We start from the raw sequence: 56,349 nt of genomic DNA, 5'->3' as shown, positions 1-56,349 counted from the left end.
GCAGTCATCCAGCTCTGGCATTGCGGCCGGGTTTCGCATCCGGACAACCAGCCCGACGGCCGCCAGCCGATGGCGCCCTCGGCGGTCAAGGCGGACAAGCAGGTCTGGAGCGACAAGGCGGGCGGCCTCGTCAGCGTCCCGATGCCCCGCGCGATGACCGAGGAGGACATCCGCGATGTCATCGCATCCCATCGCAAAGCCTGCGAGAACGCCCTGGCAGCGGGTTTCGACGGCGTGGAACTGCATGGCGCCAACGGCTATCTGATCGACCAGTTCGCCTCGTCGAACACCAACCTGCGCAGCGATGGCTGGGGCGGCACCCGCGAAAAGCGGATGCGCTTCATGGAAGAGGTGCTGAGGGCGGCGATATCGGTCTATCCGAAGGACTGCGTCGGCATCCGCCTTGCGCCTTACGGCACCTTCAACACGATCGACGACGACGACGCCCTGGCCAAGTACAAGGCCATGCTCGCGGCCGCGGAGAAGCTGGGCCTGGGCTATGTCCATATCATCCGCCCCATCGTGAGCGGCAACATGCAGGTGGGAGCCTCCCCTCTCGACCGCGCCGCCATCGAGATCGCGCGCGAGCTGTTTTCCGGAACGATCATCGGGGTCGGCGGCTATGACGCCGCCAGCGCCGAGGACGATCTTCAGGCCGGCCGTATCGACCTGGTCGCCTTCGGCCGAGCCTTCGTCGGCAATCCCGATCTCGTCCGCCGCATCCGCGAGGGGATCGCGCTGGCCGAAAGCGATCCGACGACCTGGTATGCCGCCGGCGACGCCGGCTATATCGACTACCCGCCAGCGGGCTGACGCCGCGCCGCTTCCGCACATGCGCTCGTCCACTCCCCGCGAAGGGTGGCGCCCGATGGGGCAAGCGCCGAAGAAATACGCAAATGCAATGCTGTTCATCGCTCCCATTTGTCTCGTGATGCGATGCAATGTAAGTGATATCCTTCAGAGGAAATGAGTCCGAAGAAAACGCTGGCCGCGCATGAATGACGTTTCGATCGAACCGGATATGGCGCGCCTGTATCCCTGACGCCCTGCATCCCGCTGCTCCGCGAGAGAATAACGGTTAAACAGCATGTCAGAACGATCAGGAAATGCAAAAGCCGTGATAAGCAAAACTTTATCATATAATAGAACAGATAAAGTAGAAGGCCGCGGGGTGCAATCCATCGAGGTCGGTGGGCGCCTTCTCTCCGTTCTATCGCTCGCGAGTCAGCCGCTTATGCTGAAGGATTTGGCCACGATGGCGGATATGCCGGCCGGACAGGCTCACGCATATCTTGTGAGTTTCCGAAAATTTGAACTGGTCGAGCAGGACGCCAGCGGCCTCTACAGGCTGGGGCCCTTCGCGCTGCAACTCGGCGTCGCGCGCATGCGCAGCTTTACCCCGCTCCAGGTCGCCTGCGCCTCCATCGGCGATCTGGCGAATCGCCTGGGCCTGATGGTGACGATCGCCGTCTGGGGAACCCATGGACCGACGATCGTGCAGGTCAACGAGGGCGTCGAGCAGATACACGTCAACCTGCGCCCCGGCACCGTCTATTCCATCTCTGGAACGGCGACCGGACGGGTTTTCGCGGCCTACCTTCCCGACGAGCTGATCCTGCCGCGCGCGACGAAGGAGATCAAGGGCAAGAGCCAGTCGCAGATCCCGGCGGGCAAACCGATGGATATGAACGCCTTCAAGCAGGAGATCGGACGCATCCGCGAGCTCGGCTATGGCATCACCGAGAACCTGCCGGTCCCGGGAGTGAGCGCCATCGCGGCGCCGGTGTTCGATCACACCGGCCAGCTGCAGCTGGTCGTCACGCTCGTCGGCGATTCCAAGAAGCTGAAGGTCACGGAGAAAATCTGGGAAGCCGACAAGCTGCTGGAATTCACCAATCGCCTGACGGTCCAGAACGGCTTCGTCCTGCCGACGCCGGCGTCCGAGCCCGCGTCTGCACCGAAGAAGCGCACATCCACCAGAGGCAAGACCGGCGGCACGGTATCCAAGATCCCGCTGCGCCAGGGCGGCGCACAGCGCCGTCAGCACGTCTGAGCGATCGACAGGCCGATATTTGAGGCGACTGCCTCCGGAACCGGTCGATCGGGAGCAGTCCCCAATGCTTCGTCGACGATGGTGGGGATATCCGGCTGCCGGGACGGCGGGGCCTCGCAGGAGCGCCGCCCTCCCGATACGGCGCCGCCGCAAGCCCGGCGGACGATGAAGAGCCGCGACGCCTCCATCCGCGGCGATGGGCTTTCGCCGATTGGGTTCTTGCCACGGTTGAACCCGGGATCAAGGTAAGAGCTGGGCCAAGAGCTGGGCCAAGGCCAAGACCGACATCAGGCCGCTCCAGAATGCGCACCGCGGCGCCGCATCGCCCCCGCATCGATCTGCGCTGCACCGGCCGCGGTCCGATCGGCGGGCAGCGTTCACGGGCTTGCGTCGTGCCGCCCCGCGCGCCGACGCCCTCCCCTCGCCTTGGCCGGGGCGCATTTCTCCTGAGGCAGGAAGCCCCTGAAAACCCCGGGACGATGGCCGGAAGTGATTTCGTATTTAGTTCATTCATTCGCAGTGTACAAATTATCTCTTGCCATATCGCCGGCTGCGCCGTAGCATCTCCGACACGTGCCGCAGAGAATGCGCGAACAACAATCAAGAGGGTGCGCCAAAGCCTATGGTCGATGTCACTGTTGAGCGGCTTTCCAAGAAATTCGGCGGGCTCAATGCCGTCGACGACGTCTCGTTCACGGTTCCGTCGGGAACCGTGCTGACGCTTCTCGGCCCGAGCGGTTGCGGCAAGACGACGATCCTGCGTTGCATCGCCGGCCTCGAGACGGCGACCGGTGGGCGCATCTCGATCGGCGGCGATCCCGTTTTCGACAGCGAGCGCGACATTCTCGTCCCGTCGGAGAAGCGCGAGATCGGGATGGTGTTCCAGTCCTATGCGATCTGGCCCCATCTCACCGTGTTCCAGAACGTGGCCTTTCCCCTGAAGCTGCGCTCGGTCGGCAAGGCCGAGTTGCAGGAGAGGGTCATGGCGGCCCTCAAGAGCGTGGATCTCGACCATCTTCACGACCGCTATCCCAACCAGCTCTCGGGCGGGCAGCAGCAGCGGGCGGTGCTGGCGAGATGCCTCGTCTACCGCCCTCGCGTCCTGCTGCTCGACGAGCCGCTCGCCAACCTCGACGCCGCGCTGCGGGAGGAAATGCGTTTCGAGCTGCGCGAAGTGCAGCAGAAATTCGGCCTGACGAGCATCTACGTCACGCACGATCAATCGGAAGCCATGGCGCTTTCGGACAACATCCTGGTTCTGAGCGGCGGCTCGATCATCAGCTCCGGTTCGCCGCGCGAGGTCTTCTCGAAACCGCAGCACCGTTTCGTCGCGTCCTTCCTCGGCGGGGCCAACCTGATCCCGGCCCGGATCGTCGTCGGGCGCCAGGGGCCGCCGCAGATCGTCGGGATCGATGCGGCAGGCGCGCTTCTGGTCGAAGGGGAAGGCGATGTCGGGCTCGCGACGACGGTCTCCGTGCGTCCTTCGGACGTTTCGCTGGTCCCCGTCGGCAAGACTGATCCGGTGGCGGTGACCGGCACGTTGAGGCGCGTGACGTTCCTCGGAGAGGTCAACGACTGCGTCGTCGAGATCGCCGGATGCGAAATTCGCGCGCGGACCGATCCGGATGGCCAATGGCAGATCGGCGAAACCGTCGGCATCGCCTTCCACCCCTCGCGTACGTACCTGCTTGCCGCAGAGGATAAGTGATGCGGCATCAGACGTATAAGCAACCGCTTTTCTGGTTTGCCGCCGTATGCGTGCTGATGCTCACGGTCTATCCGCTGGGGTGGCTGTTCTACGGCAGCATCTCGCGGCGGGCCGGCGGGCTCACGCTCAATCATTACGCCGACGCCTTCACCGCCGTCTCCAACATTCAAACGATCTGGAACTCGATCCAGCTGGTTCTCTGGTCGATTCCGTTCGCCCTCGTCATGGGGGTCTTCTCCGCCGTGACGGTGGCGCGGCTCGACATACCGTTCAAGGGCATCGTCCGGGCTTCGAGCATCGTGGCGTTCGTCAGCCCTCCCTGGGTCGGGGCCATTGCCTATGCCTATTTGATGTCGCCCAACGCGGGAGGCATCAATCTCATCATCGACCAGCTGATCGGGGTGAAGCCGTTCAACATCTTCTCGATGGGGGGCATGGTCTTCTGCACGATCCTGTTCCTCTACCCGTACATGTTCCTGACGACCTTGTCAGCGCTGGAGAACATCGATTCGTCCTATGAAGAGGCGGCCATCACCACCGGCTGCTCCCCGGTCCGGACGCTGGCGACCATCTCGATCCCGCTGATCACCCCGGCGCTGATCACCTGCACGATCTTCTCGATCATCATGGTGTGGTCGCTCTATTCCGTGCCGGCGCTGCTGGGAATGCCGTCGAAGATCTATGTTTTCGCCACCTACCTGTTCTTCCTCCTGGGAGGCTTCCCGCCACGGATCGAGCTTGCCTCGGCGATCGCGATCATCTTCGCGGTCATTGCCGGGCTCATGGTGTGGCTCGGCTTCAGGCTCGTCCGCCAGGCGCAGATCGGCCGTTTCCAGGTCGTCGGCGGGAAGGGTCACAAGCGCCTGAACCTGAGCGCCGGCAAGCTTCGCCTGCCGATCGCGCTCGTGAATCTTCTGATCATCTTGATCGCGATCATACTGCCCTATGTCGTGGTGGTGTATCTGTCGTTCTCGTCCGATATCTATAACTTCTCACTGAGCTTCACCCTCGCCCATCACCTCGGCGAGCTGGGGGCGCCGGCGATGTTGCGGATCATCGGCAATACTCTGGTGCTCGCGCTCGCCACCGCCGTGCTCGGCAGCGCCATCGCCCTGGTGATCGCCTTCTTCGATTTGCGGATGCCGTCCAAGTCCTCCGCCTTCGTCTCCGCGCTTGCCATGTTCCCGGTCGCGATCCCGTCCGTCGCCTTCGTGATCGGCGTGATGTGGGGCTGGATCCAGCCGCCGGTCGTGCTCTACGGCACATTGCTGATCATGGTGTTCGCGCAGGTCGCAAGGTTCCTGCCGCTGGCCACGCAGCACTTCCGCGACGGCCTGAACCAGATCCATGTCTCGCTGGAGGAAGCGGCCTGCGTCTGCGGCGCCAGCCGGTTCCAGACGCTCCAGAAAGTGTCGATCCCCATCATCCGCCCCGTCCTGATCGCGACGCTGCTGCTGCTGTTCATGTCCAGCATGCGCGATCTGATCACGCCGATCTTCCTCGGCACCGGGACACCCTCGACCACCGTAATGTCGTCAAGAATCTTCTTCATGTGGACGGAAGGAGAGATTTCACGAGCAGCGGCTGGAACCGTTCACTTCATAGTATTGATGGCCGCAATATACTTTGTCTGCTGGCTTCTGTTACGCAAATCTGGGGTGAAAATAATATAAACCAGAACCATCGAACAACGGAGGAGGAACTCATGTCTTTTATCGGAAATATGTCACGGCGCCAGGCGCTTGCGATGCTGGCGAGCACGCCCTTGATCGGGCAGGCTGGTCTTGCGAGGGCGCAGAACGCCTCGGTAGAGCAGCTTCTCGCGGCCGCCAAGAAAGAGGGCAAGGTCGTCGTTTACAGCATCTTCCCGCAGACAGTCGAAGCGGCGATGATGGCGATGTATCAACAGGATACCGGCATCACGATGGAATACAGCCGCATCGGCGGCACCAATCCGACGCTGCAGAAGTTCTATACGCAGGAGAAGGTCGGGCAGCACCTCACGGACGTCATCGTCCTCGAGAAATCCGCGTCCATCATCATGGCCAACGATCGCCTGGCGGCCGCCTATGCGCCGCCGGTGAAGTCCTCGATCCTGCCGGCGTTCCAGTCGAAGGACGATTTCGCCCACACCGCCATCGCTTCGTTCCAGGTGGTCGTCTACAACAAGGACCTGGTGAAGCAGGATCAGCTGCCGCGCGAGTGGAAAGACCTCGCCAAGCCCGAGTTCAAGAACAAGATCGTCGTTGGGTCTCCGGAAAACAGCGGCTCCGTCCTGGTGCTGATCAAGACGCTGGTCGATATGTACGGCTGGGACTTCATCCAGGCGCTGATCTCGAACGGCCTGATCGAAACCACCCGCGAGGTCGAGGGCGCGGATCTCGTGGCGCGCGGCGAGCGGACCGTGGCGGTGATCGCCCAGACGGCCCCTGCGGCGCAGATCAAGGCAGGCGCTCCCATCGGGTTCCACTTCCCCGACCGCCCGGTCGCGGTGGAGTTCTCCGCTTCCGTGCCGGCCAACACGCCCCATCCCAACGCCGCGCGCCACTTCCTCAACTATATGCTCTCGGAGAAGTACCAGACGCGCGTCGTCACCGATCTCGGCGGCTACAGCGTCCTGCCGCAGGTTGCCCCGCCGGCCGGCTTGCCGCCGCTGGCGAGCCTGAAGGTCGAGCCGTTCGACTATGCCGCGATGCTCGACGTGCGGGACACGATCCTGGAGCGCTGGCGCACCATGATGAGCAAGAAATAAGCGGGAAGCGTCTTCCGCGGGGTGTCATGCCCCGCGGAAGACGCGCCCGGCTGCTCAGGTTTCCGTCCGCAAGTTACCCTTGGGTCCATCATGAACATTATCGATTTTCGCCTGCGCCCACCCTATGGCGGGTTTCTCAACGCCAACTTCAAGCGCGTCGAGATCATCGCTCGCTTCACCAATCAGCTTGGCTTCGAGCAGGCCGAATCGGTGAAGAAGCTGTCCATGGACCTGCTGTTCAAGGAGATGGAGCAGGCCGGAATCACCAAGGGTGTCGTGGTCGGCCGGAATACCGCCCAGATCGGCGCGGTTCCCAATACCAGCGTCGCCGAAATCGCAAAGACGTTCCCCGATAAATTCGTCGCCGTCGCCTCGGTCGATCCGACGACGCGCAAGGATTCCATGCTTCAGATCGAAGAAGCGCGCACGCTCGGGATGAACATGATCAACATGGAGCCCGGCCTCTCCGCCGAGCCGAAATACTTCGACGACAGGCGCCTCTACCCGATCTACGCCTATTGCGAGGACAAGAACGTTCCGGTGATCCTGATGGGCGGCGGCAATACCGGCCCCGACATCAGCTACAGCTCGCCCGAGCACATCGACCGCGTGCTGAACGATTTTCCGGAGTTGAAGGTGATTTCCGCCCACGGCAACTGGCCCTGGGCGAAGGAAATCATCCATGTCGCATTCCGGCGCGCGAATTTGTACATCTCGCCCGACATGTATCTGCACCATCTGCCCGGCATGGACGACTATGTGAAGGCGGCCAACAGCTTCCTGTCCGAGCGTTTCCTGTTCGGCACCGCCTATCCGCTCACGCCGATCGTCGAATATACGAAATGGTTCCAGTCGCTTCCGATCAAGACGGAGGCGATGGAGAATATTCTGTATCGCAATGCGGAACGGCTGCTCGCCAACAAGCCGCGGTGGTAATGCGGGCGGCTTGAACAGCGGCGCGCGCCGACCTGTTTGCTTTCATCGATCAGCGGCGCGGAGGGAGCTATCCGGTTCGCCACTGGACCACAAATCATATTATCGAAGGCGACGGCGTGGAAGCGCCCCGCCTGATGGACGAATACCACGATGACCTGCTGAAGGTTGACGGCGCCTGGAAATCTCAGCGGCGCGAGGTCACGGTCAGCGCGACAAATGCCGGCCTGCAGCTCCGATACTGGATCGAGGCGCCCAATCCCCAGCCTTGCCGGACCTTCCTGTCCGTGACGCGACGGATGCCTGCGCGGCCCGCTGCGACCGGTCCCAAGCGCAGTCCGAGCCCGATCCCGGCAGTGACGGACGGCCCGGTTAGGCGGCGCGGCGGATACCGAAGACAACTTTGCTATTGACGAATTATTTCAGCATGGTCAGAATTGATGGCCATTCAGCGACATGGACGCTCGTGGCTTGGCGATCCGGCTTGCCGGGGGGCATCGAAGCGTCCTTCGTCTGAACGGCACGCTTGAGAAACAACGCTGGCTCTCGGAGAGATGCATGTCTGCGCAGAGGAAGAACCCCACCTGGCGCGAGCTCATGGCGCAGAACAAGCCGCTCGTCCTCCCCGGCGCCCATGATGCGTTCAGCGCCCGGCTCATCGCCGATGCGGGCTTCCCGGCCTACTTCATCGGCGGCTTCCCCGTGATCGGCGCGCGCTACGGCCTGCCGGACATCGGCCTGGTCGGGCTCGGCGAGATGCATCAGAACGTCAGCGAGATGATGGCGGCCAGCGCGTTGCCCGTGCTCGTCGATGCCGATGACGGCTATGGCGATGTCAAGAACGTGGTCCGCACCACCCGCGCCTATGAGCGGCTGGGAGCCTCGGCGATCTTCTTCGAGGACCAGGTCGCTCCGAAGCGCTGCGGCCACATGGCCGGCAAGGTCCTGGTTCCGACCGAGACGATGGAGGCCAAGCTCAGGGCGGCCGCCGCGGCGCGTGAGGACAAGGAGTTCTTCATCATCGCCCGCACCGACGCGCGCGATGTCGAGGGCCTCGATGCCGCGTTCCGCCGCGCCGAGCGATATCTCAAGGCCGGCGCCGACGGGCTGTTCATCGAGTCCCCGCGCAGCGTCGAGGAGCTCGGGAAGATCGGCGGCTCCTTCGGCGTGCCGCATCTGGCCAACATGCTGGAAGGCGGTGTCACGCCGATCCTGTCGAACGCCGAGCTCGGCGAGATGGGCTTCTCGATGATCATTCACGGCATCAATCTTCTGATGCGCTCCGCTCGCGTGATGAAGGAGACGCTGGCGGCCCTGCGCGAGGACAAGCTGAAGCCCGACGTGAACGCCGTCAGCTTCGAGGAATACAAGCGCCTCGTCGGCTTCGGCGATTGGGCGGACATCGACAACACGTTCAGATCGTGACCATCGGCCGTCGCCCGGCCTCGCCCGGCGACCCGATCGACCAGCCAATATGACGATGGAGAAGACAATGGGTAGGCTTACGGGACGCAATTGCCTGGTGACCGGGGCCGCGCGCGGAATTGGTCTGGCGTTCGCTCAGGGGCTGGTGCGGGAAGGCGCCAATGTCACCCTCGTCGATCTGGACCCCTCCGTGGCGGATGTCGCCGCCAAGGTGAACAGCGAGAGCGCGAGCCCCGGCGTGGGGCGCGCGATCGGCGTGAAGGCCGACGTCACCGAGCGCGGCGATATCCGCGCCGCCGTGGAGCGGACCGCGAAGGAGTTCGGCTCGCTCGACGTGATGTTCAACAACGCCGGCATCAACAAGCCGCTGAACTTCATGGACGTTACGGAAGAGAACTGGAACCTGGTGATGCGGGTCAACGCCTTCAGCGTTCTGATCGGCACGCAGGAGGCCGCGCGCCAGATGATCGCCCAGGGCAAGGGCGGCAAGGTCGTCAACACCTGCTCCGTCGCCGGGCGCCAGGGCTATGGCAATATGGCGCCCTATAGCGCCTCGAAGGCCGCGGTCCTCTCGCTGACCCAGGCCGCCGCGCGTTCGCTGGCCCAGCACAAGATCACCGTCAATGCGTTTGCGCCCGCCGTGGTGCAGACCCCGCTTTGGGAGCAGCTCGACAAGGATCTGGTCGATATCGGCTCGACCAAGGAAGTCGGCCAGGCGGTCCAGCAGTTCTCGGCCGCGATCCTGCTCGGCGCCGCCAAGCCCGAGGATCTGGTCGGCACGGCTCTGTTCCTGGCCAGCGACGATTCCAACTACATCACCGGCCAGACCATGATGGTCGACGGCGGCCGCTTCATGCTCTGACCGCAAGCCGATGGGCAGCGACGACGGCGGCCCGTTATCGGACGGCCCCTTGAAGGAGCAGGACATGCTGAAGCGAATGACGCTGCTGGCGCGGCGCAGCGATCTCACCTTCGACGCGTTCTCGAGCCATTGGCTCGGGACTCACGGCGAAATCGTCACCCGGATGCCGATGGTGCACGGCTACGTCCAGAACCCGATCGGCCGGCGCCTGCTGGAGAAGCTCAATCCGCAAGATCCGTTCTCCTTCGACGGCATCGTCGAGCTTTGGTTCGCCGATGCGCAGGCGCAGAAAACCGCCTTCGCCTCCGCCGCGGCCAAGGAGCTGCCCGTGGACGAGCTGAACTTCATCCGCGGCATCACCATCTTCCCGGTGGAGGAGAGCCGCCAGGATGCGGGCGGCTACCCGCTCAAGGTGATGGTCGCCGCGCGCTTCGGCGGCGGCGATGCCGAGGCGCATATCACCGCGCTTACCAGGATGTTCGCCTCCCTGCCGGGCGTGCGGGTCGCCGCCGTCAACCGCCTCGGCGAGGTCGGCTGGCGGGATCATCTGTGGCACGAGCCCGAGCCGCCCCAGCTGCTGATCGAGCTCGCTTGCGAGAACACCGTCACGCTCGACCGGCTTGCCGATCAAGCCGCGCTCTCCGCCCTGCATGCCTCGCTCACCGCTTCGGGCGGGGCGCTCGAATGCTATCGGGTCGATCCCCGGACGATCATCTGAATCCGACTCTCGGCCGGTTTGTCGTCGAGCCTCCCCGTCATTCCCGGCAGAACCGGCAGGCAAGCGGCCTGTCGCGGGCATCGATGCGGCCGTCGCCATCCCCGACGGCGTTATGGAGCGGAAGCGGCGACGCGCCATATCTGTTTCGTTACTGACATATCCATTCATGAAAAACAGAATAAGCCTTGCACCCGGCGGCACGTCGGCATAGCATCGCCGAGCCGGAGCGGTCGGCTCCAGGCCCCGCATACCGGCTCAGGCGCCAGGGCAATCGAGGCCAGACCATGATCATTGATTTTCGTGTGAGACCGCCCTTCAAAGGCTTCCGGGGCAGCTTTCTGTACCGGCCGCGCAACCCTAGCCCCGATCCGGTGACAATGCCTGCATTGCAGATCGGATTGGAACGCTACCGCTCCTTCGAGGAGCAATCCATGGAAGCCTTCATGGAGGAGATGGACGAGGCCGGCATCGACATGGCCGTCGCCATCGGGCGGCAGGCCCCCGCGCCGTATAACGGCGTCCCCAACGAGGATGTTGCGGAGCTGGTCAAGCTCTATCCGGGCCGGTTCCTCGGCATCGGCGCCGTCGACGGCTCGAACGTCAAGGCAGCTCTCGCCGAAATCGACCGGATCGTCGACCTCGGCCTGCGCGGCGTCGCGATGGACAACGGCTATTGCAACCCGCCCCTCTACAACAGCGACGAACGCCTGTTCCCGATCTACGCGAAATGCGAGGAGCTCGGGCTGATCCTTTCACTCACGAGCAGCATTTTCCTCGGGCCGGACCTGACCTACAGCGACCCGGCGACCATTCAGCGCGTCGCGCTCAAGTTCCCGAAGCTGAAGATCGTCGTTCCCCATGGGTCATGGCCGTGGACGGTACAGATGTGCGCCGTCGCCATGCAGTGCACCAACATCTATCTGGTTCCGGATTTCTACATGCATCTCCCGAATATGCCGGGAGCCGACGAGTTCCTGAAGGCGGCCAACTTCTATCTGAGCCACAGGCTGATTTATGCAAGCAGCTACCCTGTGCGCCCGCTCGGGCAGAGCCTTCGCCAGTTCAAGGATCTCGCTTTCGCGGACGATGCGATCCGTCAGCGCTGCCTCGGCGAGAATGCCGCCCGTCTTCTCGGCCTCTCGACCTAGAGCATTTTCGAGCGAAGCGGACCCCGGTTCGCGTGAAGAAAATGCGATAAAACAAAGGCTTGTAGCAGTTCCGCGATTCGGGGAATTGCGGAATTGCCCTAGACACTGTGAGCACGGTGGCCGATGCTGGCGACCATGCCGGCCCGCTCCCTCTCTCATTCTCGCGCGAGGGAGCGGCGGTCCGGCGCGGCCTGACTTGGCGCCGGCATCGGCCATCCTGTGATCCTGGCCGCCGACCGCGGGCCGGGCGATGCGGATCGCTTGCAGAACTGGCGATGCTTCCACAAGCATCCGGCACGCAGGCCCGAAAGGCATGCGGCATTTGAGGAAGATTCATGACAGCTGACGTTCATTCCCGATCCACGATCTCTGTAGGCTCGTTGTTCGCACCGCTGGATCGCGGCCCGGTTCACCTGCGAAATCGCCTGGTGATGGCGCCGATGACGCGCCGTCAGGCACCTGGCGGCGTGCTGGGCGAGGCCAATGCAGCCTATTACCGCCGCCGCGCGGAATCCGGCGTCGGGCTGATCATATCGGAAGGAACCTGGATCGATCATCCGGTCGCCTCCGACGCGAAGGATATACCGCGCTTCTATGGCAGCGATGCACTCGCGGGCTGGCAGCTCGTCATCGACGAGGTCCACCGCGCCGGCGGACGGATTTTCCCGCAGATCTGGCATACGGGGACGCGCCGCCCCGTCGCCAGCGCCGGCTGGAACCCCGAATTGCTTCCGATCGGCCCCTCCGGCCTTGCCTTCGTCGAGCCGGGCGCCACCGAGCCGCGTCAGGTCAGCCGGCCGATGACGCAGGCCGACATCGATCAGGTCATCGAGGCTTTTGCCGAGGCTGCGGCCCGGGCTCACCGGATCGGGGCCGACGGCGTCGAGATCCACGGCGCGCACGGCTATCTCATCGATCAGTTCCTCTGGGAGAAGACCAACCACCGCACGGATTCCTATGGCGGCTCGCCGGAGAACCGGGTGAGGTTCGCCACGGAAATCGTCCGCGAGTGCCGCCGCCGCACGGCGCCCGACTTTCCCATCGGGCTGCGCTTCTCCCAATGGAAAGCCGCCGATTACGACGCTCGGATCGCGCATGATCCTCAGGAGCTCGCCCGCCTCCTGGAACCGCTCGCCGACGCGGGCGTGGACGTTTTCCACTGCTCCACCCGGCGCTTCTGGGAGCCGGCCTTCACGGGAAGCGACCTCAGCCTCGCCGGCTGGACGAAGAAGCTCACCGGCAAGATCACCATCGGCGTCGGCTCGGTCGGGCTCGATCAGGCTCATATCGCCCGACCGCAGGAGCAGGTTGGAGGCTACACGACCAAGACCGTGCCGCTCGACCGTCTCGTGCACCTGATGGAGCGTGAGGAGTTCGATCTGATCGCCGTCGGCCGTTCGCTGCTCGTCGATCACAAATGGCCGGAAAAGGTGCGCGACGGCGCCTGGGAGGACATTACCGCCTATTCATCGCAGTCGCGCAACGTCTTCTATTGAAGCGGGACGCCTGAACAGTAAAACGGCTGCAAGAGGCTCCGGCGAGGATCGACAGGCCCTCGCTGGAGCCTTGTCGTTATCGGGCCAGACAACCGCCCGTCGACGGGTATGGTCGTGCCGGTCAATATAGCTCGCCCCGCCCGACAGAAGCAGCGCCACGGGCGCGACCGGCAAAGCCCGCTCGCGCAGGTCCTCAGATTAAGGTCGCGTCGTCCCTGCGGGCCACCTTCTCCCGACAGACGGCTTGATGATGTGGACGCCCCTGCCCACCGGCGGCGCTATGGTGCCGATCCGGCTGCCGAAGCAGCGAGAGGAGCGTGCGCGATGACGATCACGACGATTGGACTGGACCTGGCGAAGAGCGTCTTTCAGGCGCATGGGATTGATGAGAACGGCGCGACGGCATTGGTCAGGAAGCTGCATCGCAAGCAGATGCTGCCGTTCTTCTCAAAGCTTCCGCCCTGCCTGATCGGCGTGGAGGCATGCGGAACGGCGCACCATTGGGCGCGAACGCTCTCGGCGATGGGACATGAGGTTCGCCTGATCCCGCCGTCCTACGTCAAGGCCTTCGTCAAGCGCGGCAAAAGCGACGCCCTCGACGCAGAGGCGATCTGCGAAGCGGTCCAGCGGCGGACAATGCAGTTCGTACCGGTGAAGACGGTCGACCAGCAGGGCATCCTCATGACCCATCGCGCCCGCTCGTTGCTTGTTCGCCAGCGCACGCAAGCCGCCAACGCCTTGCGATCGCATCTGGCCGAGCTGGGGCTTGTCGCCAATCCCGGCGTCGCCAATTTGGCGAGGCTCGCCGAGCAGGCGCTCTCGGACAGGGACGCGCTTCCTTCCTTCGCCCGCGCAGCGCTGGAGATCATGCTTCGCCAGATCGTGGCCCTCGGCCAGGAGATCGCGGAACTCGATCGGCAGATCGCCTCCTGGCATGTCGAGAGCGAAGCAAGCCGCAGGCTCGCCGCTATTCCGGGCCTTGGTGTGATCACGGCGACCGCGGTCGCCGCCACCGTCACCGATCCCGATCAGTTCCGCTCCGGCCGGCAGTTTGCCGCGTGGCTGGGCCTGACGCCACAGCAGCAGTCGACCGGCGGCAAGACCAGGCTGGGCGGAATCTCGAAGCAGGGAGACCGCTACCTCCGTCGATTGCTCGTCGTCGGCGCCACCGCCGTCATCCGGCACACGAAGGACAAGCCGACGCCCATGGCCGCCTGGATCAGGAAGCTCTTGGAGAAGAAGCCTTTCAGGCTCGTCTCGATCGCGCTCGCCAACAAGCTCGCCCGGATCGCATGGGTCCTGATGACGCGCAAGGAGAGCTACAGACCCCAACAGCACGCCGCCTGAGCGGCCGACCGAAGAGACAACCCGAATTGGTGACGGCAGTCGATGATGAGTGACGATCGAGCCAATGACGAGGCCAACCCGCGTGATTCAATGCGCCCCAGCAGCGCGCCAGTTTGATAGGGACCTCGTCGGCGGATTTCCATCAGGGCCAGCGGCAACCATCACGCCGCACAAACAGGCCGGACATATGAAAGCAACCGATCAAAACATCCCGACAAAAAGCCTTGCCATAGGGGGCGTCCACATATGAATCACGATCCAACCGGTTTGCGAATCCCGATTCCGCTGGAGCCATTCCGCGATTCTCTGGATCGCGGAATTGCTAGTCCTGGGGGCGGACCGGGCTCCACAGCCGCTGGTCCGTTTCCGCCTCGTATCCCTTGCCGGCTGGGAAGCTGACCAGTTCGAACTGCATTCCCCAGGGCGCGCGGAAATAAACCCAGCTCTGCCCGGCGCTGGGGCCCTGGTGGCGGACCACCGGTTCGCCCAGGATCTCGACGTCGTGATCGCGCAGCCATTGCAGGGCGGCGTCGAAATCGTCGGTATAGAAGGCGAGGTGATGGCCTCCGGCATCGCTGTTCTTCGGCGGCTGGGGGTTCTGGTCGGGCGCCTCGTATTCGAAGACCTCGAAATTAGGCCCGTGCCCGCAGCGGAAGAACCTGAGCTTCTTCATCACCGCGCGCGGATGAACGGCGAGCTGGCGCGTCATCCAGTCGTCCTCGAAGCGGAACGGCCCGAGGTCGTAGAACCGCTCGCAGCCGAGGACGTCGACGAGGAACCGCGTCGCCTCCTCGAGGTCGGGCACCGTGAGGCCGACATGCTCGACCCCGCGCAATCCCGGCATCCGGGCGGCGGGCTTTAGCGGTTTCGTCTCAGGCACCGACAAGCTCCCCCCGCCCGGTATCGATCATCATCTGGCGCAGCTGCGCTTCGATCTCCGGGCTCATCGCGAAGGCCGCCCGTTCCAGCACCTTCGAGACGCTGGGCGAGCTTTCCCCGCCGTGGACGCGCTGCACCGGCTGGTCGAGATGATCGAAGAAGCGGCGCTGGATCTCGTCGGTCAGCATTGCGCCGTAGGAGACGGTCAGCGGGCTCTGCTCGACCACCACGACATTGTTCGTCCTGGCGATCGAGGCGCCGATCGTCTCCCAGTCGATTCCGGCCCGGTCGAGCGAGCGAAGATCGATGATCTCGGCATCGAGCCCCAGCGCCTCGACCGCCTTGCGCGTCTGCCCCACCATCAGGGAATAGGTCAGGACGGTGAGCTGGCTGCCCGGCCGGACCACCTTCGCCTTGCCGAGCGGGATGAAGTAGTCGTAGTCCTCGGCGGGGCCGGGCATCTTCTCGTTGTAGAGGCCGACATGCTCGATCACGAGCACCGGGTCCTCGCAAGCGAGCGCGCTGTTCATCAGCCCGACATAGTCGAACGGGGTGGAGGGGGCGACGATGCGCCAGCCCGGCCACTGCGCGAACAGCCCGGCCGGGTCCATCGAATGCTGCGAGCCGTATCCGGTGCCGAGCGCGATCTTGGTGCGCAGGACGAGCGGCATGTTGGTCTCGCCGCCGAACATGTGGCGGGCCTTGCCGATCTGGTTGAACAGCTGGTCGGCCGCGACCAGCGCGAAATCCGGATACATCAGCTCGACCACGGGGCGATAGCGCCCCATCATCGCGACGCCGCCGGCGAGGCCGGAAAAACCGGCCTCCGCGATCGGGGCCGGGACGATCCGGTCGGGATAGCGGTCGAACAGGCCCTTGGTCGCGCCGTTGGTGCCGCCCTTCAGGCGGTGGATATCCTCGCCGATGCAGAAGATGCGCTCATCCTCGGCCATGCGCCGGTTCATCACCTCGGCCACCGCGTCGACGAAGCGCATCTCCGCCAGCGCGCCGGAGAAGCTCTCCTGCTCCTCGAAGCGCACCCCCTCGAGCTCCGACAGGTCGCCGCGCAGGCCGACGTCTCGCCGGGCCGGATCGGGCCAGAGGCTTTCGATGATCGTGCGCTTGTTGCCGTCGAGCCGGGTCAGGGCGTTGGCCACCGTCTTCATGGCTTCCCTGGCGCGGTCGGCGATCCGGGCGTTGCCGTCCTGGTCGAGCCAGCCCTGCGCCTGGAGCCCGTCGAACATCACGCTCAGCGGATCGCGCTTGCGCCAGCGGGCTTCGTCGTCCTTGCTGCGATAGCCGAAGGCGCTGCCGGCGATGCCGTTGCCGTGGTGGTAGAAGCGGTAGACCACCGCCTCGATGATCGCCGGCCCCTTGCCGGCGCGCATGATCTCGAGCGCGCGCTCGGTCGCCGCGCGCACCGCGATCGGATCCATGCCGTCGACCCGGAAGGAGGGGATGCCGAAGCCGAGCCCGCGCGCCGAGACGCGCGTCTCGCGGGTCTGCTCGGCGACCGTGGTCGAGACGGCGAAGCCGTTGTTCTCGATGAAGAAGCAGATCGGCAGGTTCCACAGCGCGGCGAGGTTCATCGCCTCCGGAACCGAGCCGATATGGACGCCGCCCTCGCCGACATAGGAGAACACCACGTCGCCCTTGCCGGCGCGCTTGTTCGACCAGGCCGCGCCGGTGGCCATCGGCACGCCGCCGCCGACGATGGCGTTGGTGCCGAGCGCCCCCGCCTCGTCCCAGCGCAGATGCATCGAGCCGCCCCGTCCCTTGCAGAAGCCCTGCGCCAGCCCCATGATCTCGGCCAGCGTCCGCTGCAGCACGCCCATCATGCCGTCGCCGAGCTCCGTCGTCAGCGGATCGGCATGGCCGGGATCGACATAGTTCAGCGCCTTGGCGAGGAACTGGTGGTGGCCGCGATGCGATCCGGTCACCTGGTCGCTGGCGCGCAGCGGCGCAATCGAGCCGATCGCGCCCCCCTCCTGCCCGACCGAGCTGTGGGCCGGGCCGTGGATCAGCCCCTCGCGGTCGACCTCGAGCACCATGTCCTCGAAGGCACGCACCAGGTGGAGATGGTTGTGCATCTTGAGCGCCTCGGCCTTGCCGGTCGCAGCCCAGTCAGCCTCCGTCGCGCTGACCTCGAGCCAGTCGGCCATGGGCTTCAGCTTCTTCGTTGCCGGCATCGTCACCCCGTCTTGCTCATGCTGGCGCCGGGTCAGGCGGCAAGCCCGCCCATGCACATGTATTTGATCTCGACATAGTCCTCGATTCCGTAGCGCGAGCCCTCGCGGCCACGCCGGATTCCCTGATCCCGCCAAACGGCGCGACCTCGGTCGAGATCAGGCTTCGTCGACGCCGGCCGCGCGGATGGCCAGCTCGGTATACTTGAAGAAATCGTCGTCGCCCTCGCCGGCCGCGATCAGCGTCGCCCAGCCCTGCCGCACCAGCGCCGTCAGCGGCATCGGCACCTCGAGCGCGTGCCCGGCCGACAGCGCCAGATCGAAATCCTTGGCCATCTGCGCCGCGCTGAACCTGGGCGAGAAATCGCGGGCCTTGAGCGCCTCGGCCTTGTAGCCGAACAGCGGCGAGGCGGCGACGCTCGCCGCGATGCCGTCGATCGTGGTGGCGCGGTCGATGCCGTTCCTCAGGCAGAAAGCCATCGCCTCGCCCGCCATCGCCGCGGTGAGGCCGACCATCATGTTGACGGTCAGCTTGAGCACCCGCGCCTGCTCGCCGTCGCCGGCATAAAGCCGCTGCGCCGTCATCAGGCCCAGGATCGGCTCCACCGCCTCGAAGGTGGCGCGAGGCCCCGACACCAGCATCCCGAGCTTGCCGGCGCTGGCGAGCTGGACCGAGCCCGACACCGGCGCGCGCAGATAGCCGATGCCGCGCGCCTGCGCCGCCCGCGCGATCTCGGCGGAGATCGCGACCGAGACCGTGCTCGTCTCGATCAGGATGCTGCCGGGGCGCATGTGAGCGAGCGCCCCGGCCTCGCCCAGCGCCACCCGGCGCAGGGCCTCGTCGTCGGCCACCGAGACGAACAGGATATCGGCACCGGCCGCCAGGCTCGCGACATCGGCGGCGACCGTCGCGCCGGCGGCGCGCAGCGGCTCGCACCGCGCGGCGCTGCGGTTCCACACGACAAGGTCGTGGCCCGCCCGCCTGATGTTCAGCGCCATCGGCGCGCCCATCTTGCCCAGCCCGATCCAGCCGATCCGCTCGCTCATGCCCGTCCCTTCCGCCCGCGTCCCGATGCCGCCGGGATCACTCCCAGGTGTTGCCGAAGCGCGGCTTCTGCGTGCGCTCGCCCTCCGGGAACACGCGCTTGTTGTTGTAGTGCGACTCGCTGTGGCGGATGCCGGCCAGCATGTCGTGGCCCGACCAGTACTGGCGCCCGCAGACCAGGAGCTCCTCGGCCGGGAACTTGGAGATCACCTCGACGCCGGTCTTGGTGACCACCATCTCCTCCTCGATCCGCGCCGCGTGGTGGCTGCCCTTGGCCGGCCAGAACGTCTCCAGCGCGAACACCATGCCCTCCTGGATCACCTCCGGATGGTCGATCGAGACCAGCCGGCTGATCACCGGGCGTTCCCAGATGGCGAGGCCGATGCCGTGGCCATATTGCAGGCCGAAGGCGGCCTCCTCGTTGGGGAAGCCGAACTCCTCGGCCTTCGGCCAGAGCTGCGCCACCTCGCCGGTGGTGACGCCGGGCTTGATCAGGGCGATCGCCTGGTCGAGATAGTCGCGGCAGCGCTTGTAGGCGTCGCTCATCGCCTGCGAGGCGCTGCCCACCGCGAAGGTGCGGTAGTAGCAGGTGCGATAGCCCATATAGCTGTGCAGGATGTCGAAATAGGCCGGGTCGCCGGGGCGAAGAGCGCGATCGGAGAAGACATGCGGGTGCGGGCTGCAGCGCTCGCCCGAGATGGCGTTGACGCCTTCGACATATTCCGAGCCGTTGTCGTAGAGGAACTTGCTGGCGAGGCCGACGAGCTCGTTCTCCCTCACCCCCGGCCGGATCGCCCGGTAGAGTTCCTCATAGGCGAAATCGACCATCGCGGCGGCATGGCTCAGGAGGCTGATCTCGTCGCGGGTCTTGATGACGCGCGCGTCCTGCATCAGCCACTGGCCGTCGACGACCTTGATGCCGCGCGCCTGCAAGGCGAACAGGATCGGCGGCTCGACCAGGTCGATACCGACCGGCTCGTTCTGCAGGCCGTGCTTCTCCAGCTCCCGCACGATCTTGTCGGCGGTGGCCTCGGCGCGGCCCATGTCCGGCGTCATCGCCCCGCGCAGCAGCGGGATGCCCGCCCGCGAGCGCTCGTCCCCGCCCATCCAGGGCGCATAGAGGGAGTGGTGCTTGGCGGCCGAGCCGAAATCCCACAGGATCGGCTCGCCGTTCTGCGGCAGGAGCGTCCAGCGCGAAACCTTGTCCTGCGCCCAGGTGCCGATATGCGTCGAGGTGATGTAGCGGACATTCGTCATGTCGAAGCACAGAAGGGCGCCCATCTCGGACGCCGCGAGCTTCGCCTTGACGCGCGCCAGCCGCTCCTGCCTCAGACGGTCGAAATCGATCCGGCTCTCCCAGTCCACCGCCATCGTGCCATGCGTTGCAATCGCCATGTCAGCTATCCTGTGTTTGCAGCCGCTTCGCCAGAAACTCAGCAATGCGAGCGCTGCCTGTCGGACGACGCATCCCCGAGATTTCCGCTCTGGTCAAAATATTTCCCATCCGCTAATGGTTTAGTCAATAATTAAATTCGGTATCGCGGCATGCCGAACGGGCGAGGCTGCGATCCGCATCGCCCATGAGCGCGCCCCCCGGGGTAGGCGATGCGGCGGCTCATGCCGGATGCGCAGCCGCGAACAAGATGGAAGCCTGAGCAGAGGGAAGACGATGACGAGCGACATCAAGTATTATGGCGACCCCGCCAAGACCCAGGCCTACATCGATATCATGCATACGATGTCGATCTATCAGCTCGGGATCGACAATGCGGATTTCGAGCAGGTCGGCAGGGCCTTCGCCGTCGACGCGACCTTGCAGCTCAGCAACGGCACGCGGGTGTCGGGGTGCGCGAAGATCTGCGATGCGTTCAGACAGCGCCTGGAGAACCGCCTGAAGAACGTCGACCGGGCATCCGTCTTTCAGCGGCACAACCTGACCACGCGGTTCATCGAGGTGACGGGGCCCGATGCCGCCCATTCGGTATCCTACTTCACGGTCTTTTCCGAAATCGGGCTGGACCATGTCGGCCGCTATCTCGATCGGTTTGCGCTGTCCGAGGAGGGGCGCTGGCTGATCGCGTCGCGCGAAATTCACCTCGAATGGATGCACGAAACCTCGCGCTTCCGCGCGAACAAGTCGCAGATCGCGTATTCCTGAGAAAGCCGTATCCCCCGCAACGGTCGAGAGGGCGAAAGCGCCTCTCGCCCTTCGGTGATCGCGCCGCCTTGCCGGGGCGCCGATCCTGCTTTCGCCGCGTCAGGTGATCGGCAGGAAGGACACCGCCACGATCGCCATGGCGATCAGGATCACGATCGACAGGGCCCCCGCCGCGAGAACCTTGCCGCCGGACGCCAGCACGGAGCGCAGGTTGACCGACAGGCCGAGCGCGGCCATCGCGATCAGCGTCAGCTTGTAGGAGACGAGGTTCAGCGGCCCGATGATGGCGTCGGGCAGGAATCCGAAGGACCGGGCCAGCATCAGGACGAGAAATCCGACGATGAACCAGGGCACGAGGACCGACAGCGGCAGGCGGGCGCCGCCCCGGCGTCCGTACCGGATGCCGATCGCGAGGACGACCGGGCCGAGCATCAGCACCCTGACCAGCTTGACGATCGTTCCGATCTGCGCGCTCAGCATGCTGACCGGCACCGTCGCCGCCAGAACCTGCGGCACCGCATAGACGCTCAAGCCCGCGACCACGCCATATTGCCAGTGATCGAGGCCGAGCAGGGGTATGCTGAGAGGCAGGAACAGCACCACCGTGATGCCGAGGACCGCCGTGAAGCCGATCGCGGCCGCGACGTCCTCCGAGCGGGCGTCAATCGCCGGCGCGGCCGCCATGATCGCCGAGTTCCCGCAGATCGAATTGCCGCAGGACACCAGCGTCGCGAGCTTGTCGTCGAGGCCGAGCAGGCGGCCGATGCCGTAGCTGAGAAAGAGCGTGATCGTCACGACGCCGACGACGGTCGCGATCAGGGGCAGGCCGGAGGAGGCGATGGCCGCGGCGCTGATCGTGCCGCCGAGCAGCACGATCGCGACCTCGAGCACGATCTTGGCGGAAAACTTCACGCCGGCGACGAAACGCTTGTCCAAGCCGAAAGCCGTATGAAGCAGGGTGCCGAGGAGGATGGCGACGACGAGGCCATCCAGATAGGCATAGCCGAACAGCCGGACCTCGACCCATTCGAAGCCGGCCGACAACAGGCCGATCGCCGCCGACAGCAGCACCCCGGGGAGAATCCCCTTCGCATAACCCGGTCTCGGCATTGGTTTCTCCCGTCTGTCGGCGGCGGAAATAGGGTGTACCGCTGTACCGATCCATCGAATAATATTGCATGTTCCATTCAGTTGGATTGAACGATGACGCCGGAACAGCTCGCAACCTTCATCGCCGTCGCCGAACGGGAGCACCTGACGAAAGGCGCAGCCGCCGTGAGGCTCACGCCCTCGGCGGCCAGCGCCGCCATCAGGGCCTTGGAGGCGGTCTACAACGTCGATCTTTTCGATCGCGTCGGCCGGCGCATCGAGCTGACCCGCGCGGGGCGGCTGTTCCTGGCCGAGGCCCGGCGGACGCTCGCGGCCGTCAAGGAAGCGGAAGGGTTGCTGAGCGAGCTCGGGGGCCTGCGCACCGGCCATCTCGATATCGAGGCCAGCCAGACGATCGCCAATTACTGGCTCCCGGCGAGGCTGCTGCGCTTCACCGCGCTCTATCCCGGAATCTCCGTGGGCTTCAGGGATGGAAACACGGCCGGTGTCGTGCAGGCGGTGACGTCCGGTCGCGCCGAGCTCGGCTTCATCGAAGGCAGCGTCGACGAGGCGGCCCTGGCCGCACATCCCTTCCGTTCCGACGAGCTCATCATCGTGGTGTCGTCGCGCGCGCCGGGCGTCGGGGCGGTTACGACGCCGGAGCGCCTGCGGGAGCTGCGCTGGATCATGCGGGAGCCGGGCTCGGGCACGAGAACCGAATTCGAAGCCGCCCTGGCTGCGATCGGCATCGATTCCACGACATTACCGGTGGCATTGATCCTGCCGACCAACGAGGCGGTGTTGAGCGCGGTCCGCGGCAGCGCCTGCGCGGCGGCCTTGTCGCGGCTCGTCGTCTCGCCGTTCATCGCCTCCGGCGAGCTCGTCGGGATCGATATCGCGCTCGCGCCGCGCCAGTTCACCATCCTTCGCCACAAGGAACGGCGTCTGTCCGCCGCCGCGTTGGCATTCGAGCGGATTTGCAGGGAACCGGACTAGCGGGACCTCGCCTTCGATGGCGGGCCTCAGATGATCGGCCGCCCGCCGGTCACGGCGATCGTCGCGCCCGAGACATAGCTGGAAAGCGGATCGGCCAGCATCACATAGGCCGTCGCCAGCTCCGCCGGCTGGCCGGGGCGCTTCATAGGCACCTGCTCGCCGAAATGGCTGACGCTTTCGACCGGGAGAGTCGAGGGAATGAGCGGCGTCCAGATCGGTCCCGGCGCGACCGCATTGGCGCGGATGCCCTTGTCCGCGAGCAATTGCGCGAGCCCGCCGGTGAAGTTCTGGATCGCTCCCTTGGTCGCGGCATAGGCGAGCAGGCTGGGGTTCGGCTTGTCCGCATTCACCGAGGCGGTGTTGATGATGCAGGAGCCCGGCTTCATATGGGGAACGGCGGCCTTCGTCAGGTAGAACATCGCATGGATATTCACCGCGAAGGTCAGCTGCCATTCCTCGTCCGAGATCGCGTCGATCGCATCGAAGCTCGCCTGATGCGCGGCGTTGTTGACGAGGATGTCGATGCCGCCGAACTCGTCCACGGCCCGCTGGACGATCGCGCGGCAATGGGCCGGATGCTGGATGTCGCCCGGCACCAGCACCGCCTTCTGCCCGGCCTTGGCGATCCAGCGGGCAGTCTCGGCGGCGTCGTCATCCTCGTCGAGATAGGAGATCAGGAGGTCGGCACCCTCGCGCGCGAAGGCGATGGCGACGGCACGGCCGATGCCGCTGTCGCCACCGGTGATGACGGCGCGCTTGCCCCTCAGCCGGCCCGAGCCGACATAGCTCGATTCGCCATGGTCCGGCCGCGGCGTCATCGCCTCGGTCGATCCCGGCATCGGCTGCTTCTGCTCCGGAAAAGGCGGCTCGAAACGTGCGGTCATCGGGGCTCTCCTGCTGCGTGCGGGTCAGCGCTTCGAGACGGACTCGGCTGAAGTTCGGGAAGGCCGGCCCTCGCGCCGGTCGCCGCTATTCGCCGACGCCGGCCGCGGGCTTGTCGTCCGGTTTCACTGACGGCTTGTCCGCCTCGCCGGTGTCCTTTTCGGAACCGGGATCGATCGAGACCTTCGTGGTCGCCTGTGGTCCCGGGTCGCCCTGTATCGATTTGACACGCTGCTGTTCCTCGGGGCTGAGCTTGTTGCCTTCGCCGTCGCGCATGGCCGCCTCCTGTCTGGATGCCCCTCGCAGTGAACCGGCGCCGCTCCCGCCGGTTCCATCGCCGGCAGGAACCAATGTGCGGCGATGGCTGTTTGCCTCTCGACGAACCGAACCACGGCAACATTGCAGCAGGAAGGACATATGATGACCGACGAGAAGCCCGAGCGGAACGGCAGCACGAACGGCCCGACCGAGCCGAACCAGCGACCGCCGGAAAGGCGCGAGGAGCCTGCGGAGGAGGCCATGAAAGGCCCGGCGGTGATTTCGGAAGCCAATGCCCGGCAGCGTGCCCGCGACGGCCGCCGCCCGCAGCGCGACCGATGAGGGCATGTCGCGGGCAACGCCTCAGGCGCTTTCCTTCGACCAGCGCTGCTTTGCTTCCGCAGCCGGGACGAGCAGCTTGATCGTGTCGCCTTCGATCGCGGCAACCAGCCCGATATCGAGGTAATGATGCGTGCCGCCGGAAGACGGATCGGACTTCTTCAGCCTGAGAAGCGTCCCGGACAGCCCGTCGACCGTGCCGACATGCACGCCATCCGAGCCCACGATCTCCAAACCTTCCCGAACCTGTTCGACGAACATCATGGTGATCTCCCTTGCCGGAGTCGCAACCCGCCGCATCGCCATTCAGTTCCGGGCGATCGAAGCCCGCGATGAACCGGCGGATGGGGTGATCCTTTTCATGTCCCGCGCGTTCCTCTCCGAAGCGAGGACATGCGCCGATGCCGCTCACCGACGAAACCATCCTCCGAACCGCGCGCAACACGGCGAATCTGGCGGAGCTCAACGCGGCCATCGGCCTGAGACCGTGCAACCGCCTCGAACGGAACCGAGGCATGCGCGTTGGCCGAAGATGAGCACGTCGGGGAAAAACATCCGCATCGGGCTGTCGGGCTGGACCTATCCGCCCTGGCGCGGGCATTTCTATCCGAAGGGGCTGGTGCAGAAGCGCGAGCTTGCTTTCGCGGCCGGGCAATTTCCGGCGCTCGAGGTCAACGGCACCTTCTATGGCTTGCAGAAGCCGGAGAGCTTCGCGCGTTGGGCCGAGGCCGTGCCGTCGGATTTCGTCTTCGCGATCAAGGGCTCGCGCTACATCACCCATGTGCTGCGCCTCAGGCAGGTCGAGACGCCGCTGTGCAATTTCCTGGCGTCCGGCCTTCTGCGTCTTGGCCCCAAGCTCGGCCCGCTGCTCTGGCAATTCCCGCCGAGCTTCCGCTTCGATGCCGCACTCATGCAGGATTTCCTCGCATTGCTTCCGAAGGACACGCGCGAAGCGGCCGCGCTCGCCAGCCGGCATGACGCGCATCTCGACGGCAGGGCCTGGGTCGAGACCGATGCCCTGCGCCCGCTCCGGCATGCGGTCGAGATCAGGCACGACAGCTTTCGCGATCCCGCCTTCATCGATCTCCTGCGCCGATACGGCGTTGCGCTCGTCTGTGCCGATACGGCGGACTGGCCGAGGCTGATGGATCTGACCGCGGACTTCGTCTATTGCCGGCTGCACGGGGCCGAGGAACTCTACCGCTCGCGCTATGACGAGGCCTCGCTGGAGCGCTGGGCCGCGCGGATCAGGGCCTGGCATGCGGGGCGGCCGATGCGCGACGGCGATTTCGCGGGCGATCCGGACAGGGCCGCGGATCATCCGCGCGACATCTTCCTGTTCTTCGACAATACCGACAAGCGCCATGCGCCGCAGGATGCTGCAGTCCTGATGCGTATGCTCGGGGTCGTCTGGCAGCGGAACGCGAAGAGCCTCGCGGCATGATCCGAGGTCGGGCTAGCCTGGGGACTGGCGACCGGAGCGCTCGTAGAGCGTGGCTCCCGTCTGCGCATCGACGCCCTGCAGGGTGACGTCGTAACCCCAGAGCGTCCGGATATGACGCAGCGTGGCGTCGCAACTGTCGTTTTCCAGCAGGATGCCGTCATTGATGGTATGCTGCAGGCGCAGATGCCTTTGGCCGAGCAGGTCCACGTCCACGACCTGGATGTCCGCATGGCTCGCGCCGATGTCGTATCTGCGGGCCAGAGCGGACCGGATCTGCTCGTAGCCGCGCTCGTTATGGATCGAGGCGACGCTGTAGAAGCGCTCGCTCGCCGTATCCGACAGCACGAACATCCGCCATTTCCGGATCAGGGCCGGGCTGAGAAACTGGCGGATGAAGGATTCATCGCGGTGATTGGCCCAGGCCTCGAGCAGGATCGCGCGCCAATCGCCGGCTCCCGCGATCTCGGGAAACCAGTCGCGATCCTCCGCCGTGGGCGCGGTCGCGATGCGCTGGATGTCCTGCATCATGTCCAGGCCCAGCGCATAAGGGTTGATGCCGGAGAAGCGAGGATCGTCGAAACCCGGCTGAAGCACGACATTGGCGTGATTGCGCAGGATTTCGAGCATGGCGCCTTCGCCGATCCGACCCTGATCGAACAGCGCGTTCATGATGGTGTAGTGGACGAAGGTCGCGCAGCCCTCGTTCATCACCTGTGTCTGCCGCTGGGGATAGAAATACTGGGCGATGACCCGGACGATCCGCAGGATCTCGCGCTGCCAGGGTTCGAGGATCAGGCTGTTCTTTTCGAGGAAATAGAGCAGGTTCTCCTCGGGCAGGTTGAGCGCCCGCTTCCGCTCGGCGACGCCATCCTCCATCTCGTCGGCCTTGCCGCCCTCCGCCAGGCGCGGGATCGTGCGCCAGAGATCGTTGTAGGAGCGCTCCTCGTAGTCCAGCCGCTCGCGCAGGCCCTCGCGCTGCTTCGCCGAGGACAGCCTCGGCGGGCGGCGGTAGCGGAACACGCCCTGCTCCATCAGCGCATGGGCGGCATCGAGGATGGCTTCCACCGCCTGAACGCCATGCCTTTCCTCGCAGCGGGCGATGAAGCCCTTGGCGAAATCCAGATAGCCCAGGATGGCGCCGGCATCCGTCCATTGCCGGAACAGGTAGTTGTTCTTGAAGAAATGATTGTGCCCGAAGGCGGCATGCGCCGTCACCAGGGCCTGGAGCGCCATGGTGTTCTCTTCCATCAGGTAGACGATGCAGGGATTCGCGTTGATCACGAGCTCATAGGCGAGCCCGCGCCCACCCTTGCGGTAGAGCAGCTCCCGATAGAGGAAATGCTTGCCGAACGACCAGTGCCGGTACATCAGCGGCATGCCGATCGACGAATAGGCGTCGAGCATCTGCTCCGAGGAGATGACCTCCATCTGCACCGGGTAGGTATCGAGCCCGAGCTCCTCCTTCGCCACGGCCTCGATGACGTCATAGGCCCGCGACAGGCTGCGGAAGCTCCAGTCCGAACCGGAGAACAACAGCTCGCGCTGGGACGCATGCTCGGGCATCGGCGCTCCTTTCACTCGCGCTGCGAGGCCGGCTGCCGGGTGAACAGCCGCCGGAAAACAGGGTAGATGTCGGAAGCCCTGGCGATGCGGCTCATGTCGAAGTTCCGCCACCTGTCCTTGACCGTGAGATAGGCACGCCAGAGCGAGGTGCCGTTGTCGGTCGAGCCGAAGATCTCGCTCTCGCGCTCGTCGATGATCTCGACATAGGCGAAATACTGGCAGAGCCGCATGATCTCGCCGTCCATCAGGCTGAGGCAGCGCTCGGAATCCGTCGCCAGGTTGTCGCCGTCCGAGGCCTGGGCGGCGTAGATGTTCCATTCCCGGCTCGGATAGCGCGCGGCGATGACACGCTGCATCTCCTCCAGCGCCGTCGAGACGACGGTGCCGCCGCTCTGCGTGCTGTGGAAGAACGTCTCCTCATCCACCTCCTGCGCCGTGTGGGTGTGGCGGATGAAGACGAGCTCGGTGCGGTCATAGCGCCGCTTCAGGAAAAGATGCAGCAGGACGAAGAAGCGCTTGGCGAGGTCCTTCTCGCGCTGGCCCATCGAGCCCGAGACGTCCATCAGGCAGAACATCACGGCGTTCGCGTTGGGCTGGGGCTGGGGATCGAAGCGGTTGAAGCGGATGTCGACCGGGTCGACGAAGGCGATGACCCGGCGCCGGCGCTCCAGCCGGTCGAGCTCGGCGCGCAGCGCGGCGATGCGCCGGCGATCCGCGGCCCCCGCCGCTTCGAGGCTGGCGATCTCGCGCAGGATCGCCTCGATCTCCTCGCGCTTGGGCCGCCTCAGCGCGATGCGACGGCCATGGCTGTTGCGCATGGTGCGGGCGACGCTGATGTTGGTCGGCGCCCCGCTCACCGAATAGCCGGCCCACCGCGGCTTGAAGGCGAGGATTTCCTTGAGGTTGAGCTTGACCATGTCGGGCAGTTCCAGATCCTCGAAGAACAGGTCGAGCACCTCCTCGCGCGACAATATGAAGCGGAAATCGTCCTCGGAGGCTTGAGAGCCCGGCGAGGAGCCCATGCCGCCGCCCTGCCCCGGTTTCGGCAGCTGGTCGCCCGGTGTGAAACGCTGGTTTCCGGGCAGGACATGCTGGCGGCGGCCACTGTCCTTCGCCTCGCGGAAGCTCGGCTCGCCCGTGCCCGCCGCTGGCATCGCGATGGCGTGTTCGCCATCGACATCGGCAATCTTGCCGGCCCGGATCTGCTCCTGGACGCTGCGCTTCAGTTCCGCCCGCACGCGCCGCAGGAAGCGCTGGCGATTGCCCAGGCTCTTGTCCTTCGGGTTCAGGCGGCGGTCGACGAAGATCGGCATGGCGCGCTCCCGGCCTAAGGTCAGCCCGCCTTGTTCACCCGCATGTACCAGTCCACCAGGCGCCGGACCTGACGCTCGGTATAGCCGCGCTCGACCATGCGCTGCACGAAGCCCTGGTGGCGCTTCTCCGTCACGCTGTCCTGCTTCGAGCCGAAGCTGATGATCGGCAAAAGGTCCTCGACCTGGCCGAACATCCGCTTCTCGATGACCTCGCGCAGCTTTTCATAGCTGGTCCAGGACGGATTGCGGCCGTTGTTCCGGGCCCTCGCGCGCAGTGTGAACTTCACCACCTCGTTGCGGAAGTCCTTGGGATTGGCGATGCCGGCCGGCTTCTCGACCTGGGACAATTCGGTGTCCAGAACCTGCCGGTTGAGGATCTGGCCGGTATCGGGGTCCTTGTAGTCCTGATCCTCGACCCAGGCATCGGCATAGGCGATGTAGCGGTCGAACAGGTTCTGGCCGTATTCGCCATAGGATTCCAGATAGGCCTTCTGGATCTCGTGGCCGATGAACTCGGCATAGCGCGTCGCCAGCTCCGACTTGATGAAGTCGAGATAGGCCGCTTCGGTTTCCTTGGGGAACTGCTCGCGCTTGATCGCGCCTTCGAGAATGTACATCAGGTGCACCGGGTCGGCGGCCAGCTCCTCGGTGTCGTAGTTGAAGGTCTGCGACAGGATCTTGAAGGCGAAGCGCGTGCTGACGCCGGTCATGCCCTCGTCGACGCCGGCCGCGTCGCGATATTCCTGGATCGCCTTCGCCTTGGGCTCGACCTCCTTCAGGTTCTCGCCGTCATAGACGCGCATCTTGGTGTAGAGCGGCGAGTTGTCGAATTCGGCGAGCCGCGTCGAGACCGAGAAGCGGCTCAAGATATCGAGCACCTCGGGCGCGCAGGGACTGTCGGCGAGCTCGCTTTCGCGCAGCAGCTTCTCGTAGATCCGCCGCTCCTCGGTGACGCGCAGGCAATACGGCACCTTGACCACCAGGATGCGGTCGAGAAACGCCTCGTTGTTGCGGTTGTTCTTGAACTGCAGCCATTCCGACTCGTTGGAATGGGCGAGCACGATGCCCTGATAGGGGAAGGCCCCGAAATTCTCGGTGCCGTTGTAGCTGCCCTCCTGGGTCGCGGTCAGCAGCGGGTGCAGCACCTTGATCGGCGCCTTGAACATCTCGACGAATTCGAGCAGCCCCTGCGTCGTCCGGTTCAGGCCGCCGCTATAGGAATAGGCGTCCGGGTCCGACTGGCTGAAATTCTCGAGCTGGCGGATATCGACCTTGCCGACGAGCGTCGAGACGTCCTGGTTGTTCTCGTCGCCCGGCTCGGTCTTGGCGATGCCGATCTGGCGCAGGCGCGAGGGCATCAGCCTGACGACGCTGAACTTGGAGATGTCGCCGGAAAGCTCGTCGAGCCGCTTCGCCGCCCAGGGCGAGATCAGTCCGCTGAGGCGCCGGCGCGCGATCCCGTACTTGTCCTCGAAGAGATCGCCCATGCGGTCGGGCCGGAACAGGCCGAGCGGCGATTCGAACACGGGGCTGATCTCGCCGCCGAGCTTGAGCGTGTAGAAGGGCCGCTCCTCCATCAGCTTCTTCAGCCGTTCGGCGAGCGAGGATTTGCCGCCCCCGACCGGGCCGAGGAGATAGAGGATCTGCTTGCGCTCCTCCAGCCCCTGCGAGGCGTAGCGGAAATAGCCGGCGATCCGCTCGATCGTATCCTCCATGCCGAAGAAATCGGCGAAGGAGGGATAGATCTTGATCGTCCTGTTGGCGAAGATGCGGCCCAGGCGCTCGTCCTGGCTGGTATCGAACAATTTCGCCATCCCGATCGCGTCGACCATGCGCTCCGCGGCGGAGGCATACATCGACTTGTCCTCGCGGCAGGCCAGCAGATATTCCTGCAGGCTCATCTCCTCCTGCGAATAGCTGCGGTAGTCCTCTGAGAATAAGCGGAATACCTCGCTGGCTTTCTCGGTCATGGCAGCACCCCAGCATCCGTCGGCGCCGTCGACGACAGCGCCGAACAATCAACCGATGATGGCCACGCAAGTTCCTTCGCGATGCGTACCCGGCGCCCCGCGCTCAGCTGCGGTATAGGCATCGGCTGCCATGCCGCAGGCCAGGAACACCGTGGCGAACAGGACGAGCCGGCTTGCGAGACGATGGAACTGCGGCTCGCTGCGCCCGCCGATCACCGCACGGCATCACCTCCTATGGCGATTGGCGCAAGGCGATCCCTCGGACAGCGCCAAGGCGCTGAATTGCGCCATCCCGTCAGCCGCGCAGGATGCGGTTGATCTGCTCCGCCCAGGCCCGCGCATCCGCCAGGTCACGAAAGCACGCCATGTCGACGCGGCCACGCGGCAGGCGCAGCCGCAGGACGGGTGTCGGGTCCTCTTCCGCGCTGCCGTGCAGGAAGACCTCGGGCGGCTTGATCTGCGAAAGGGGGAAGCGATCTTTCCGATTGATCACGGGGCCGACCAGATGCCGCTCCGCAAATCCGCTATGGGTGTCCATTCGCAAATCCGTCGCGCTGACCAATCCGATGAATACGAAGAAGCAGCCCAGCGCTGCCGGCAGGACAATGAACAGCATCGCCAACAAGAGCATGGGGGAGAACGTCGTCCAGTCGGCGTGAATGACGAACGGCACGGGAATGCCGATCGTCAGTGCGATGCCGAGGGCGACGATGAAAATCCGCAGCCATAACGAGGGCCGCTCCTCCCGATACATCAGGACGCCGTCATCCATCGCGATCATGCCGCATTCCTACCTGGAGAGGCACCGCGGAGACAGACCCATGCGGCTGTGCCATGCGGGCCGATCGCCGCGACCGTCGCCAGAGGCACGCAGCCGCTCTCCTGCCCGACCCGCGCCGGCTGGCACAGCGCCGTGAGGATCACCGATAAGCCGTTGCTGCCGCTGTGGACGATGCTCGCTCGACGGCGCCTCGCATGATCTTCGCGAAAGCCGCGAGGTTCGGCGGCGTCAGCATGTCCTTGTGGGCCGAGATCACGACCGCGTAGGCGGCCGTGCCGTCCCTCCCCGGCGCGGCGACGGCGACGCCACCGATATCGGGAAACATCTGGCCGATCTCGTAGGAGAACCCGTCGGTCATCGTCCTGGCGATCGAGGCGGCGATCTCCTCGCGGCTCCAGTTGGAATAAAGCGCATAGCGATCGGCGTTGTTGTCGAGGATCGCCTCGCGCGTCCGTTCGTCGAGGGTGGCGAGCATGCTGACGCTGCCCGAGCCGACGCCGAGCGGCAGGCGCCCCCCGGCTCCGCCCGTGACGGTCTGCATCGGGGACGAGCCTGCGAGCATCTCGATGCAGACCACGTCGAGCCCGGCCCGCGCCATCAGATAGGTGCACTGGCCCGACCGGGACGCGACCTCGATCGCGGCGGCGCGGATGTCGGCGAGATCCGTGTCCAGCCGCCTCTGATGCTGCGCCAGCGCGAAGATCGCGGAACCCAGGCGATAGCCACGGCCTTGCGCGGGCATCTCCACGAAGCCCGAGCGCGCGAGCGCCACCAGCGCGCGGTGGACGGCCGAGCGGTTCTCACCGGTCCTCTCCGTCAGATCGCGCAGTTGCATTCCCTCCTTCCCGGCCGGCCCGAGCAGCAGCAGGATTTGCGCGGCGCGCTCGACATTCGACGAGCTTTCGCCCCCCAAGCCGGCTTCCTTTGGTGATCTCATTCCGAATTTCTCCTACTGAATTGTATATTGTCCGATTATCGGAAAAAGAAAAGCTATTTATGTTCGATAGTCGGATTTTTGTTGTTCACCTGTGATCGCCATGCCATCGTCCGTTTCCTGAGAAATGCGGCGGCAGGCAACCGTCGCGCCGGTCAGCCGGCGTCGCTGGACAGGCAGCGGAGGAGCGGCGGCTCGACCGAAGGCCGGAGGAAGCATCACCGGGTTTGCTCATGGGTTTCGACCGGCTTCGCCGTCAGCGGCGCAAGGCATTCGCGTGCAAATGAAAAAGGGGATCAGACGATGACCGATGACGTCGCAGGTAAGACCACGCTTTCACGCCGAAACATGCTCCAGCTCGGCGCCGGTGCGCTGGGCGCGGCCTCGGGCCTGGCGCCGTTCGCCGTCGGCGCGCAGGCGCCGGCGCTGAAGACCGTCAAGCCGGGCGTGCTCACCGCCGCCTGCACGGGCGACATGCCGCTGACCTCGCTCCGCGACGGCAAGCCGATCGGCACCGACCTCGAGATGCTCGGCCGCATCGCGGAGCGGCTCGGCCTGAAGCTGGAAGTCCAGATCGTCGCCTTCCCGGCGGTGGTGGAGGCGGTGCAGTCCGGCCGGGCCGACTGGTTCGGCGGCAACTTCGCCTGGACGCCGCCGCGCAGCCAGATCATGCTGCTGACGGACGCCGTGTTCTACACCTCGAAATTCGCGATCATGCGCCAGTCCGAACCCTACAAGGATTCGGTCAGCGTCGCCGATTTCGCCGGCCGCACCATCGGCTCCGGCGTCGGCTACGCCTTCGTCCCCGACATGAAGAAGGTGACCGCCGCCAAGGAGGTCAAGCTCTACGACGGCATCGATTCCTGCATGCGCGACATCATCGCCGGGCGGCTGGATTTCGCCGTGCTCGACGCGCCGGTGATCGACTACATGATCCAGCAGAACGCGCTCGCGCTGAAGCAGGTGCCGATCGTCTATGACGAGGCTTTTCCGCTGCTCACGCGCAAGAACAACGCGATCTGGGCGATGTACGGCCAGAACCCCGACCTTTACGACGCGGTGAACGCCGGCGTCGCCTGGCTGTGGAAGACCGGCCAGATCAAGGAGATCCTCGGCAAGTACGGCATCACGAGCCCGGCCTATCTCGAGCCGGTGCAGCCGAGCCCGCGGCTCACCATCGATCGCGACGCCTCCGGCGCGACGATCGGACCGTTCGCCCACAAGGCGCGCGACTTCAGCAGCATCTTCGGCTGACCATGGCAGCGACGGCTTCGGCGCAGCCACCCGCCGAACGCGTGCGGATCGAGGCTCTGACCAAGAGCTTCGGTCCGCTCCAGGTGCTCAAGGGTATCGACCTCACGGTGAAGCCGGGCCAGAAGCTGTGCCTGATCGGGCCCAGCGGTTCCGGCAAGACGACGCTTCTGCGCTGCATCAACTATATCGAGGTGCCGACCAGCGGCCGGATCCTGATCGACGGCGCCGCGATCGGCCAGGTCGACGGACCTACCGGCCCGCTGCCGATGCCGGTAAGGCAGCTCGCCCGGATGCGCTCGGAAATCGGCATGGTCTTCCAGCGCTTCAATCTCTTCCCTCACCTGACGGCGCTCGAGAACGTCATGATCGGACCGCTCAAGGTCCTGGGGCGGGCACCGGCCGAGGCCCGCGACCACGCCGTGCAACTGCTCGAGCGCGTCGGCATGCTGGACAAGCGCGACCAGTATCCCGATCGGCTGTCAGGCGGCCAGCAGCAGCGGGTCGCGATCGCGCGCGCGCTGGCGATGAAGCCGAAGCTCATGCTCTTCGACGAGGCCACCTCGGCGCTCGATCCCGAACTGGTCGGCGAAGTGCTCGCGGTGATGCGCCGGCTCGCCGAGGACGGCATGACCATGGTGATCGTGACCCACGAGATGCGCTTTGCCGAGAGCGTGGCGGACGAGGTCGTGTTCATGGCCGACGGCGCCATCGTCGAGCAGGGCTCGTCGCGCAGGATCTTCCGCGAGCCTCAGAACGCCCGCACGCGCGACTTCCTCCGTGCCGTGCTCGAGCACTGAGCGATGACCGGCGCAGGCATGCTTTCAGCCTTGTCCGACTGGCCGCGCTTCCTGGCGGTTCTGGCCGAGGGAGCGGTCACGACCGTCGTGCTGACGCTGGCCTCCAGCCTCGCCGCCTTCGTCCTGGGGGCCCTCATCGCCCTGATGCGCGATGCGCGCTTCTTCGCTCCGCGCTGGTTTGCGCTGGCCTTTCTCGAGGTGTTCCGCAACGTCCCGGTGCTGACGCAGCTCTTCATCCTCTATTTCGGCCTGTCGAGGCTCGGCATTCAGCTTCCGGCGACGGTCGCCGTCATCCTTGGCTTCGGGCTCAACGGCGCGGCGGTCTGCTCCGAGATTTTCCGCGGCAGCATCGCGGCGGTCGATCGGGGGCAGCGCGAGGCGGCGCAGGCCATCGGCATGACCGACGGGCGGATCATGCTCTCGATCATCGCGCCGCAGGCGATCCGCATCGCGCTTCCCGCGCTCGGCAATTTCTGCATCGGCCTGCTGAAACACACCTCGCTCGCCTCGGCCGCGGCCGCGCCGGAACTCGCCTATCGCGCCAAGCTTCTGGTCAGCGAGACCTTCCGGAGCACGGAGATCTACTGCCTGACGGCGCTGATCTACTTCCTGCTCAGCCTGACGCTGGCGCGCCTCTTCATGCGCATGGAGAGGCGTTTCGACCCGCTGGCGAGGGCGGCATGATCTCGCTCTGGCTGACCATCTATCCGCAATTGCTGTCCGCGGCCTGGGCGACCGTGCAGCTGGCCGCCCTGTCGCTGGTGCTGGGGTTGAGCTGGGGCCTCGTCGTCGCGCTGGCGCGCCGCAGCCGCAGCCCCGCCTTGCAGCGCGCGGCCGGGTTTTACGTCCAGGTCTTTCGCGGGACGCCGGCGCTGATCCAGCTTTTCCTGATCTATTTCGGCCTGGCGGAGTTCGGCGTGAAGCTGAGCTCGTTCCAGGCCGCCGTGCTGGGCCTCGGCCTGAACACCGCCGCCTATATGGCGGAGATCTATCGTGCCGGCATCGAAGCGATCTCCCGCGGCCAGACCGAGGCGGCGATGGCGATCGGGATGAGACCGTTGCAGGCGATGCGCTGGATCGTCCTGCCGCAGGCCATTCGCGTCGTGCTGCCGCCGATCGGCAACGTGATGATCAACCTGCTCAAGGACACTTCCGTGGCATCGCTGATCGCAGCCCCGGACCTGATGCTGCGCGCCCAGGATCTCAGCGCCGAATATTTCCGGCCTCTGGAGATCTACATCATGGTCGGCGTCGTCTACTTCCTGATGTGCTTTCCGCTCTCGCTCCTGCTGCGACGCTTCGAACGCCGCGGCGCCCGGGCCGGTTGATCGCGACCATCCCGCCTTCCGCATTCCGACATCCGAGGACAGCCATGCTGAAACGAACAGTCCCTGAGGGTGAGCCGGAGATCATCACCGCGGACGTCGTCGTCATCGGCTCCGGATCGGCCGGCATGGCCGCCGCCCTCACCGCTGCCAAGGGCGGCGCCACCGTCATCGTCCTGGAGAAGTCGCATCTGCTCGGCGGCACCAGCGCGATGTCGGGAGCCGGCACATGGGTTCCCGGCAATCACCTGATGCTGGCCGAAGGCATCGCCGACAGTCCGGAGGAGACGCTGGCCTATCTGCGCGCCTGCGCGCCGGAGGGATGGCAGGCCACCGAGGACAAGCTCTGGCAGGCCTTCGCCGAGAACTCGGGTGCGATGCTCGCATTCGTCGAGGCCAATACGCCGCTCGAATTCGCGATCACCCATGAGGCGGACCCGTTCGCCGAGTATCCGGGAGGCAAGCGCGGCGGCCGGACGATCTCTCCGAAGCTCCTCAGCCGAAACATCCTGGGCCCCTACAAGCGCAAGCTGCGCGGCTCGACGCTGCCGCACATCTTCACCTATCAGGAGCTCGCCCACGACATCCAACGCCGCTTCTTCAAGACCGTGTTCAGGATGGCGCCGGTCCTGGCCTGGCGCTGGCTGACCAACCGGCGCGGCCAGGGCTCGGCCTTGATGGCCGGCCTGATCCGCGGCGCGCTCGACGCAGGCTGCCGCCTCGAGCTCGAGGCGGTGGGGCGGCGGCTCCTGACCGATGAGGACGGGGTGCGCATCACCGGGGTGGAGGTCGAGCAGCGCGGCACCCTGCGCCGCTACATGGCGCGGCGCGCGGTCGTTCTGGCGACGGGCGGCTTCGAATGGGACGAGGAGATGCGCAAAGAGCATTTCCCCGGCCCGGTCGACTATATCGGCAGCCCGCGGACCAATACGGGAGACGGCCAGCGCATGGCGGCGGCGGTCGGCGCCGAGCTCGCTCATATGGACCAGGCCAATATGACGTCGCTGGTGCCGACCTTCTATGAAGGGCGGCTGCACGGGATTCCGCTGCAGTTCCACACCGTTCCCAACGCGATCCTGGTGAACCGCGACGGGAAGCGCTTCGTCAGCGAATTCCGCTTCAATCTGGGCGAGATCATCGACGAGCGCGACGCGGCCGGCCAGCCCGTCAACCTGCCCGTCTGGCTGATCAGCGACGGCCGCTTCTTCGGCAAATCGGGCCTGCTGCGCTGGTTTGCGATGCTCGATCGCAAATGGGTGACGAAGGCAGCGAGCATCCGCGAACTGGCGCGGCGCCTGAAACTGCCGGAGGATGCGCTCGACGAGACCGTGACGCGCTACAACGGCTTCGCCGCCGCGGGCCGCGACGACGACTTCAAGCGCGGCCAGACCCCGCTCGAGGCCGAGCGCGCGGCGGTGAGCGGGCTGATGGAGCCGATCGTCAAGCCGCCCTTCATCGCGATCCCGTTCAACCGCTCCTTCCTCGGCACCAAGGGCGGGGCACGCACCAACGAAGCCGGCCAGGTGCTGCGGGCGGACGGCAGCATCATCGCCGGCCTCTATTGCGCCGGCATCGCGATGGCGAGCCCGTTCGGAACCCGCGCGGTCGGCTCCGGCACGACGATCGGCCCCAACATGACCTGGGGCTACATCTGCGCCAACCACATCCTGCGCCAGAACGCGTGAGGCGACGATGAAGACGACGCCGCTGTGGTGGGACGATGCCGCGCCGGTCCCGGCGCCGGCCCCCGTGCCGGAGCGCTGCGACGTTGCGGTGATCGGCAGCGGTTACTGCGGGCTGACGGCGGCCCGCGCGCTCGCGGCCGCCGGCCGCCGCGTCGTCGTGCTCGAAACCGGCGATCCCGGCTTCGGCGCGAGCTCGCGCAACAGCGGCCATGTCGGCGGCGCGCCGAAGCTGCCGCTCGATCTCGACCAGCGCTTCGGCGCGGAGGGGGCCGCGCGGCTGCGCCGGGAATGGAAGGAGGCGACCGCCTTCTTCCACGCGCTCATCGCCGGTCTCGACGTCGATTACGTCCGCTCCGGCCGCTTCGTCGCCGCGCATACGCCGGCGGCCTACCAAGGACTGTTGCACAAGGCCGAGGCGTATCGACGCGACTTCAACATGAAGGTGCGGGAGGTTTCCCGCGCCGAACAGCGCGCCGAGCTCGGCACCGATGCCTATCACGGCGGCATCGTGTTGCAGGATGCCGGCTCGCTTCATCCGGCCAAGCTCCACGCCGCGTTGCGGAAGCTGGCGGAGGCGGCCGGGGCGACCCTGTGCGGGCAGGCGCATGTTTCGCACATCGAGAGAGCCCGCGACGGCTGGCGGCTGACGACGGCGCGGGGCCCGCTCCATGCCGCCGAGCTCGTCGCGGCCGTCAACGGCTATGCCGGGCCGGAATTGCCGGCGATCCGGCGTGGCGTCATCCCCGTGACGCCGTTCATGATCGCGACCGAGGAACTGCCCCCGGAGGTGATCGCCGACATCCTGCCGACCAATATGAACGGCGGCGACACCAAGCGCCTCCTCTACGCCTTCAGGCGCGATCCCGCCGGCAGGCGGATCATATTCACCGGTCGTCCCGGCGGAAACGGCCTGGACGAGCGCGCCGCCGCGCCGGCCCTGCACCGCATGCTTTGCGGGCTCTGGCCGGCATTGGCCCCCTATCGCGTCTCGCACTCATGGAAGGGCTTTATCGGCTTTACCTTCGACTACATGCCGGCAATGGGCGAGCGCGGCGGCATTCACTTCGCCGCGGGCTGCCAGGGCGCGGGCGTCGTCGTGATGACCTATCTCGGCCATCTGATCGCGCAGAAGCTGCTCGGCCGCCTGTCGCAGCCGAGCGCCTTCGCATTGGCGCCGTTTCCGCTGCGCCCGTTCCATCGTGGCAATCCGTGGTTCCTGCCGATCGTCGAGAGCGTCTACCGCTTTCTGGATCGGCGCGAGTGGCCGGGCCCCGGGGCCGATTGAAGAAAACCGGACCGGCGAGAAAGGGCAGGCGCCAAGTGGGTTTCGGCTTCGGTTATGCCGCAGCCGGGATCGGCCGGGCGTTGAAGCAAGCCTGATCGGGCATTTGCCGGGCCAGCCCCTGATCAGGTCTTCGGCAGCTGTAAGAGGCGGGAAGCGTCGTCGGACACGGCGTTTTTCCGGAGGGGCGCTGAAGAGTTCCGAAGGCTATCCGTCGGCCTCGTTGTCGAGCGAGAGCGCGATCAGCTCCTGCGCATAGGGGTTGGTCGCACGGCCCGCGCGCAACGCGGTCTCGTCCAGCGTCTCGACGATCTCGCCGTTCCGCATGACGGCGAGGCGCTCGCACAGATGCGCCACCACGGCGAGGTTGTGGCTGACCAGGATCAGGGTCAGGCGCCGCGCGGCGCGCAGGTCGGCGAGCAGGTTCAGCACCTCCGCCTGCACGGTCGCGTCCAGCGCGCTGGTCGGCTCGTCGAGCAGCAGCACCGAAGGCCCGGCGATCAGCGCGCGCGCCACCGCGACGCGCTGGCGCTGGCCGCCCGACAATTGGTGCGGATAGCGAAACCGCACGCTCAGCGGCAGGGCCACCTCCTCCAGCGCGCGCGCGATGCGCTGCTCCGCATCCGCGATGCCCTGGACGAGAAGCGGCTCGGCGAGGATGCGGTTGACGGTCTGGCGCGGATGCAGCGATCCGTAGGGGTCCTGGAACACCATCTGCGCGGTGCGGCGGAAGGCGGCATCGCGCTTGCGGGGGGCAAGCGGGCGCCCGGCGACCGACATCGTGCCGGTCCAATCGGTGACGAGACCGGCTATGGCGCGCAGCACGGTCGATTTGCCGGAGCCGGATTCGCCGACGAGGCCGAAGCTCTCACCCTCCGCGACATGGAAGGACACGCCGCGAACGGCGTGGACCGCGCCGAAGCGCACATGCAGGTCCCGGATATCGATCATGCCTGCTCGAGCCAGCTGGGATCGCGCGACATCACGGACAGCCGCGGCCGCGCCTCTCTCAGGCGGGGCAGGCAATCGATCAGCCCGCGCGTGTAGGGATGCCGCGCGGCCCTGAGCTCGGCCGCCGGCAATTCCTCCATCACCTGCCCGGCATACATCACCGCGATCCGGTCGCAGAAGCGCGAGACCAGCGGCAGGTCGTGGCTGATCAGCACGAGGCCCATGCCACGCTCGGAAACGAGGCGGTCGATCAGCCTCAGGATCTCCGCCTGCACCGAGGTGTCGAGCGCGCTGGTCGGCTCGTCGGCGATGAGCAGGTCGGGGCCCGGTGCCAGCATCATCGCGATCATCACCCGCTGCCCCATGCCGCCGGAGAGCTCGTGCGGATAGGCATCCATCACCCGCGCCGGATCGCGGATCAGCACCTGGTCCAGGAGGTCGAGCGCGGCTTCACGGGCCTCCCGCTTCCCGCCGCCGCGATGGATGCGCCACGCCTCGGCGATCTGCGCTCCCGCCGTCAGGAGCGGGTTCAGCGAGAATTTCGGATCCTGCATGATGAGCCCGATGCGCGCGCCGCGCAGCCGCCGCATGGCCTGCGGGCTGGCGCTCAGGATATCGGTGTCGCCCATGCACAGCACCTCGGCGCGCACGCGCGCGGCCGGCGGCAGCAGGCGCATCAGCGCGCGTCCCGTGACGGATTTCCCGGAGCCGCTCTCGCCGACCACGCCGAGCTTCTCGCGGCCGATCGAGAGGGAGACGCCGCGCACAGCCGCCTGCCACCCGGTCGAGGTCGGGAAATCGACACGCAGGTCGCGGATCTCGGCGAGCACCGTCATCGCTGTTTCGGGTCCAGCACGTCGCGCAGGCCATCGCCGAGCAGGTTGAAGGCGAGGCTCGCCAGGAACACCGCGATACCCGGAATCAGCGGCACCCACCACTGCTCCAGGATGAAGCGCCGCGACGTCGCGATCATCGTGCCCCATTCCGGCAGCGGCGGCTGGGCGCCGAGCCCGAGGAAACCGAGCCCGGCCGCCACCAGGATGAAGGAGGACATGTCGAGCGTCACCCGCACGATCACGCTGGGCACCGCGATCGGCGTCACGTGGCGCAGCACGGTGCGCGTGGCGGAGGCGCCGGCAAGGCGCACCGCGCAGATGAAATCGGCATTGCGCACGGCAAGCGTCTCGGCGCGGGCGAGCCGGGCATAGGCCGGCCATCCGGTCAGCGCGATGGCGATGACGGCGCTCTCCACGCCGGGTTTCAGCGCCGCGACGAAGGCGAGCGCCAGGATCAGCCGCGGAAAGGCGAGGAAGATGTCGGTCACGCGCATCAGCAGCCGATCGAGGCCGCCGCCGGCATAGCCCGCGGTGCAGCCGATCAGGAGCCCGATCGGCGCCACGAGCAGCATGACGGCGACCACCATCCCCAGCGTGATCCGGGCGCCGAACACCAGCCTGGACCACAGGTCGCGCCCGAGCTCGTCCGTGCCCAGCCAATGCGCGGCGCTGGGGCGGGCGAGCCGCAGCCCCAGATTCTGCTGATCGGGATCGTGCGTCGCGAGCCAGGGCGCTAGCAGCGCCATCAGCAGCAGCAGGACCACCACGATGAGGCCGGCCATGGCCAGCCGGTTGCGGCGAAAGGCGAGCCACGCCTGGTAACGCTGGCCCCACGCCGCCTGCCTGGACGAGGCGGGCGCATCGGAGAGCAGCCAGGCCTTGGAAAAGGACTTGCTCATCGCGTGCGCGGGTCCAGCAGGCGGTAGGACGCGTCGGCCATGAGGTTGAGCCCGACATAGATCAGCCCGATGACCAGGGTCGCGCCGAGGACTGCGTTCATGTCGGCGTTCAGGAGCGACATCGTCAGATATTGTCCGAGGCCGGGCCAGGCGAAGATGATCTCGGTCAGCACCGCGCCCTCCAGCAGGCCGGCATAGGTGAGCGCGAGCACGGTGACGAGGGGCACGGCGATGTTGCGGAAGGTGTGGTGCCAGATGATCGCGGCCTCGGAGCATCCCTTGGCGCGTGCGGTGGTCACATATTCGGATTGCAGCTCCGCCAGCATGAAAGCCCGCGTCATGCGCGCGATATAGGCGAGCGAATAGGCCGCGAGCAGGCCGGCGGGCTGCGCGAGATGGGCGAGCGCGTCGCGCAGCGCCGGCCAGTCGCCCGCGAGCGCCGCGTCGATGGTCAGCATGCCGGTCCTGACCGGGACCATGCCCTGGAAGTACAGCCCCTGCCGCCCCGGCCCCGGCGCGATGTCGAGCCAGGCATAGAAGATCAGGAGCGAGGCGAGCCCCAGCACGAAGACCGGCAGGCTGTGGCCGACGAGGCAGAAGATGCGCACCGCCTGATCGAGCCAGCTTCCCTGCCGCACCGCCGCCGCCACGCCGAGCGGGACGCCGATCGCCACGGCGAGCAGGACCGCGACCGTCGCGAGCTCGAAGGTCGCCGGGAAGAAACGGGCGATGTCCGTCGTGACCAGGTTCGAAGTGGTCGTCGAATAGCCGAGATCGCCCCGCAGCAACTGGCCAAGATAGTGCAGGAACTGCTCGTACAGGGGGCGATCGAGGCCCATTTCCAGGCGCATCCGCGCCACCAGCTCCTGCGGTGCCCGGTCGCCGACGATGGCGAGCACCGGATCGACCGGCATCACCCGCCCGATCAGGAAGGTCACCAGGGTCAGGCCCAACAGCGTGATCGGGATCGTCGCGGCGCTGGCGAGGAGGGCGCGGACCCGGCTCGTCATCGGCTCGCGGCGGCAGCGGACCCGTCGAGGTCCTGCACGGTGCCCAGCAGCGGCGGTCTGGTCCGGCGCAGCCGCCGCCCCTCGCGCTCGACCGCGCGCATCACCCGGATGAAGTTGCCGCCCGCAAGCCCCGCCAGATGCTCCTCGGACCAGCCGCGGCGCAACAGCTCCGCGAAGAGATGGGGAAAGCGGCTGACGTTCATCAGTTCGGGCGGCTTGGTCGGCACGCCGAAATAGTCGGACCCGATCCCAAGGCGCCTCGCGCCGATGCGGTTGGCGAGATATTCGATGTGGTCGGCGACCTGCGTCAGGGCGGCCTGCGGGCGGGGGCCGTGCACCTTCTCCCAGGCTTCGATCGCGGCGAGCCAGCCTCCGCCGATGCTGCGCAGATGCGCCTCTCGCAGCGGCTTCATCCAGGTCCGCACCGGTTCGCTGACGAAATCGGGGACGAAGGTGGCCATGACCAGGCCCTCCCTGCCCTTGAGCCGGTCCAGCACGTCGTCGGGCACATTGCGGGGATGGGCGCACAACGTCCGCGCGTTCGAGTGGGAAAACACGATCGGCGCCGTCGAGGTATCGAGCACATGGTGCATCACCTCAGCCGAGACATGGGCGCAGTCGACGATCATGCCGAGGCGGTTCAGTTCCCGCACGACGGCGCGGCCGAAGGCGCTCAGGCCGCCGCTGCGGGCCGCGTCGGTCGCGCTGTCGACCCAGTCCAGGCTGCCGTTGTGGCACAGCGTCACCAGCCTCACGCCCGCAGCCTGCCAGACGCGCAGCGGCGCCAGGCTGTTCTCCAGGCCGACGCCGCCCTCCACCGCGATGATGGAGGCGATCTTGCCGAGCCGGTGAGCGCGCGCGATATCGGCGGCTTTCCGCGCCGGCAGGAACACGTCCGGATGCGCCTGCTCGATGCGCAGGATGAGGTCGATCTGCTCGAGCGCGACCTTTGCCGGCTGCGGCATGTCGGTCGGGACATAGGCCGCCCAGACCTGCGCGGCGACCCGTCCTTCGCGCAGACGCGGGATATCGGTGTCGCCCTCGGGATGGACGCGGGTGAGGTCGTAGCGCAGCACGTCGCCGCGCGCCTCCTCGTCCAGCCGGATGACCCAGGCGAGGTCGTTGTGCCCGTCCAGCAGCGGCACCCGTTCGAGCAGGGATATCGCCCGCTTCAGGAAAGCGTCTGCGCCGGATGCAGCCATCGTGCGGGCCCCGCCCCTCCGGCCCCCCTGGAGGCCCCCGGATGATATGCCTCCCATAGTGCAGGCCGTTCCGCAAGCGGGTCACGCCCTGCGCGATCTTTTTCCCGGCTGCCCTTGCGACACCGCCGCGGATATGCAGTGCTGAGCGGCAAGACGCTTCGCGTGCAGACCCCCGATACAACCCGCCGCGACGGCATGAACCGCCCGGCCTTTTGAGGATGCGCCACGATGTCTCTCAGTCGCCGTAGCTTCATTGCCGCCCCGCTCGCCATTCCCGCCGTCGCGCGCTTTGGCGCGGCACAGGCGCAGACGCCCCGTGACGTGGTGGTGTTCGCGCGCCATATCGGCGACATCCTCAGCCTCGATCCGGCCGAGGCCTATGAATTCTCGAGCAACGAGGTCTGCACCAACTGCTACCGCAAGCTCGTGCGCCCCTATGGGGCGACGATCCGCGGCGATCTGGCGGAGAGCTGGGAGGTCAGCCCGGACAGGTTGCGGTTCACCTTCAAGCTGCGCCCGGGACAGGTCTTCGACGGCGGCGCGCCGGTCACGGCGGACGACGTGGCGTTCTCGCTGCAGCGGGCCGTGATCCTGGGCAAGCCGCCGAGCTTCATCCTGACGCAGTTCGGCTTCGACAAGAGCAACGCCGCCAGCCGTATTCGTGCCACCGACCCCGGGACCGTCACGATCGAGCTGACGGATGCGCGGGCGACCAGTTTCGTGCTCTATTGCCTGTCTGCGAACGTCGCGAGCATCCTCGAGAAAAAGCGCGTGCTCGCGAACGAGCGCGACGGGGACCTCGGCAATCAGTGGCTGAAGGGGCATAGCGCCGGGGCGGGGCCGTTTCGCCTCATCGGCTACAACGCCAACGAGCAGGTGACCCTCGAGGCGAACCCGAACCACGCCACCCCGGTGCAGTTGCGGCGCATCCTGATCCGCCATGTCCCGGACAGCTCCGTGCAATTCCTCATGTTGCAGCGCGGCGACGCCGATATCGCGCGCGACATCGACGCCGACCGGATCAAGACGCTGCGCAACGACGCCAACTTCAACCTGGTGTCCTCCGGCCAGGGCACGCAGATGTACATCTCGATGAACACATCCGTGCCCGAGCTCTCGAAGCCGCAGGTGCACGAGGCGGTGAAATGGGCGATCGACTATGACGGGATCGCCGAGAACGTGACGCCGGGCACCTGGAGCGTGCACCAGGCTTTCCTGCCGGCGGGCATGCCGGGCTCGATCGCGGACCGTCCCTATCGCCGCGACGTCGCCCGCGCGAAGCAGCTCCTGGCCGAGGCCGGCTACCCCGATGGCTTCGCCATCGAGGTCGACCACTACGGCAGCCCACCCTTCTTCGACGTGGCGCAGGCGCTGCAGCGCAACCTGGCGGATGTCGGGATCCGGGCATCGCTTCTGTCGGCGGACCCCCGGCAGGTTCTGACCAAGTCCCGTCAGCGCACCTCGAAAATGGCGCTGCTGCGCTGGAGCACCGACTACTTCGATCCGAACTCCAATGCGCAGTATTTCTGCGAGAACGACGATAACTCCGAGAACAACCAGTTGCGCGTCATGGCCTGGCGCAGCCACTGGATCGATCCTGAGCTGACCGCCGCCGTTCGCCAGGCCGCGCGGGAAGCCGACGATGCCAAGCGCATCGCGATCTATGAGGACATGCAGCGCCAGCACTTCAAGCGGGGACCGACGTCCTTCCTGCTTCAGCGCAACGAGGTCGCGGTGCTGCGCCGCGGGGTGACGGGCCTGCAGCTCGGGCTGACGGCGGACTACACGCGCTACGAGGCGATCCAGAAATCCTGACGGGCGGCCTGCCCCGTTCCATCGAAGGGGTTCGGCCGCGTCCTGCGGGCCTTCAGCGGGATGCGCGATCGTAACGGACCGCCGTTGCGTAGCGGGGGTCCTCATGCGCCTGCCAGTACAAGTCGTGGAGGCGGCCGGTCATCGGTCCCGGGACGCCGCAACCGACGGGCTTGCCGTCGAGGACCGTCACCGGGATGACGCCGCCGGCCGTGCTGGAGATGAAGATCTCATCGGCCCGGCCCAATTCATCGAAGGGGATATCGCGGATATCGACAGGGATCTGGATCGACTGGGCGAGTTCGATCACCGTTCGCCGCGTCATGCCTTCGAATGCGCCGCGTATCGGTGTCGTCAGCTTGCCGTCCAGAAGCGCGAACACGTTGAAGCCGGGCCCCTCGGTGATGTTGCCGTCGCGATCGGGCAGGATCGGCACCAGCGCCCCCTGGCCGTAGACGTCGTAGGAGGCCATGACGAGATCGAGCCAATGGAAATTCTTGATCCGCGGATCGAGCGAGGCCGGCGGAATGCGCTCCACGCTCGCAACGCCGACCCGGATCCCGTCCCGGCGCTGCTCCTCATTGGCGATCCAGGAGAACGGCGCCGCGAACGCGTAGAAGCGATTGCGGCAGTCGCGCGGATCGCGGCTTCCGGGCGGGGGAACGCCGCGCGTGCACGTCATCTGGATATAGGAATCCCTTAGCCGGCTCATCGCGACGCAGTCATGAAGGATGTCGATGATCTGGCCGCGGCTGTAGTCGAGGGCCATGTTGAGCCCGGCCATCGACCGGTGGAACCGGTCGACATAGTCGTTCAGGAGGAAGAAATACCCTTTCCAGACATGGACGACGTCATAGGTCGCCTCCGATTTCAGGAAACCGCGGTCCAGCAACGGAATACGGGCTTCATCGAGCGGAACATAGGCTCCATCGACGAAAGCGACGCCGGCCGACAGATCGGTTTCAGGATCGGAAGACATCATAAGGACGGTCCTGGGATTGCAGCCGGGCAGGCTTACGCTTGAACGCGACGCCGCGGCAACGCTGCCGGATCATCGGCTTTCATCCTCCGGAAGCCCGGCGGAACACTCAAGCTCGCCGCCGCGATTGAATGCCGGAAACTCCAGCGTCCGGCAACCCTTCGCATGGCAAGGCACAGTGGCAAGGCACAGTGGCAAGTCCTGCCCGGCCGATCTGCGGTCAGGCAAGGCGCCGTCGCAAGATCGCGGAGAGGTCGCTGACCGGCCTGTCGATCGGGCCCGTCACCGCGGCGACGAGATCGTCGACCGTGTTCGCAGGCCAGAAATCGCGGGTCAGCAGCCTCAGCTTGGCGGCCATCTTGTCGATCGTGGGGATGCGCGCCTCGGCCCATTCCACTTCGAAGGATTTGACCTCACCGGTATTCATTTCGATGTCGATCTCTTCGGCCCCGGTCGCATCGCGCCGGTCTTCGCCGATGAGGTCGATCTTCTGCATGAAAGCCTCGATCGCAGGATCGGCGAACCCTTTGGTGAAGGTCTCGACATCGCTCATGTCGCGGCCGAGCAGCGCTGCGGCGACGCAGAACTGCGTGCTGTTCTGCGCCTGGGTGAAGCGCGTGAACGGCCCGCGCCAGTCGGCGCCGGGATATTTCAGCGAACGCGCCGACATGCGCACCGTGACGCGCCTGACGTCGCTTGCGGAGATGCCGGCGCGACGGGCGGCGATGCCGGCATCGACGGCGCGCTGCTTGTCGCCGCTGAGCGGATAGGCCTTGCACCAGACATTGAGGATGCGCCACTGGTCGCCGATGCGGAACGGCTCGACGAGCGGGCCGAAGGCGTTGAAATAGCCGCTCGGCCCCTCGAAGGAGAGCGGCGTGCTGAAAACGCCGGCCTCGCCCAGTCTTGCGGCGAGAATGCCGGCGCGCCCCGCCGCCCCGGCATGGATGTACATTTCCATGCCGGTCAGCGCGATGCCTTCGATCAGGCCGAACGCGAAGTTCGCGCCCATGTTCACGGCGCCTGCGGCCTGGGGCTCATCGAGGCCATAGACCTTGGCGACCGCCGCGGCCGCCCCGACCGATCCCAGGATCGACGTGGTCCGCAGGCCGCGATCGATGACCGATCGCGCGAGCGCCTGGCCGAGCGCGAGCTCGACCTCGTAGCCGACCAGGATGCCAAGAAGGACGTCCCCGATCGTGGCCGCGCGGCCGGCTGCGATCATCTCCTCGGCCGCGGCGAGGCAGGAAGGCACCATGACCGCCCCCGGATGATCCGCCGTCTTTTGATGGATGTCCTCATAGAGGATCGAGTGCACCGATGTACCGTTCACCAGCGCGGCATCGCCGGCCGGGCGGAGCACGTCATCGACGAGTGAGGTGCAAGGGCCGTTGCCATTGCCCGCCACGGCACGGCGCACGACCCGCGTCACATCGACATCGCGCCCGGCGATGCCCGTACTGACGGCGTCGAGCAAGCGGTCCCGGGCCCGGTCCTGAACATGCGGGGGGACGTCGTTCCAATCGAGTTCCGCGACGTAGCGTGAGATCACCTGCGAGATTGTTGAGGTCATGTCGGCTTCTTCTCCCCCGGTATCCAACTGTTCTGGCCAGCGGCTCGGCCGTTCGATCAAACCCGTCACTTCACGCGATCTAAACGCACAGCTCGTTGGATATACTGCGGCTCAGCGTATCGGCCCGCTCCCCCGGCGACATCCAGGCGATCTACTCCCTTGACTTCAGCCATGTCAATTTTTAGAGTATATGAAATCTTTTTCGCATATATGAAAAAATAACGGCATAACTGCGAAACTGGGAGGGAACATCAATGAAATTGCCGGGAGTCCGCATCGCAGCACTCACCTCGGAGTGCGGCCCTGACCGACCGTATGACTCCGGTCCGCGTGCGGTGTTTTCCCGGGAATATTGAAATGTTGATGCAACAACTGCTCAACGGTCTGGTGAGCGGATCGATCTACGCGCTCTTCGCGCTGGGGTTCAATCTGGTCTTCGGCACGATGAACATCATGAACCTCGCCCATGGGGCGGTGTTCATGACAGGCGCCTTCGTCGGCGTTCTGACCGTCAACCTCGGGGGCCCGTTCCCGCTGGCGCTGCTGGCCGCGATGCTGGCGGGCGGCGTGCTGTCGGTGGCGATCGATTTCGTCGCGTTCCGTCCGCTGCGGCGGCGCCATGCCGGGGAATTCGCCGCGCTCGTCGCCAGCATCGGCGTGAATCTGGCCCTGCTCAATATCATGCAGGCCTTGTCGAAGACCCAGTTCTACCGCTTTCCCCCGAAGACCTTTCCGAGCGGCATCGTCCATTTCCTGGGTTTTCGGATCACCTGGCTGCAGATGACGATCGTGGCGCTGATGATCGTCCTCGTCGTCCTGCTCATCGCCTATCTCTATTACACCAGCGTCGGCAGGCAGATCCGGGCTGTCGCCTATAGCGAGCGGACCGCCATGTTGCTCGGTGTCGATCCCGGCAAGGCCTATTTCCAGACCTTCTTCCTGTCCGGGGTCCTGGCGGGCGCGGCGGGTGTCCTCATCGGGCTCGTGTTCAATTCGGTCCATTTCATGATGGGCGAGCCGCAGATGCTGAAGGCTTTCGTGGTCCTGGTGTTGGGCGGGCTGGGCAGCCTGCCCGGAGCTGTGGTCGCCGGGCTCATACTCGGCGTGTTGCAGACGCTCACCGCGGTTTATCTTCCCGTCGGCCTGGGAGATATCGTGGTCTATTCACTGCTGTTTGCCGTGCTCCTCATTTACCCGAACGGAATCTTCGGATCGAAGGTCAGGACGCATGCACGGGTGGGGCGGGTATGAGCGGCTTTTTCTATGCCAGCCAGGTCCTGCTCGATCTGGTCCTGCTGAACTGTGGCTTCGCGCTCGCGCAATATGTCGTGCAACGGGCCGGAGTGTTCTCGGTGGCGACCGCAGGGGTCGCTTCCATCGGTGCCTATGCGGCCGCGATCGCGGTCACGCGTGCCGGCCTGCCCGGAACGGCCGCGATCGCCATCGCCGGATTGGCCGGTCTCATCGTATCGGCGCTGTTGTCGATTCCGCTCGCGCGCCTCAGAGGCGCCTACCAGGCGATCGCGACCATCGCCTTCGTGCAGATCGTCATGGCGGTGATGTTCTATGCCGAAAGCTGGACCGGCGGCTCCGTCGGCATCAAGGACATTCCGAAGCTCGTCGGAAGCTGGCATCTCCTCCTCGCCGTCGCGGTCACGCTCTACATGGTGCATTGCCTCGATCGCTCCGGCGTGGGGCGCGCCTTCAACGCCATCCGCCAGGATGAGGTGGTCGCCGTCACGCTCGGCATCTCGGTGGTCAAGTATCACATCATCGCCTTCGCGATCAGCGGCACGATCGGCGGCTTCTTCGGCGGCATGCAGGCGCTTTACTTCTACAGCATCGAGCCGGCCATGTTCGGCTTCGCGATGGCCATCGCGATCCTGACCTATGTCATCTTCGGCGGCCAGAACTCCGTCATCGGCCCGATCGTCGGCACCGTCATCCTGACGCTCGTCCCGGAAATCGCCCGGCCGCTCGCCGACAGCCGGATGCTCGTTTTCGGCATCCTGCTGGTGATCTCGACCATTTTCCTGCCGGACGGCTTCGTCGACAGCCTCGGCTCGCTCCTGCGCCGGCGTCGGACGGCGCGGCGAGAGGCCGCGAAGGAAGGGGCGAACTGACATGTCCACGCTCGTCCTTGAAGATGTGGCCAAAAGCTTCGGCGGCGTGCATGCGATCTCGAAGATCGACCTCGCCGTCCCCCCGGGGCGCGTCACCGGATTGATCGGGCCGAACGGCGCCGGCAAGACGACCGTCGTCAACATGATCACGGGGCTGTTGAAGCTCACCAGGGGGCGCATCCGGCTCGACGATCAGGACCTGACGGTCGCTCCGCCTCACCGCGTCGCGCGGGCGGGCGTGGCGCGGACCTTCCAGAACATCCGGCTGCTGCCCAAGGCGAGCGTCGTCGACAACATCGTCGTCGGCTTTCACCAGCACGAGAAGGCGACGCTGATCGAAAGCCTGCTCGGCCTGCCGCGTCCCCGCCGGGAGGAGGCGATGTTCGTCGAGCGGGCGCGCGCGCTGGTCGGGCGGTTCAACATGGCCCGTTATGCCGATCGCCCGGCCGGCGAGCTGGCCTACGGCGATCAGCGCCGTGTCGAGATCATGCGCGCATTGGTGTCGGAGCCCAGGGTCCTGCTCCTGGACGAGCCGGTCGCCGGCATGAACGATGTCGAGGCCGACCGGATCGGGGAGATCATTGCCGGGCTGACGGCGCAGAACATCGGGATATTGCTGATCGAGCACAACATCCGCTTCGTCTCGAAACTCTGCGCCGAAATCGTGGTGCTGGCCGAAGGCCACGTGATCGCATCGGGCCCGCCGCAGACGGTCATGCGGGATCCGTCCGTGATGTCAGCCTATCTTGGAGCCTGAGATGCTGAAGGTGACCTCACTCTCCGCGTCCTATTCGGGCATCGTCGCCTTGCGCGACGTGTCGCTGTCGGTGAAGGCGGGCGAGATGGTCGCCCTGATCGGGCCCAACGGCGCCGGCAAGTCGACATTGCTCAACTGCCTGAGCGGCCTGGTCACGCCGCACCATGGTTCCATCGAGTTCCACGGGCGCAAGCTCGCGCGGCAGCCGGCTTACCGGATCGCGCGTCAGGGGCTGCTGCAGGTGCCGGAAGGGCGCCGGATCATCGGGGACCAGTCGGTTCTCGAGAACCTGCTCCTCGGCAAGCTCGCCGCGGCCGACCGATCCCGCGAGGAGCAGCTCGACAGGGTCTTCACATTATTCCCGATCCTGCACGAAAGACAGACCCAGATCGCCGGTTCGCTGAGCGGCGGCCAGCAGCAGATGCTCGCGATCGGCCGGGCGCTGATGGGGATGCCGCATATGATGCTCCTGGACGAGCCCGGCCTCGGCCTGTCTCCGGTCATGGCCGATCGGGTGTTCGAGGCGTTGTCGACCCTCAATCGCGACGGCCTGACGATCCTGCTCGTGGAGCAGAACGCCCGCCGCGCTCTGGCGGCGACGCACCGGACCTACGTTCTTGAACAAGGCAGAATCGCGTTCAGCGGCGAGAGCGCTGAACTGAAGGACGATCCGCGGGTGATCGAGCATTACCTGGGATTGTAGCGGCGCAGGGGGCGAGAACGCAGCCGCGTGAACACCTGATCCATTCACCTGAGCGGGGAGGAACCACATGTATAAGAAACTCATGCTGACGATCGGCGCGATGTCGCTCATGGCCGCGTCGCCGATGCAGGCGGCCCTGGCCAAAGAATTCAAGATCGGCATCGTCGCGGCGACCACCGGAGCGACCTCCTTCGTCGGGCTTCCGGTCGCCAATGCCGTCTTGCTGGCCATCGACGAGATCAACAAGAGCGGCCTGCTCGGCGGCGACACGCTGAAGGGCGAGGTGCAGGACACCGGCTCGAACAAGGCGCAGGCGATCACCCTCTTCAACCGGTTCGCGCTCAACTCGGATGCGCTGATGATCTTCGGGCCGACCAACAGCGCCGAATCCCTCAGCACCGCGCCGCTTTCGAAGGAGCTGAAGATCGTCCAGTATCCGGTCACGATCTTTGCCGATGTCGCCAAGGCGAGCGAGTATTCCTTCATCGGCGGCATGCCCTCGGCCAATCTGGCGCATGATCTGGCCGAATTCGGCGCGAAGAAGCTCGGCGTGAAGAAATGCGCCATGGTCTATGGCCGCGACAACGATGCCTATCCCGCGCAGGCCGCCGGCGTGCGGGACGTCATGAAGCAGAACGGCGTCGCCATCGTCGCCGAAGACACCATCACCTCGAGCGATAGCGACTTTCTCGGCATCGCGACGAAAATCGCCAGCCAGAACATCGATTGCCTGCTGCTGATCACGCAGCCCGACCAGGGCGCCAACATCGTCGTGCAGGCCAAGCAGGCCGGCCTCAGCGACGACGTCAAGATCCTCGCCTGCCAGGCGATGGCGGCACCGGCCTGGACCGATATCGGTGGCGATGCGGTCAAGGGATCCTACGTCACCACGGAATACGATCCGAGCGGCATCAACGAAGAGGCGCATGAATTCACCAAGAAATATGCCGCGCGCTACGGCGTCCAGCCGACGAATTACTCGGCGCTCGCCTATGACATGATGAAGCTCGTGGCCAACGCCATCCGCAACGCCGGGCCCGATGTGACCCGCCAGTCCTTCCGCGACGCCCTCGCGAAGGAGCCGCCGGTCAAGTCGATCGTCGGACAGGGCACCTACAGCCTGAACGCCGACCGTATCGCCAATTTCCAGAGCGTCATCCTCCAGGTCTCCGACGGCAAGCTCAAGACCATCGGGAAATAGCGACAGCGGGCCGGACGGATCGGAAATGCGCATGAACCAGCTATCGGGGCGGCCGACCTATATCGTGGTCGGCGGGGGATCGGCGGGTTGCGTGCTGGCCGCCAGGCTTTCCGAGCGTCCGGCCAACCGTGTCCTGCTGATCGAGGCGGGCATGGATTATGTCGAGACAACCGCTCCTTCGGACGTGCTCGACACCTATCCCGGGCGGGCGCTTGGAAACATGGCCTATTACTGGCCCGCCCTGAAGGTGTCGCGGGGCGCGGACGCCTATACGCCGGAGGCCGCCAGGGCGCCCTATTTCTACCTCCAGCCCCGCATCATGGGCGGCGGATCGAGCATCAACGGGCAGGTGGGGCTGCGTGGCGCGGAGGACGATTTCGATCGATGGGCGGCCCTGGGCGCCGACGGGTGGGACTGGGCCGGTGTCGAGCCTTATTTCAGGAAGCTGGAGAGCGATCTCGACCATGCCGACCCGCTTCATGGCTCCGCCGGGCCGATCAGCATACGCCGCATCTACCCGGACAAATGGGACAGCTTCACGCTAGCCGTCGCCGAGCAGTGGAGGCGGGAAGGACATGCCTATCTGGACGACCTCAACGGCACGTTTCGAGACGGTTTCGGCCCCATCCCGCTGAGCAACGATCGCCATATCCGCTCCTCGACCGCGCTAGACTACCTGACACCCGAGGTCCGCAATCGCGATAATCTGCTGATATGGGCCGACACCACCGTGGAGCGCGTTCTGATCAGGGACGGACGCGCCACGGGCGTCGCGCTGCGTCGATCCGGCGCTGCGGAAACGATCGAAGGCGACAATGTCGTTCTCAGCGCCGGAACGCTGCATTCCCCCGCGATCCTGCTGCGTTCGGGCGTCGGGCCGGCGGCGCATCTCGCCGACACCGGCGTGACGCCTCTCGTCGACCGCGCCGGGGTGGGCGGCAACCTGCAGGATCACCCGCTGATCTCGGTTTGCGCCTATCTGCCGGCATCCGCACGGACGAAGCCGTTCGTGCGCCGCAATTACAGCTATCTGCGGCACTCGTCGCACCACGCGGATTGCGCGCCGGCGGATCTGGTCACGATGGCCGTCTGCCGGTCGGCCTGGCACGCGCTCGGCGAGCGGATCGCCACGCTCTCGAGTTTCATCGCCGTTCCCTATTCGCGGGGCACGGTGAGGCTCGCCTCGCCCGATCCCGCCGCCGAGCCGGTGGTGACGTTCAACTGGCTCGACGATGCGCGCGACCGGGAGCGGCTGAAGGACGCCTTCCGCATGCAAGCCCTGACATTCCTGTCGGAACCGGTGCGGAAAGTGTCGCATGACCCGTTCCCGGCGAGCTATTCGGAGCGCGTCGCACGCTTCAACCGGCCGACCCGGGCGAATGCCTGGCTCAGCCGGGCGGGAAGCCTGTTTCTGGATGGTCCGGGCTCCCTGCGCAGGGCCTTCATCAGGCATGCGGTCCTGGATGGACCCACGCTGTCCGAGCTTCTGGCCGATCCGAAGCTGCTCGAGGACCATGTCTGCGGCGCGGTGCAGGGCGTCTGGCATCCGGCCGGGACGTGCCGGATGGGCGCGCCCGGCGCGCCCGAAAGCGTGACCGACAACCGCGGCGCCGTGATCGGCATCGACAACCTGTTCGTCGCCGACGCCTCGATCATGCCATGCGTCACCCGCACCAACACCAATCTTCCGGCGATCATGATCGGCGAGAAAATCGCCGATCAGTTGCGCTCGTCCGGCCGCTGATCCGGCCGTCTCAATTATTGGCCGCGAGCAGGCCGCGCGCCACGACATGGGCCTGGATCTCGCCCGCGCCCTCGAAGATGTTGAGAATGCGCGCGTCGCAGAGGACCCGGCTGATCTCGAATTCCAGCGCATAGCCGTTGCCGCCGTGGATCTGCAGGCTGGTATCGGCATTGCTCCACGCCACCCGCGCGGCGAGCAGCTTGGCCATGCCGGCTTCGACGTCGCAGCGCTTGCCCTTGTCCTTCTCATGGGCGGCGAAATAGGTGAGCTCGCGCGCGATGAGGCCCTCGGCAGCCATCAGGGCGAGCTTGTCCGAAACGCGCGGAAAAGCCGCGATCGGGCGGCCGAACTGTCTGCGGTTGAAGGCATAGTCGAAGCCGAGCTCGAAGGCGCGGCGCGCCACGCCGACGGCGCGGGCCGCCGTCTGGATGCGGGCGCTCTCGAAGGTTCGCATCAGTTGCCGGAACCCGTCGCCTTCCCGCCCGCCGAGCAACCCTTCGGCCGGGACCTCGAAGCCGTCGAAGGCGAGGACATATTCGCGCATGCCGCGATAGCCGAGCACCTCGATCTCGCTGCCCGACATGCCCTCGGCGGGAAAGGGCTCGGCTTCCGTGCCGCGCGGTTTCGGGGCGAGCAGCATGCTCAGCCCGGCATGTCCCCTTTCCTCAGGGATAGTGCGGACGAGGATGGTCATCAGATCGCTGCGGCTGGCATGCGTGATCCAGGTCTTGCTGCCGTGGATGCGCCAGTTGCCGTCCGCGTCGCGCCGGCCCTGCGCGGTGAGACGGCCGAGATCCGAGCCCGTGTCCGGCTCCGTGAAGACCGCGGTCGGCAGGACCTCGCCGCTGGCGATCTTCGGCAGCCATTCCCGTTTCTGATCCTCCGTGCCGACGAGGCCGATGAGTTCGCCGGCGATCTCCGAGCGGGTGCCGAGCGATCCGGCGGCGATCCAGCCGCGGCTCAACTCCTCGGTGACGATGCACATCGCCACCTTGCCCAGGCCAAGCCCGCCGTGATCGGCATCGATCGAGAGGCCGAAGACACCGAGTTCGCCCATCTGGGCGACGATCTCGTCGGGGATCAGCGCATTGTCGAGGTGCCAGCGCTGCGCGTCGGGCACGATGCGTTCGTCGACGAAGCGGCGGAACTGGTCGCGGATCAGGTCGAGCGTTTCGTCGCCGCTCTGCTCGTCGATGGATTCGCCGGCATGGAGACGGGCGATCAGCGCGGCGCGGTTGTCCGCCGTGTTGCCCGCGCGCAGCAGGAGCGCGACCGCGTCCTCGGATGCAAGCCTCGCCGCAGCCGCGTCGAGGCCGAGCTCGGCCGGGCGGACGATCTCGTTCTGGCTCATCGGCAGGCCGGCAACGAGCTGCGCCAGGTATTCGCCGAAGCCGATCTTCAGGGCCAGCATCTCGGCCGCGCGCAGGCCGTCGCGCTCGACCAGACGCTCGGCCCAGACCGCGGACTTGTCCAGCGCGGTGACCAGCGTCGCGATCCAGGCGAGCCCGTGGACGGCCCTTTGTTCCCGGTCGAGCGCCTGGCTGTCGATGCGCTCGCCCGCCATCACGCGCCCGGCGACGGTGAGCCGGGCTTCCGAGAGATAACGCGACGCCGCATCGCAGGCCCGGCGCAGCAGCCCGGCGAGGTCGCGCGGCTCCAGTTCGAGGCTTGCGCCCGTTTCCATGCTCATGCCGTCGCCTCCGCTCCGGCGACCACCTTCCGATCGTGCAGCGCCGCGATCTGGCCCGAGGACAGACCGAGGACCTCGGCCAGGATCGCATCCGTATGCTCTCCGAGACGCGGCGCGCGGACGGGGGGGCTGCGCTCGCCGCCGCCGAACGTCGCGGCCGCGCCGGGCGTCAGATAGCTGTGGCCTGAAGGGTGGTCGACCATCGCGAAGACGGGATTGGCGGTCGAGAAGGCCGCATCTTCCGCCA

At 66.0% G+C, this 56,349-nt stretch carries 53 protein-coding genes and 1 pseudogene (2 of these 54 only partly in view); 30 read left to right on the top strand and 24 right to left on the bottom strand.

What is annotated here, in order from left to right:
• From M9917_RS09685 to M9917_RS09630, 12 genes are all read left to right on the top strand, one after another.
• Positions 1-813: the 3' portion of an alkene reductase gene (locus M9917_RS09685; protein WP_297253132.1), read on the top strand. Its footprint begins 285 nt before the window's first position; 813 of the gene's 1,098 nt are visible here — the last part of the coding sequence; its start codon lies off the left edge, out of view; the stop codon is at positions 811-813.
• 358 nt (positions 814-1,171) lie between these two features.
• Positions 1,172-2,053 carry an IclR family transcriptional regulator gene (locus M9917_RS09680; RefSeq protein WP_297253130.1) on the top strand — a complete coding sequence of 294 codons (882 nt, stop codon included), beginning with the start codon at positions 1,172-1,174 and terminating at the stop codon, positions 2,051-2,053.
• A 622-nt stretch (positions 2,054-2,675) separates the two neighbouring features.
• Positions 2,676-3,761, top strand: coding sequence for an ABC transporter ATP-binding protein (locus M9917_RS09675; RefSeq protein WP_297253128.1), 1,086 nt, complete (start codon positions 2,676-2,678; stop codon positions 3,759-3,761).
• Positions 3,761-5,434 carry an ABC transporter permease gene (locus tag M9917_RS09670; protein ID WP_297253126.1) on the top strand — a complete coding sequence of 558 codons (1,674 nt, stop codon included), beginning with the start codon at positions 3,761-3,763 and terminating at the stop codon, positions 5,432-5,434. Before M9917_RS09675 ends, M9917_RS09670 begins: the two co-directional genes overlap by 1 nt.
• 32 nt (positions 5,435-5,466) lie before the next feature.
• Positions 5,467-6,513: an ABC transporter substrate-binding protein gene (locus tag M9917_RS09665; protein WP_297253124.1), complete on the top strand. Its 1,047-nt coding sequence runs from the start codon at positions 5,467-5,469 to the stop codon at positions 6,511-6,513.
• Positions 6,514-6,603: 90 nt separating this feature from the next.
• Positions 6,604-7,449, top strand: a complete 846-nt coding sequence (locus M9917_RS09660; RefSeq protein WP_297253122.1) for an amidohydrolase family protein — start codon at positions 6,604-6,606, stop codon at positions 7,447-7,449.
• Between the two features lie 555 nt (positions 7,450-8,004).
• Positions 8,005-8,871: an isocitrate lyase/PEP mutase family protein gene (locus M9917_RS09655; RefSeq protein ID WP_297253120.1), complete on the top strand. Its 867-nt coding sequence runs from the start codon at positions 8,005-8,007 to the stop codon at positions 8,869-8,871.
• A 67-nt stretch (positions 8,872-8,938) separates the two neighbouring features.
• Positions 8,939-9,733, top strand: coding sequence for an SDR family NAD(P)-dependent oxidoreductase (locus M9917_RS09650; RefSeq protein WP_297253118.1), 795 nt, complete (start codon positions 8,939-8,941; stop codon positions 9,731-9,733).
• Between the two features lie 64 nt (positions 9,734-9,797).
• Complete coding sequence (locus tag M9917_RS09645) at positions 9,798-10,451, top strand: EthD domain-containing protein (RefSeq protein ID WP_297253117.1); 654 nt, start codon at positions 9,798-9,800, stop codon at positions 10,449-10,451.
• Positions 10,452-10,636: 185 nt separating this feature from the next.
• On the top strand, positions 10,637-11,599 hold the full coding sequence (locus M9917_RS09640) for an amidohydrolase family protein (protein WP_297253115.1): 963 nt from the start codon (positions 10,637-10,639) through the stop codon (positions 11,597-11,599).
• Positions 11,600-11,934: 335 nt separating this feature from the next.
• Positions 11,935-13,095 (top strand): NADH:flavin oxidoreductase, encoded by a 1,161-nt coding sequence (locus M9917_RS09635; RefSeq protein WP_297253113.1) that lies wholly within the window; start codon positions 11,935-11,937, stop codon positions 13,093-13,095.
• A 324-nt stretch (positions 13,096-13,419) separates the two neighbouring features.
• Positions 13,420-14,442, top strand: a complete 1,023-nt coding sequence (locus M9917_RS09630) for an IS110 family RNA-guided transposase (RefSeq protein ID WP_297253112.1) — start codon at positions 13,420-13,422, stop codon at positions 14,440-14,442.
• A 322-nt stretch (positions 14,443-14,764) separates the two neighbouring features.
• Here the strand turns inward: M9917_RS09630 and M9917_RS09625 are convergent, their stop codons facing one another.
• The 5 genes and pseudogenes from M9917_RS09625 to M9917_RS09605 form a co-directional block, all read right to left on the bottom strand.
• Positions 14,765-15,322, bottom strand: coding sequence for a VOC family protein (locus M9917_RS09625; protein ID WP_297253110.1), 558 nt, complete (start codon positions 15,320-15,322; stop codon positions 14,765-14,767).
• Positions 15,315-17,510: an alpha-ketoacid dehydrogenase subunit alpha/beta gene (locus M9917_RS09620; RefSeq protein WP_297254811.1), complete on the bottom strand. Its 2,196-nt coding sequence runs from the start codon at positions 17,508-17,510 to the stop codon at positions 15,315-15,317. Before M9917_RS09620 ends, M9917_RS09625 begins: the two co-directional genes overlap by 8 nt.
• A gap of 32 nt (positions 17,511-17,542) precedes the next feature.
• Positions 17,543-17,670, bottom strand: a pseudogene (locus M9917_RS09615) (aldehyde dehydrogenase family protein); the annotation flags it as partial.
• Positions 17,667-18,554, bottom strand: a complete 888-nt coding sequence (locus tag M9917_RS09610) for an NAD(P)-dependent oxidoreductase (protein WP_297253108.1) — start codon at positions 18,552-18,554, stop codon at positions 17,667-17,669. The gene M9917_RS09610 and the pseudogene M9917_RS09615, both read right to left, overlap by 4 nt.
• 37 nt (positions 18,555-18,591) lie before the next feature.
• On the bottom strand, positions 18,592-19,947 hold the full coding sequence (locus tag M9917_RS09605; RefSeq protein ID WP_297253106.1) for a M24 family metallopeptidase: 1,356 nt from the start codon (positions 19,945-19,947) through the stop codon (positions 18,592-18,594).
• Positions 19,948-20,221: 274 nt separating this feature from the next.
• Between M9917_RS09605 and M9917_RS09600 the strand changes: the two genes are divergently transcribed.
• On the top strand, positions 20,222-20,710 hold the full coding sequence (locus M9917_RS09600; protein ID WP_297253105.1) for a nuclear transport factor 2 family protein: 489 nt from the start codon (positions 20,222-20,224) through the stop codon (positions 20,708-20,710).
• A gap of 99 nt (positions 20,711-20,809) precedes the next feature.
• Here M9917_RS09600 and M9917_RS09595 read toward each other — a convergent pair whose 3' ends face one another.
• A complete protein-coding gene (locus tag M9917_RS09595; RefSeq protein WP_297253103.1) occupies positions 20,810-21,820 on the bottom strand; it encodes a YeiH family protein in 1,011 nt (336 codons plus the stop codon).
• Between the two features lie 93 nt (positions 21,821-21,913).
• On the opposite strand from M9917_RS09595, the gene M9917_RS09590 reads away from it, so the two are divergent.
• Positions 21,914-22,795, top strand: a complete 882-nt coding sequence (locus tag M9917_RS09590; RefSeq protein ID WP_297253101.1) for a LysR family transcriptional regulator — start codon at positions 21,914-21,916, stop codon at positions 22,793-22,795.
• 26 nt (positions 22,796-22,821) lie between these two features.
• Here M9917_RS09590 and M9917_RS09585 read toward each other — a convergent pair whose 3' ends face one another.
• Positions 22,822-23,679, bottom strand: coding sequence for an SDR family oxidoreductase (locus M9917_RS09585; RefSeq protein ID WP_297253098.1), 858 nt, complete (start codon positions 23,677-23,679; stop codon positions 22,822-22,824).
• An 85-nt stretch (positions 23,680-23,764) separates the two neighbouring features.
• Positions 23,765-23,953 carry a hypothetical protein gene (locus M9917_RS09580; RefSeq protein ID WP_297253096.1) on the bottom strand — a complete coding sequence of 63 codons (189 nt, stop codon included), beginning with the start codon at positions 23,951-23,953 and terminating at the stop codon, positions 23,765-23,767.
• A gap of 144 nt (positions 23,954-24,097) precedes the next feature.
• On the opposite strand from M9917_RS09580, the gene M9917_RS09575 reads away from it, so the two are divergent.
• Positions 24,098-24,277 (top strand): hypothetical protein, encoded by a 180-nt coding sequence (locus M9917_RS09575; RefSeq protein ID WP_297253094.1) that lies wholly within the window; start codon positions 24,098-24,100, stop codon positions 24,275-24,277.
• Positions 24,278-24,298: 21 nt separating this feature from the next.
• Here M9917_RS09575 and M9917_RS09570 read toward each other — a convergent pair whose 3' ends face one another.
• Complete coding sequence (locus M9917_RS09570; RefSeq protein ID WP_297253093.1) at positions 24,299-24,538, bottom strand: DUF2171 domain-containing protein; 240 nt, start codon at positions 24,536-24,538, stop codon at positions 24,299-24,301.
• Positions 24,539-24,675: 137 nt separating this feature from the next.
• Between M9917_RS09570 and M9917_RS09565 the strand changes: the two genes are divergently transcribed.
• Both M9917_RS09565 and M9917_RS09560 read left to right on the top strand, forming a co-directional pair.
• Positions 24,676-24,810 (top strand): hypothetical protein, encoded by a 135-nt coding sequence (locus M9917_RS09565; protein WP_297253091.1) that lies wholly within the window; start codon positions 24,676-24,678, stop codon positions 24,808-24,810.
• Positions 24,807-25,718 (top strand): DUF72 domain-containing protein, encoded by a 912-nt coding sequence (locus M9917_RS09560; protein WP_297253089.1) that lies wholly within the window; start codon positions 24,807-24,809, stop codon positions 25,716-25,718. The genes M9917_RS09565 and M9917_RS09560 overlap by 4 nt, the downstream gene beginning before the upstream one ends.
• Positions 25,719-25,730: 12 nt before the next feature.
• Here the strand turns inward: M9917_RS09560 and M9917_RS09555 are convergent, their stop codons facing one another.
• The 6 genes from M9917_RS09555 to M9917_RS09530 all read right to left on the bottom strand — a co-directional run bounded on the left by M9917_RS09555 (position 25,731) and on the right by M9917_RS09530 (position 32,282).
• A complete protein-coding gene (locus M9917_RS09555) occupies positions 25,731-27,281 on the bottom strand; it encodes a SpoVR family protein (protein WP_297253087.1) in 1,551 nt (516 codons plus the stop codon).
• 11 nt (positions 27,282-27,292) lie between these two features.
• The gene (locus M9917_RS09550) at positions 27,293-28,594 is read right to left on the bottom strand and encodes a YeaH/YhbH family protein (protein WP_297253086.1); all 1,302 of its coding nucleotides are present in this window, start codon (positions 28,592-28,594) and stop codon (positions 27,293-27,295) included.
• 20 nt (positions 28,595-28,614) lie between these two features.
• Positions 28,615-30,564, bottom strand: coding sequence for a PrkA family serine protein kinase (locus tag M9917_RS09545; protein ID WP_297253084.1), 1,950 nt, complete (start codon positions 30,562-30,564; stop codon positions 28,615-28,617).
• 48 nt (positions 30,565-30,612) lie between these two features.
• Positions 30,613-30,780, bottom strand: coding sequence for a hypothetical protein (locus M9917_RS09540; protein WP_297253082.1), 168 nt, complete (start codon positions 30,778-30,780; stop codon positions 30,613-30,615).
• 79 nt (positions 30,781-30,859) lie between these two features.
• Positions 30,860-31,345 (bottom strand): hypothetical protein, encoded by a 486-nt coding sequence (locus M9917_RS09535; protein WP_297253080.1) that lies wholly within the window; start codon positions 31,343-31,345, stop codon positions 30,860-30,862.
• 139 nt (positions 31,346-31,484) lie between these two features.
• Positions 31,485-32,282, bottom strand: a complete 798-nt coding sequence (locus M9917_RS09530) for an IclR family transcriptional regulator (protein ID WP_297253078.1) — start codon at positions 32,280-32,282, stop codon at positions 31,485-31,487.
• Between the two features lie 300 nt (positions 32,283-32,582).
• Between M9917_RS09530 and M9917_RS09525 the strand changes: the two genes are divergently transcribed.
• From M9917_RS09525 to M9917_RS09500, 6 genes are read left to right on the top strand one after another with little or no spacing between them, the layout of a single operon-like run.
• Positions 32,583-33,533: an ABC transporter substrate-binding protein gene (locus tag M9917_RS09525; protein WP_297253076.1), complete on the top strand. Its 951-nt coding sequence runs from the start codon at positions 32,583-32,585 to the stop codon at positions 33,531-33,533.
• A gap of 2 nt (positions 33,534-33,535) precedes the next feature.
• Positions 33,536-34,330: an amino acid ABC transporter ATP-binding protein gene (locus M9917_RS09520; RefSeq protein WP_297253074.1), complete on the top strand. Its 795-nt coding sequence runs from the start codon at positions 33,536-33,538 to the stop codon at positions 34,328-34,330.
• Positions 34,331-34,333: 3 nt separating this feature from the next.
• On the top strand, positions 34,334-35,014 hold the full coding sequence (locus M9917_RS09515; RefSeq protein ID WP_297253071.1) for an amino acid ABC transporter permease: 681 nt from the start codon (positions 34,334-34,336) through the stop codon (positions 35,012-35,014).
• Complete coding sequence (locus M9917_RS09510) at positions 35,011-35,658, top strand: amino acid ABC transporter permease (protein WP_297253069.1); 648 nt, start codon at positions 35,011-35,013, stop codon at positions 35,656-35,658. The genes M9917_RS09515 and M9917_RS09510 overlap by 4 nt, the downstream gene beginning before the upstream one ends.
• 44 nt (positions 35,659-35,702) lie before the next feature.
• The gene (locus tag M9917_RS09505) at positions 35,703-37,340 is read left to right on the top strand and encodes an FAD-dependent oxidoreductase (protein ID WP_297253067.1); all 1,638 of its coding nucleotides are present in this window, start codon (positions 35,703-35,705) and stop codon (positions 37,338-37,340) included.
• Between the two features lie 7 nt (positions 37,341-37,347).
• On the top strand, positions 37,348-38,625 hold the full coding sequence (locus tag M9917_RS09500; RefSeq protein ID WP_297253065.1) for an NAD(P)/FAD-dependent oxidoreductase: 1,278 nt from the start codon (positions 37,348-37,350) through the stop codon (positions 38,623-38,625).
• Positions 38,626-38,829: 204 nt separating this feature from the next.
• On the opposite strand, the gene M9917_RS09495 is transcribed toward M9917_RS09500, so the two are convergent.
• From M9917_RS09495 to M9917_RS09475, 5 genes are read right to left on the bottom strand one after another with little or no spacing between them, the layout of a single operon-like run.
• Positions 38,830-39,573 carry an ABC transporter ATP-binding protein gene (locus M9917_RS09495; RefSeq protein WP_297253063.1) on the bottom strand — a complete coding sequence of 248 codons (744 nt, stop codon included), beginning with the start codon at positions 39,571-39,573 and terminating at the stop codon, positions 38,830-38,832.
• On the bottom strand, positions 39,570-40,403 hold the full coding sequence (locus tag M9917_RS09490; RefSeq protein WP_297254810.1) for an ABC transporter ATP-binding protein: 834 nt from the start codon (positions 40,401-40,403) through the stop codon (positions 39,570-39,572). Before M9917_RS09490 ends, M9917_RS09495 begins: the two co-directional genes overlap by 4 nt.
• 2 nt (positions 40,404-40,405) lie before the next feature.
• Entirely contained in the window at positions 40,406-41,308 is a 903-nt protein-coding gene (locus tag M9917_RS09485) for an ABC transporter permease (protein ID WP_297253061.1), read from the bottom strand.
• A complete protein-coding gene (locus tag M9917_RS09480; protein ID WP_297253059.1) occupies positions 41,305-42,318 on the bottom strand; it encodes an ABC transporter permease in 1,014 nt (337 codons plus the stop codon). Before M9917_RS09480 ends, M9917_RS09485 begins: the two co-directional genes overlap by 4 nt.
• Positions 42,315-43,520, bottom strand: coding sequence for a dipeptidase (locus M9917_RS09475; RefSeq protein WP_297253057.1), 1,206 nt, complete (start codon positions 43,518-43,520; stop codon positions 42,315-42,317). The genes M9917_RS09480 and M9917_RS09475 overlap by 4 nt, the downstream gene beginning before the upstream one ends.
• Before the next feature lie 228 nt (positions 43,521-43,748).
• Here M9917_RS09475 and M9917_RS09470 point away from each other — a divergent pair, with 228 nt between their 5' ends.
• Entirely contained in the window at positions 43,749-45,335 is a 1,587-nt protein-coding gene (locus tag M9917_RS09470) for an ABC transporter substrate-binding protein (protein ID WP_297253055.1), read from the top strand.
• A gap of 52 nt (positions 45,336-45,387) precedes the next feature.
• Here the strand turns inward: M9917_RS09470 and M9917_RS09465 are convergent, their stop codons facing one another.
• Together M9917_RS09465 and M9917_RS09460 are read right to left on the bottom strand one after the other, a co-directional pair.
• The gene (locus tag M9917_RS09465; protein ID WP_297253053.1) at positions 45,388-46,311 is read right to left on the bottom strand and encodes an aminotransferase class IV; all 924 of its coding nucleotides are present in this window, start codon (positions 46,309-46,311) and stop codon (positions 45,388-45,390) included.
• A gap of 220 nt (positions 46,312-46,531) precedes the next feature.
• A complete protein-coding gene (locus M9917_RS09460; RefSeq protein ID WP_297253051.1) occupies positions 46,532-47,884 on the bottom strand; it encodes an MmgE/PrpD family protein in 1,353 nt (450 codons plus the stop codon).
• A 315-nt stretch (positions 47,885-48,199) separates the two neighbouring features.
• Here M9917_RS09460 and M9917_RS09455 point away from each other — a divergent pair, with 315 nt between their 5' ends.
• The 6 genes from M9917_RS09455 to M9917_RS09430 all read left to right on the top strand — a co-directional run bounded on the left by M9917_RS09455 (position 48,200) and on the right by M9917_RS09430 (position 54,412).
• Entirely contained in the window at positions 48,200-49,135 is a 936-nt protein-coding gene (locus tag M9917_RS09455; RefSeq protein ID WP_297253049.1) for a branched-chain amino acid ABC transporter permease, read from the top strand.
• Positions 49,132-50,007, top strand: coding sequence for a branched-chain amino acid ABC transporter permease (locus tag M9917_RS09450; protein ID WP_297253047.1), 876 nt, complete (start codon positions 49,132-49,134; stop codon positions 50,005-50,007). Before M9917_RS09455 ends, M9917_RS09450 begins: the two co-directional genes overlap by 4 nt.
• A 1-nt stretch (position 50,008) precedes the next feature.
• Positions 50,009-50,764, top strand: coding sequence for an ABC transporter ATP-binding protein (locus M9917_RS09445; RefSeq protein WP_297253045.1), 756 nt, complete (start codon positions 50,009-50,011; stop codon positions 50,762-50,764).
• Positions 50,765-50,822: 58 nt separating this feature from the next.
• The gene (locus M9917_RS09440) at positions 50,823-51,467 is read left to right on the top strand and encodes an ABC transporter ATP-binding protein (RefSeq protein WP_465246372.1); all 645 of its coding nucleotides are present in this window, start codon (positions 50,823-50,825) and stop codon (positions 51,465-51,467) included.
• Positions 51,468-51,534: 67 nt separating this feature from the next.
• Positions 51,535-52,668, top strand: a complete 1,134-nt coding sequence (locus M9917_RS09435; RefSeq protein WP_297253041.1) for an ABC transporter substrate-binding protein — start codon at positions 51,535-51,537, stop codon at positions 52,666-52,668.
• 31 nt (positions 52,669-52,699) lie between these two features.
• Complete coding sequence (locus M9917_RS09430; RefSeq protein WP_297253039.1) at positions 52,700-54,412, top strand: GMC family oxidoreductase; 1,713 nt, start codon at positions 52,700-52,702, stop codon at positions 54,410-54,412.
• A 10-nt stretch (positions 54,413-54,422) separates the two neighbouring features.
• Here M9917_RS09430 and M9917_RS09425 read toward each other — a convergent pair whose 3' ends face one another.
• Together M9917_RS09425 and M9917_RS09420 are read right to left on the bottom strand one after the other, a co-directional pair.
• The gene (locus M9917_RS09425; protein WP_465246371.1) at positions 54,423-56,096 is read right to left on the bottom strand and encodes an acyl-CoA dehydrogenase family protein; all 1,674 of its coding nucleotides are present in this window, start codon (positions 56,094-56,096) and stop codon (positions 54,423-54,425) included.
• 2 nt (positions 56,097-56,098) lie between these two features.
• Positions 56,099-56,349, bottom strand: partial view of a CoA transferase gene (locus tag M9917_RS09420; RefSeq protein WP_297253035.1) — the 3' portion only. The gene runs 982 nt beyond the window's last position; the window shows 251 of its 1,233 coding nt (coding positions 983-1,233); its start codon lies beyond the right edge, outside the window; it ends in the stop codon at positions 56,099-56,101.

Origin of the sequence: Bosea sp. (in: a-proteobacteria) (assembly GCF_023953965.1) — a bacterium.
GTDB lineage: Bacteria > Pseudomonadota > Alphaproteobacteria > Rhizobiales > Beijerinckiaceae > Allobosea.
The sequence above is the reverse complement of the archived record's forward strand: the minus strand, read 5'-3'. Positions and strand labels throughout refer to the sequence as shown.

What these genes read in the sequence shown, in the direction of transcription:
- M9917_RS09670 (WP_297253126.1), top strand. Translation starts at nt 3,761, where the DNA reads ATGCGGCATCAGACGTATAAGCAACCGCTTTTCTGGTTTGCCGCCGTA.
- M9917_RS09435 (WP_297253041.1), top strand. Translation starts at nt 51,535, where the DNA reads ATGTATAAGAAACTCATGCTGACGATCGGCGCGATGTCGCTCATGGCC.
- M9917_RS09525 (WP_297253076.1), top strand. Translation starts at nt 32,583, where the DNA reads ATGACCGATGACGTCGCAGGTAAGACCACGCTTTCACGCCGAAACATG.
- M9917_RS09535 (WP_297253080.1), bottom strand. Translation starts at nt 31,345, where the DNA reads ATGATCGCGATGGATGACGGCGTCCTGATGTATCGGGAGGAGCGGCCC.
- M9917_RS09630 (WP_297253112.1), top strand. Translation starts at nt 13,420, where the DNA reads ATGACGATCACGACGATTGGACTGGACCTGGCGAAGAGCGTCTTTCAG.
- M9917_RS09665 (WP_297253124.1), top strand. Translation starts at nt 5,467, where the DNA reads ATGTCTTTTATCGGAAATATGTCACGGCGCCAGGCGCTTGCGATGCTG.
- M9917_RS09495 (WP_297253063.1), bottom strand. Translation starts at nt 39,573, where the DNA reads ATGATCGATATCCGGGACCTGCATGTGCGCTTCGGCGCGGTCCACGCC.
- M9917_RS09650 (WP_297253118.1), top strand. Translation starts at nt 8,939, where the DNA reads ATGGGTAGGCTTACGGGACGCAATTGCCTGGTGACCGGGGCCGCGCGC.
- M9917_RS09500 (WP_297253065.1), top strand. Translation starts at nt 37,348, where the DNA reads ATGAAGACGACGCCGCTGTGGTGGGACGATGCCGCGCCGGTCCCGGCG.
- M9917_RS09565 (WP_297253091.1), top strand. Translation starts at nt 24,676, where the DNA reads ATGCCGCTCACCGACGAAACCATCCTCCGAACCGCGCGCAACACGGCG.
- M9917_RS09460 (WP_297253051.1), bottom strand. Translation starts at nt 47,884, where the DNA reads ATGACCTCAACAATCTCGCAGGTGATCTCACGCTACGTCGCGGAACTC.
- M9917_RS09545 (WP_297253084.1), bottom strand. Translation starts at nt 30,564, where the DNA reads ATGACCGAGAAAGCCAGCGAGGTATTCCGCTTATTCTCAGAGGACTAC.
- M9917_RS09675 (WP_297253128.1), top strand. Translation starts at nt 2,676, where the DNA reads ATGGTCGATGTCACTGTTGAGCGGCTTTCCAAGAAATTCGGCGGGCTC.
- M9917_RS09555 (WP_297253087.1), bottom strand. Translation starts at nt 27,281, where the DNA reads ATGCCCGAGCATGCGTCCCAGCGCGAGCTGTTGTTCTCCGGTTCGGAC.
- M9917_RS09600 (WP_297253105.1), top strand. Translation starts at nt 20,222, where the DNA reads ATGACGAGCGACATCAAGTATTATGGCGACCCCGCCAAGACCCAGGCC.
- M9917_RS09455 (WP_297253049.1), top strand. Translation starts at nt 48,200, where the DNA reads ATGACTCCGGTCCGCGTGCGGTGTTTTCCCGGGAATATTGAAATGTTG.
- M9917_RS09570 (WP_297253093.1), bottom strand. Translation starts at nt 24,538, where the DNA reads ATGATGTTCGTCGAACAGGTTCGGGAAGGTTTGGAGATCGTGGGCTCG.
- M9917_RS09425 (WP_465246371.1), bottom strand. Translation starts at nt 56,096, where the DNA reads ATGGAAACGGGCGCAAGCCTCGAACTGGAGCCGCGCGACCTCGCCGGG.
- M9917_RS09580 (WP_297253096.1), bottom strand. Translation starts at nt 23,953, where the DNA reads ATGCGCGACGGCGAAGGCAACAAGCTCAGCCCCGAGGAACAGCAGCGT.
- M9917_RS09550 (WP_297253086.1), bottom strand. Translation starts at nt 28,594, where the DNA reads ATGCCGATCTTCGTCGACCGCCGCCTGAACCCGAAGGACAAGAGCCTG.
- M9917_RS09520 (WP_297253074.1), top strand. Translation starts at nt 33,536, where the DNA reads ATGGCAGCGACGGCTTCGGCGCAGCCACCCGCCGAACGCGTGCGGATC.
- M9917_RS09450 (WP_297253047.1), top strand. Translation starts at nt 49,132, where the DNA reads ATGAGCGGCTTTTTCTATGCCAGCCAGGTCCTGCTCGATCTGGTCCTG.
- M9917_RS09465 (WP_297253053.1), bottom strand. Translation starts at nt 46,311, where the DNA reads ATGTCTTCCGATCCTGAAACCGATCTGTCGGCCGGCGTCGCTTTCGTC.
- M9917_RS09595 (WP_297253103.1), bottom strand. Translation starts at nt 21,820, where the DNA reads ATGCCGAGACCGGGTTATGCGAAGGGGATTCTCCCCGGGGTGCTGCTG.
- M9917_RS09560 (WP_297253089.1), top strand. Translation starts at nt 24,807, where the DNA reads ATGAGCACGTCGGGGAAAAACATCCGCATCGGGCTGTCGGGCTGGACC.
- M9917_RS09480 (WP_297253059.1), bottom strand. Translation starts at nt 42,318, where the DNA reads ATGACGAGCCGGGTCCGCGCCCTCCTCGCCAGCGCCGCGACGATCCCG.
- M9917_RS09530 (WP_297253078.1), bottom strand. Translation starts at nt 32,282, where the DNA reads ATGAGATCACCAAAGGAAGCCGGCTTGGGGGGCGAAAGCTCGTCGAAT.
- M9917_RS09620 (WP_297254811.1), bottom strand. Translation starts at nt 17,510, where the DNA reads ATGCCGGCAACGAAGAAGCTGAAGCCCATGGCCGACTGGCTCGAGGTC.
- M9917_RS09610 (WP_297253108.1), bottom strand. Translation starts at nt 18,554, where the DNA reads ATGAGCGAGCGGATCGGCTGGATCGGGCTGGGCAAGATGGGCGCGCCG.
- M9917_RS09655 (WP_297253120.1), top strand. Translation starts at nt 8,005, where the DNA reads ATGTCTGCGCAGAGGAAGAACCCCACCTGGCGCGAGCTCATGGCGCAG.
- M9917_RS09515 (WP_297253071.1), top strand. Translation starts at nt 34,334, where the DNA reads ATGACCGGCGCAGGCATGCTTTCAGCCTTGTCCGACTGGCCGCGCTTC.
- M9917_RS09475 (WP_297253057.1), bottom strand. Translation starts at nt 43,520, where the DNA reads ATGGCTGCATCCGGCGCAGACGCTTTCCTGAAGCGGGCGATATCCCTG.
- M9917_RS09510 (WP_297253069.1), top strand. Translation starts at nt 35,011, where the DNA reads ATGATCTCGCTCTGGCTGACCATCTATCCGCAATTGCTGTCCGCGGCC.
- M9917_RS09585 (WP_297253098.1), bottom strand. Translation starts at nt 23,679, where the DNA reads ATGACCGCACGTTTCGAGCCGCCTTTTCCGGAGCAGAAGCAGCCGATG.
- M9917_RS09485 (WP_297253061.1), bottom strand. Translation starts at nt 41,308, where the DNA reads ATGAGCAAGTCCTTTTCCAAGGCCTGGCTGCTCTCCGATGCGCCCGCC.
- M9917_RS09660 (WP_297253122.1), top strand. Translation starts at nt 6,604, where the DNA reads ATGAACATTATCGATTTTCGCCTGCGCCCACCCTATGGCGGGTTTCTC.
- M9917_RS09590 (WP_297253101.1), top strand. Translation starts at nt 21,914, where the DNA reads ATGACGCCGGAACAGCTCGCAACCTTCATCGCCGTCGCCGAACGGGAG.
- M9917_RS09575 (WP_297253094.1), top strand. Translation starts at nt 24,098, where the DNA reads ATGACCGACGAGAAGCCCGAGCGGAACGGCAGCACGAACGGCCCGACC.
- M9917_RS09505 (WP_297253067.1), top strand. Translation starts at nt 35,703, where the DNA reads ATGCTGAAACGAACAGTCCCTGAGGGTGAGCCGGAGATCATCACCGCG.
- M9917_RS09635 (WP_297253113.1), top strand. Translation starts at nt 11,935, where the DNA reads ATGACAGCTGACGTTCATTCCCGATCCACGATCTCTGTAGGCTCGTTG.
- M9917_RS09645 (WP_297253117.1), top strand. Translation starts at nt 9,798, where the DNA reads ATGCTGAAGCGAATGACGCTGCTGGCGCGGCGCAGCGATCTCACCTTC.
- M9917_RS09430 (WP_297253039.1), top strand. Translation starts at nt 52,700, where the DNA reads ATGAACCAGCTATCGGGGCGGCCGACCTATATCGTGGTCGGCGGGGGA.
- M9917_RS09605 (WP_297253106.1), bottom strand. Translation starts at nt 19,947, where the DNA reads ATGGCGATTGCAACGCATGGCACGATGGCGGTGGACTGGGAGAGCCGG.
- M9917_RS09445 (WP_297253045.1), top strand. Translation starts at nt 50,009, where the DNA reads ATGTCCACGCTCGTCCTTGAAGATGTGGCCAAAAGCTTCGGCGGCGTG.
- M9917_RS09470 (WP_297253055.1), top strand. Translation starts at nt 43,749, where the DNA reads ATGTCTCTCAGTCGCCGTAGCTTCATTGCCGCCCCGCTCGCCATTCCC.